This is a genomic window from Sinorhizobium fredii USDA 257 (genome assembly GCF_000265205.3).
Taxonomy (GTDB): domain Bacteria; phylum Pseudomonadota; class Alphaproteobacteria; order Rhizobiales; family Rhizobiaceae; genus Sinorhizobium; species Sinorhizobium fredii_B.
The window spans coordinates 905733-962359 of record NC_018000.1; the positions used below are offsets into that span (position 1 = coordinate 905733).

Genomic DNA, 56627 nt, shown 5'->3' on the forward strand with positions numbered 1-56627 from the left:
AGACCGAACTCGGCGGCGTGGACATCCTCGTCAACAACGCCGGCATCACCAAGGACGGCCTTTTCGTCCGGATGAGCGACGATGACTGGGACAATGTCCTGGAGGTCAACCTAACGGCCGTCTTCCGGCTGACCCGTGAGCTGACGCATCCGATGATGCGCCGGCGCTTCGGCCGCATCGTCAACATCACCTCCGTCGTCGGCGTGACCGGCAATCCGGGCCAGGCCAACTACTGCGCGTCGAAGGCTGGCATGATCGGTTTCTCCAAGTCGCTCGCCCAGGAAATCGCCACCCGCAACGTCACCGTCAACTGCGTTGCCCCAGGCTTCATCGAAAGTGCGATGACGGGAAAGCTCAACGAGAAGCAGAAGGAAGGCATCATGGCGGCGATCCCGATGCGCCGGATGGGAAGCGGTGCCGAAGTCGCCTCCGCCGTCGCGTATCTCGCTTCCAGCGAAGCGGGATACGTCACCGGACAGACCATTCACGTCAATGGCGGCATGGCGATGATCTGACCTGCGGTTTTCGGCGGCCGGGTGATGCAACCCGCGACCTGCCGCCGGACGCTCGCGCAACGCCTTTGCGCGTGGATGCCAAATGCCTGAAATTCAATGTTGAGCAAGCGAATGTCGGGCATTTTCGGACTTTGCGGCAGACTTAAACCGTGTTAATCGGGCCATGACTGTGCGCAGTCGACCGGTCCGGCCAGGTGGTCCGGCAGCCTCTGCTGCCACGGGTTTCCGCGGTTTTCGGTTGAATGGATTGCTCGGTGGGCCATCTTGGTCTATCAGGCGTGAATGAGTACCGGCGCCAAAAATGGCGCCGCAGAGAAAACGAAGGTCGAGGAACTCCGACATGAGCGATATCGCAGAACGCGTGAAGAAAATTGTTATTGATCATCTTGGCGTCGATGCCGAAAAAGTGAGCGAAGGCGCAAGCTTCATCGATGACCTCGGCGCGGACTCGCTCGACACGGTCGAACTGGTCATGGCTTTCGAAGAGGAATTCGGCGTCGAGATCCCGGACGACGCGGCGGATTCGATCCTGACCGTCGGCGACGCCGTCAAGTTCATCGAGAAGGCCCAGGCCTAATCGTTGCTGCGGCCTCGAGGCCGCCGGCGGGCCGCAACTCGCGGCCCGTACAGCCCGGGGGATGTGGGCTGGCCCGCCTTAATTGCGGGTCGCGATCAGCAAAGCGCTCCCGCCTTTCCCTCTGATCGTCAAAGCTGCAAGGGATGCAGGGATCGGGCTCGTCGCATGCGTTCCGGTTCGGCTCCGGAATGGAACAATCAGGGTGGGTCACGGGCATGAGACGTGTCGTTATCACCGGTACCGGCATGGTATCTCCTTTGGGTTGCGGAACCGAGGTTAGCTGGTCGCGTCTTGTTGCCGGCGGCAACGCGGCGCGCCGGGTTACCGAGTTCGAGGTCGAGGACCTACCCGCCAAGATCGCCTGCCGCATCCCCTTCGGCGACGGTTCCGACGGTACATTCAATGCCGACGACTGGATGGAGCCCAAGGAGCAGCGCAAGGTCGACCCCTTCATCGTCTATGCGATGGCGGCCGCCGACATGGCGCTGGCGGACGCCGGCTGGAAGCCGGAAAGCGACGAGGACCAGATTGCAACCGGCGTGCTGATCGGCTCCGGCATCGGCGGCCTGGAAGGGATCGTCGAGGGCGGCTATACGCTCCGCGACAAGGGCCCGCGCCGGCTTTCGCCCTTCTTCATCCCCGGTCGCCTGATCAATCTTGCCTCAGGCCAGGTTTCGATCCGGCACAAGTTGCGCGGTCCGAACCACTCGGTCGTCACGGCCTGTTCGACCGGCGCGCACGCGATCGGCGACGCAAGCCGCCTGATCGCGCTCGGTGACGCCGACGTGATGGTGGCGGGCGGAACCGAATCGCCGATCTGCCGTATCTCGCTGGCGGGCTTTGCCGCCTGCAAGGCACTCTCGACGCAGCACAATGACAATCCGGAAAAGGCATCGCGTCCCTATGACGCCGATCGCGACGGCTTCGTCATGGGCGAGGGGGCCGGCATCGTCATTCTCGAGGAGCTCGAGCACGCAAAGGCGCGCGGCGCCAAGATCTACGCCGAAGTGGTCGGCTACGGCCTTTCCGGAGACGCCTTCCACATCACCGCTCCATCGGAGGATGGTGACGGCGCCTATCGTTGCATGCAGATGGCGCTGAAGCGCGCTGGCCTGACGGCTGCCGACGTCGACTACATCAACGCGCACGGTACATCCACCATGGCCGATACGATCGAGCTCGGTGCGGTCGAGCGACTGGTCGGCGACAGCGCCTCGAAGATCTCGATGTCTTCGACGAAATCGGCGATCGGTCATCTGCTCGGGGCCGCCGGCGCGGTCGAGGCGATTTTTTCGGCACTGGCAATTCGCGACAACGTCGCTCCGCCGACGCTCAATCTCGACAATCCGTCGGTCGAGTCGAAGATCGACCTGGTGCCGCACGTTGCCCGCAAGCGCGAAATCAACGTCGCCCTGTCGAATTCCTTCGGTTTCGGCGGCACCAATGCATCGCTGGTGCTCTGCCGCTACAAGGGCGACTGATACCGTGGGAGTGGCTCCGGCAGCGTGAGCGGAAAAGCCGGTCGCGCTTTCCATTAGCGCGTCGGAGCTTGATCCCGTTTTTTGCCGCAATGCTCGCTACAAGCTGTCGGCGGGAGATGCCGTGTGGGCGTCGCCCCGATTGGCTATGTTCGCGCAAGGCACATCTGACAATTGTAGAACACCTATTGCTCTGACACATTTGTGCACGTTTACGCTCGCCGTCGGTCTAAGCCGAAACCCGCACCGGCGACAGCTCGATTGAATTTGCGAGTTTCGGATTCGGGATAATCGTGAGCGACTCAAACGATAACAGCGCGGCACAGTTTGGCCGCAATGAAACCGGGAGCAACGGGCCGATCATTCCGAAATCGGCCAGCGAGGCGCTGAGACCCGAGCGGGTGCCGGAGCCGCCCAAACGTTCCCGAAAGGCGCGCAGCCAGGCCGTCATCTTCCTCAATTTCCTGATGACCGTGGTCGTTTTCGTGGCGTTGGCGGCGGCGGGCGCCGTCTATTACGCGATGCATGCATATGAGAAACCCGGACCGCTGGAAGCAAACAGGAACTTCATCGTACGCAGCGGCGCCGGCATCATCGAAATTGCCGAGGGGCTGGAGCGCAACAACATCATCACCGACAGTCGCGTGTTCCGCTTCGTCTCCGAGGCCTATCTCGACAACGAGACGCTGAAGGCCGGCGAATACGAGATCAAGGCGCATGCGTCGATGCAGGAGATCATGGAACTCTTGAAGTCCGGCAAGTCGATCCTTTATGCCGTGTCTCTTCCGGAAGGACTGACCGTAAAGCAGATGTTCCGCAAGCTTGCGGACGACCCAGTGCTCGTCGGCGATCTGCCGACGGAACTGCCGGCCGAAGGCGCACTGAAGCCGGACACTTACAAATTCACACGCGGCACCAAGCGGGCGGAAATCGTCCAGCAAATGATTTCGGCGCAGAAGGCGCTGGTTGAGCAGATCTGGGAAAAACGTGATCCGGAGCTGCCGGTGACGTCGGTCGAAGAGTTCGTCACGCTCGCCTCCATCGTCGAGAAGGAGACTGGGCGCGCAGACGAGCGGCCGCGCGTGGCCTCCGTCTTCATCAACCGTTTGGAAAAGGGCATGCGCCTGCAGTCCGATCCGACGATCATCTACGGCATTTTCGGCGGGGAGGGCAAACCAGCCGACCGGGTGATCCTCAAGTCGGACCTCGACAAGGAAACGCCTTACAACACCTATCTCATTAAGGGGTTGCCGCCGACACCGATCGCAAATCCGGGCAGGGCGGCGCTGGAAGCGGTGGCAAATCCCTCGCGCACGCCTGAGCTTTATTTCGTCGCCGACGGCACAGGCGGTCACGTCTTTGCCGCGACGCTCGACGAGCACAATGCGAATGTGCGGCGATGGCGGAAGCTCGAGGCCGAAAAGGCGGCCGAGGCGGCAAAGGCGGCTGCGGATGCAGCCACGGCTCCGCCCGAGGCGCAATAAAGACAGGCTGCATTGTGGACGATTGGGGGACGGCGCGGATATGCCTTGCGGGATGCCGCGCCGTCGCCCTATTGCTTCTGCAACGACAGCGCCGCGCGTCGGTTCCGGCGCACAAAGGTCGCTGTGGCACCTAAAACCGCTGGATGTTCCCCAAATCGGCTCCGATTTAAGAAACATCCCGCAGCGAATGGAGGAAAGCATGCCGCTCCAATCGATGACCGGCTTTGCCAGGAGAGAGGGGAGCAGCGGCCGCTATCGCTGGACTTGGGAATTGCGCTCGGTCAACGGAAAAGGGCTCGATGTGCGGCTGCGCCTGCCGCAGGGGTTGGAGCGTTTCGAGCCCGACTGTCGTCGTCTTGCCCCACAGTATTTCTCTCGCGGCAACCTGCAGATCGCGCTGTCGGTGAGCGGCGGCGAGACGGCCGTCGAAGCGGTGGTCAACCGGGGTGCCTTGGATGCGGTCCTGAAACTGCGCGAGCAACTGGGCGATCTCGTCGACGCGGCGCCGCTCAGCTTCGATACGCTTCTGTCGCTGCGCGGCATCATCGATTTTCGTGAGCCGGAGGAAAGCGAGAGCGAGCGCGCCGCACGCGACGCCGATATCGTCAAGGGACTGGAATCGTCGCTCGCCGACCTCGCCGTCATGCGCGAGGACGAGGGAGCTGCGCTCGAAAAAGTTTTGCTGGCGCAGGTGGGCCGCATCGAAGAGCTGACGGCGACGGTAGAGAACGACCCGTCACGGAGCCCTTCCGCGATCGCCGCACGATTGGCACAGCAGGTCGCGCTGATCATGGACAACGCGACGTCCATCGACCGCGAAAGATTGCATGCAGAGGTCGCGCTGCTTGCGACCAAGGCTGACCTCAGGGAAGAGATCGACCGGCTCCGTTCGCACATCGCCGCCGCCCGCGAACTCTTGACGAAGGGCGGACCGGTTGGACGCAAGCTCGACTTTCTTGCACAGGAATTTAACCGGGAATCGAATACGATCTGCTCGAAGTCGAACGCCGCCGCCGTCTCGGCCGCGGGCATCGAATTGAAGGTTGTGATCGACCAGTTCCGCGAACAGGTTCAGAATCTGGAGTAAGACATGAAATCGGCGACTGCCTCGCCCATCAGGATCGCCCGTCGCGGTTTGATGCTTGTGATCTCGTCGCCTTCGGGTGCCGGCAAATCGACGATCGCGCGCAATCTCCTCGAAGCCGATCCGGAACTGAGCATCTCGGTGAGCGTGACGACGCGCGCCCGGCGCCCGAGCGAGATCGAGGGGCGGCATTACTACTTCAAGACCGTCCGCGAATTCGAAGCCTTGAGGGCGACGGACTCGCTTCTCGAATGGGCCGAGGTGCACGGTAATTTTTACGGAACACCGCGCGACGCCGTCGAAACCGCTATGGCCGAAGGGCGCGATATGCTCTTCGATATCGACTGGCAAGGTGCGCAGCAATTGCAGGAAAAGATGGCGGGCGACGTCGTCTCGATCTTCATCCTGCCGCCGTCCATGGCCGAGCTGCAGTCCCGCCTGCATCGGCGCGCCGAAGACACCGAAGAAGTGATCGCCACCCGGCTTGCCAACTCACGCGCCGAGATCGAGCACTGGCGGGAATACGACTATATTGTCGTCAACGACGATCTGGACCGTGCCTTTTCTTCGGTCCGCTCGATCATCGAAGCGGAGCGCCTGCGCCGCGACCGGCGACCCGGGCTGTTCGAATTCGTCAACGGTCTTCTGACGGAGAATCCGTTCTAGTCCCCGGCCTTTGCGCCAGCTCAGAGGCAATTGGCCAACCGGCAGAACTCTTCCACCGTCAGCGTCTCGGCCCGGCGTTGCGGGTCGATGCCGGCTTTGCCAAGCAGCGCTTCGCCACCGAGCGGCTTGAGGCTTTGACGTAGCATCTTGCGGCGCTGGCCAAAGGCTGCCTGCGTGACCTTCTCGAGCGCCGAGGCGGCGCATGGGATCGGATTGTCGATCGGCTCGAGATGCACGACCGTGGAGGTGACCTTCGGCGGCGGCGTGAAGGCCTGTGCTGGAACATCGAAGGCCAGGCGTGCATTGGTCCTCCAGCCGCAGAGGACGCCGAGGCGGCCGTAATGATCGTCGTCGGCGCTCGCCACGATCCGCAAGCCGACTTCCCGCTGGAACATCAGCGTCATCGACTCCCAGAAGGGCGGCCAGCGCCCCGGCAGCAGCCAATTGACGAGAAGCTGTGTGCCGACATTGTAGGGCAGATTGGCGATGATACGCACCGGACCCTCGGCGAGGGTCTCGAAATCGACCTTCAGGGCATCGCCCTCGACGACATCGAGCCGGCCAGGATAATGGGTGCTGATTTCGGCAAGCGCCGGAAGGCAGCGCGGGTCGCGTTCGATTGCCACGACCTTCTTGGCGCCGAGTGCCAAGATCGCGCGCGTCAGCCCTCCCGGGCCCGGACCGACCTCAATGACGGTGACGTCATCGAGAGGGCCGGCCGTGCGTGCGATCTTCTGCGTGAGATTGAGATCGAGCAGGAAATTCTGCCCGAGCGCCTTCTTCGCATCCAGTCCGTGGCGCTGGATGACGTCGCGAAGCGGCGGCAGGCCGTCGAGTGCTGCCATCAGCCCTGCGCCTTCCCGGCATTGGCTGCAAGCTCCGCGGCAAGCCGCAGCGCCGCCTGCAGGCTGTCCTCTCGGGCAATGCCCCTGCCGGCAATCGCGAAGGCGGTGCCGTGGTCCGGCGAGGTCCTGATGAAAGGCAGGCCAAGCGTCACATTGACACTGTCATCGAAGCCGAGTGCCTTGGCCGGGATCAGGGCCTGGTCGTGATACATGCAGATCGCGACGTCGTAGGTCTCCCTTGCCCGATCATGGAACATCGTGTCGGCCGGAAGCGGTCCGACAACGTTGAGACCTTCGGCGCGAAGGCGGTCGATGACCGGGCGGATGACCGCATCGTCTTCGAGACCGAGCGCACCGCCTTCGCCCGCATGTGGATTGAGACCGGCGATGGCGAGGCGTGGCGCCGCCAGCCCGAAGCGGCTCTTCAGATCGGCGGCGGTTATCGTGCAGGTCCGGTAGATCAGATCCTGCGTCAGCGCCGCGGGAACATCCTTGAGCGGAATATGGATGGTTACGGGAACGGCGCGCAGCTTCGGTCCCGCCAGCATCATCACCGGCGGGGCGGAGGTCCCGGTCGCCTTCTCCGCCAGATCGGCGAGATATTCCGTATGACCGGGGAAACGAAAACCCGCCTCGTAAAGCACGGCCTTGGCGATCGGATTGGTCGTCACGCCTGACGCTTCACCGGCCATAACAAGCCGGACGGCGGTATCGATCGCGCCGGTGACGGCGGCGGCATTCTCCGCGCTTGGCCGACCGGCGACAACGCGAGCGGGACAACGGATCGGCAGGACCGGCAGGGCATTCGCGAAGACGGCGGCCGCGTTGAGGCAATCGGTCTCCTCGATCCGCACCGTCTGCGCGAGCGCCTGGGCGCGTGCCGATAGCACTGACGGGTCGCCAATGAAGAGGAAAGGCGCAGTCGCCTGCGCCTGCCGCCTTGCCCAAACGGCAAGGGTGATGTCCGGGCCAATACCGGCCGGGTCGCCCATCGTCAGGGCAATCGGCCTGCCGCTCGTGTCGCTCATGGTAGCCCGTATTATTTGTTGACGATCTGCGCCTTGGCGCGCAGTTCCTCGAGATACTTCTCGCTGTTGGGGTCATCGCCGCCGGCTTTCTTCTTGCCGATATCCTCGGCACGGAAGACAACTTCGGCAGCTGCGTCGTCATTGACCTGGCGCTTCCTGCAGATTGCCAGATATTCGACGCCCTTTTCGGTGACGCGTGTACCGGTCGTCATGCCGTCGCCCGCCTTTTCGACGAGCGGCTTCCAATCCTCCGGCAATTGCTGGGCAAGCACGCGGCCGAGACTACGGATCGATACGTCGCGGTAATTCGCCGCAAAGACCTTCGACGTTTCGCAGCCGGGAAACTTCGAGCGCGAGGCGTTGGCTTCGGCCTGCCGCTTGGCGGTGATCGCGCCGCGCTTCGATTCCGGGATGACGAAGATGACCTGCTGCAGGAAATACTCCGTCGTCACCGGCTTGTCGCCGCCGCCCTCCATCATGCGCTTGACGAGGTCGCCGCCGGATAGGCGGCTGGCGCTGCCATAGCGGAAGTTGACGACCCGCGGCCAGCTCATCTGGACGGCGATATACTGCTTGAAATGCTCGACGCCGACGCCGGACTGCTCGAGGATCTTGCCGAGTTGCTCGGCCGACAGCTTGTTGCCGGCGGCAAAACGCGCATAGGCGGCGTCGACCTCCTGGGTGCTTACCGATTGCTGGACGCGTGCGATCTCGGTCCGCTTCAGGACCTCGTCGACCAGCTGCTGCTTGGCTTCCGCCGCACCGCCCCCCTGGCGCTGCAGGCGAAGGAACGCCACCCGCTTGGCGATATCACCCGAGGTGATAACGGTATTGTTGACGATCACACTCACACCGCTCGCAGCCTGAACGGCCGCAACCGAAGCAATGCTCAACACGCCGGCCACCATCAGCGCGGAGAGCGCCCTCACGATCGAGAATTTCCCGCCCATCATTTTTCCCTGCTCATCCCTCGCCGACTGCTCGCAGCCGTTGCCACAGCCGCAATCGTCGTTTTCCCAGTGTCAATTTGTGGGAAATGCATAATACATGCGGCTAAACGATGACAAGAGCGCATGAACAATCGATCGCGCCGCATGTCGGCGGCAACGAGGCTGCGCTCACGAAAGAAAAGAAGGGAAGGGGAAGCGGATCAGAAGTAGTCCAGCTCTTCGAACCTGGTCTCGCCCACATTGATGTCGCCCAACGTCCGGAAGCTGATGCGGGCGCCGATCGACCAGTCGTTGGCCACCGTGCTGTCGGTATCCCGCTCCGACTTGTACACGATCGAGAACAGCGTGTCTTGATCGTCATAGGTCAGTCCCAGGCCTTGGCGGGATACAACGCCTTCATTGATGTCATAGGTCAACGCGCCGAACACCGACCAGAAGTCGTGGAATCGGTAGGCCGCCGCTGTCTGAATTTCATCCTGATCGGATTGCGAGCCGTAGAGCGGCTGTGCCTCAATCCGCGTATAGGTGAAGGCGGCCTGCCATGTCAGGCCGAGATAGCCGACAGTCGCATCAGCGCGCCGCAGGTCGAAGTCCTTCTCGTCCAGTCGTCCGGAGAGGCTCGCCATCAGACCGGATGGAGCGTCGACACCGAACATGGCGACATAGTCGGATCGGTCGGTTTCCAGGCCGGAATCGGCGCCGGCCTTGACGAGATCGTCCGTCGCGAACGAGTTCAGCCCGCCGAGGTGGAACGATTGGCCGGCAATGGCGCGCAGGCCGTAGCCGCTGTCGAAGCTTCCCGTATATCGGAAGCCGACATTGGCGCGTGTTCCGCCTTCGATGCGGTCGAAGCCGGAGAACTTGTCGCGATCGAAGAGGTTGGTGGCGTCGAAGACGAAGCTCTGGGCATCTTCGTTCGGGAGTGCGCCGGCATATTCTTCGTTTGGACGCGCATAAAGCTGCGCGATCGGCTCCAGCACGTGGCTGCTCGTCTCACCGGCGAAAAGGATCGGATAACGAGCCTCGAGACCTGCGGTGAGCATGCGCCGCGTCACGGCATCGCTGCTCGTGAAATCGCCTGTGTAGCCGACCGGGTCGTCCACATTGACGCCCACAGCGTCACCGCGCGCCGCAAGCAGCGGCGTCAGAACGAGCCCGCCGGGCGCGATGAAGGTCCGTTTCCATTCGAGTTCGCCGGTCAGGCGATGCGACGTGCCTTCGAGCCCGCGGAAGCGATCGACGCCGAACACCGTCGTATCCCGGTCCAGCCGGTTGCGCTTGACATTCGTGAAGTTGATGTCGGCGTTGAGTTCTCCGCCCAGCACCGGCTCGGGCGCCGTGTAGGAATAGTCGAGGACCTGCGCGACCGGCTGCTGGTTTTCCGCGATGCTGTCCGGGTCGGCATCCTGAATATCGAAATAGAAGGCGCGCAGGTCGAAATAATTGCGCCTGCCGAGGCCAGACAGATAAGCCTGGTTGACATACGTCGTGCCGTCGAACGTCGAAAGATCATAGGTCTTGGCGAAGTTGTTGTCCGATTGGACGAGAACGTTCCAGCCGAAGGTCCAGCGCGGATTGATCTCGAATCGGCCCCTGGACGCCACCATGCCGCGTGCGGTCTCCTCGGCGTCGACCGTACCAGGCGTGAACTGGTCCCTGTCCATCTGGCTGATGCCGGCCACGTTCAGCGTGTGCATGCCGTTGTGGAAGCGCTGGCGGAACTCGCCTTCGAGCAGGAAGCCCTGGCGCGTCAATCCGGTCGTGGTGACGGTCGCGTCCATATAGGGCGAGATCGCCCAATAATAGGGGATACCGACGCCGGCGCCGAGTTTCTGCGCGTAGCGGAACGTCGGAAACAGGAAGCCGCTCTTGCGCTTGACCGTGTGGTCAGGGATTTCCATCACCGGTATGTAGGCGATCGGCTTTCCGAAAAGTTCGAAATAGGCGTGTTCAAGCCGAATCGTGCGGGTGCGGCCGTTCTGGATGACACGCTGCGCCTTGATGTGCCACAGCGAGCGGTGCTCCGGCTTGGTCGAGCAAGGCGTACAGGCGGTATAGACGGCCTTGTTCAGGATGAACTCTTCGCCGTTGCGTCGTTCGCCGCTCTCGGCCGCGAGCCGGGTCAGGTCCGTCGTCTCGATCCGCAACGCTTCGACGAATCCATTGCCGAAATCGTCGGTGACGTCCATCTTGTCGGCATAGACGACATTGCCGCCAGGCTCGACCAGCTGGACTTCTCCGGTCGCAAGAATGCGGCCGCTCTTTTGATTGTATTCGACCTGGCGGGCCACCATTTTGTAGCCGCCATATTCGATCTGCACGTTGCCGCGCACGGTGACGATTTCCGTGTCGCGGTTGTAGACCAGCTCGTTGGCGGTCAGCAGCAGTTTCGCATCAGCCGGGATGTTCGGCTGCAGCTCATCGATTCGGGTAGATGTGTCCTGCGCCATGGCCGGCGCATGCATTCCGATGGCAAGCGCATGCAGCGCCACGCCTGCGAGGAGGGCGGCGTTGATAAGCTTCATAGGTCCGCGGTTGCCTGCCGCCACTAGCCATCCTCCTGATGTAATAGAATCGTCGAGCCCAGCGCCATCGCTACAACAACTGGCAACCAGGCTGCAACGAACGGAGGCACAATACCGCTGCTCCCGAATGCTTTGACAAGCACGGTGACGACATAAAGCACGAAGCCTGACAGGATTCCACCGAGAATTACGGAGCGCGATTGGTTGAATCGGCTAAATTTCAAGGACACGCATGCGGCGATCAGAGTCATTGCAACGAGAAGCAGCGGCAGCGACAGGAGCGAGTGAAGCTGGGTCTCCATGGCGTCGGTCGAGAAGCCGAAGGACCGGGCCACGTCAATCTTGTGCGGCAGGTCGAAAAATTGAATGGAATCAGCCTTTGCCAGACGTTCCTGGACGAAATCGGCCTTCAGATTCGTACGCAGTTGTACCGTTTCCAGCCGTCGGGGCAGGCGTCCGTTGCCGCTTTCGGTGACCCCCTTAAGGAGCCAGTAACCATCTTCGAGTTTCGCCGACTTCGCATCCTGCCTCAGGATGATCGTTCCCTGTGGATCAAAGTGGATAACGGTGACGTTGATGAGCTCCGTGCCGCCGTTCTGGACGGACCGTGCGCCAATGATCGTGTCCGTGCCGTCATAGATCTGTCTGAGCCACGGAATCGAATTGGATTGCGCCGAGCGGGACGAGCCCCATTCCGCCTCCAGCGCTTCGGCCCTCTTTGTTCCCCAGGCGGCAAGCGGGTTGAGTGCGACGACGGCGAGAACGCCGACGAGAAACGCTCCCAGCACGAATGGTCTCAAGAACTGCCACACGGAAATGCCAGCGGCCCGCGTGACGACCAACTCGTAGCGGCGGTTGAGCGAAATCAGTGCCGCCATCGCAGAAAAGAGTGCCACGAAGGGAACCGTCTGCTGCAGGATGGTCGGGATGCGGAACGTCGTCATCAGCAGCGCGCCGGAAACCGTGTAATGCGGCAAGGCCGACATACGGCTGGCGAGCTCGCTGAAATCGATGATGAAGATCAGCGCGAAGATGCCGATCAGAAACCAGAACGTCGTGACGATGTACCGCTTGAAGAAATAGCGTCCAAGGGTGCTGAGGATCATGACGGCTGTTCCCCATCGACGCCAGCCGGCCGCACGAGCCGAAGCCGCAGCATCAGATCGGTGAGCTTTTCTTTCCAGGTCATCGGTATGTCGAGGCGGCGGTTGCTGGCGAGCTGGCGTATCGCCAGGGCACCGGTCACCAGCGGCACAAGATACATGAGCGGTACGAACCAGATCGAATCTTCCGCGCTGTTGCCGGCGTAGAAAGTCATCCAGCGGATGACGAGAGCCGCACCCACGGCGCTGAGCGTCGGATGCACGCGCGCCTCCCGGTGCGAGCGGGCATCGCTGCTGACGACGAGGGCGATCAAGCCGAAGAGGAGCGGGTATGTCCACTCGGTGAGACGCCGGTGCAGTTCCGCAGTAAAGGTCAGCGGCGAGCGCTTGTAGGAAGAATCGTTCGGATCGGGAGCGATGAGATAGAAGAGGTCGCGATCCTTGGCCCGGATGGTGGCCTCGCCGGCCGCCCGGGTCATGTCGGTGAGATCGAAGGCATAGGAATCGAACTTGATGACGGAGACGCCGCCGTCCGGCAATTTGCGATGGACTTCGCCGTCCTTCATCACGAGCGCCGAGCGCTCCTCGTCCACCGCCCCCTCGCGCGCATAATAGACGAGTTCGAAATTCGGATTGCGCGAATCGGCGACGAAGATGCCATGCAGGACGCCGCCGCTGCGCCGGGCGGCGACCTGTACGTAAAGCCCGTCGGTGATCTTCCGAAAGGCGTTTTCCTGCACGACGGTGGACAGCAAGTCGGCATGCGCCGTCGCGATCATCTTGCGCACGGCAACGCGCGAATAGGGCTCGACGAAATTGTCGATGACGAAGGAGAGGGCGCTCAGCCCAATGGCGAGATAGATCACCGGCCGGATGACGGACATGCGCGAACTGCCGGCGGCGTTGAGCACCGTCAGTTCCGAATCCGTGTTCATCACGCTCAGCGTCTGGGTGACGCCGATCAGCAGCGCGAAGGGCAGAATGATCGGAACGACCGAAGGCAGGATCAGCGTCGCAAGCTTGAGGAAGGCGAAGATCGACTGGCCGCTGTCCGTGACGAGGTTAACGTTGCTCAGCGCCTGCGTGGTCCAGACGATGCCGAGCAGCGGCAGGAGCGTTGCCAGGAACATGATCGTGGCGCGCCGGAAGATGTAGCGTTCGATCAGCTTCATATCCGTTTCCGACCCAAATCCTGCTCTTCGTTCAAGCCGCTCATGCGTATGCGAGCCTCGTATTCGCTGTCCGGCCGAACCGGTCCCCGTTCCCTGCATCCGAACTCGGAGTCTCGAACAACAGGGATAACATAAGACGAAGAACTGCGGTTAACCGCATGTAAACATGTGGGGGCATCTTGCCAAGCGTCTCAAAAGCGAGAAGGGTGCGCGCCACGGTTTTGAACACGGCCGACGTCGCGAATGTCCGCCACTGTAGCCGTCCGGTAACAGCCAGACGGAAGCCCACCAGAAATGCCCGGAGTTCTGTATGCCGATGAAGTTCGAGTTCACTTTCAGCAAATCCCATCGCCCGGCCGGGGGCTCCGCAGTGCTCCTGCAGGTCGCGGGCGCGAAAGAGCCGGCCGGTGCCGCTGTCGTCGATCCCGAGGGCGTCCTGCCGAGGGCCGTGAAGATAGGAAAGTTCACCGGCAAGGCCCTAGCCGCCCTCGACGTCGTTGCACCACACGGTTCGCCGGCAGATCGGATCATCCTTCTCGGCCTTGGAGATGCGGCGGCGCTCACGAGCCATGATTGGCTGAAGGCCGGCGGCGCCGCGGCCGCGAAGCTCCGCTCTGCCGAGAAGGCCACGATCTTCATCGATGCGCCCGGCGTTGACGTCACAGGCAAGGCGGCTGCTGACTTCGTGCTCGGCATGGAAATGAACGCCTATGTTTTCGACAGCTACAAGACGCGCAAGTCCGACGACGAATCGAAGACTGCTCAGAAAGTGGTGAAGGTCACCATCGTCACCGGCATGGTTATTGCCGCCAAAAAGGCATTCGCCACCGTCCAGGCGGTCGGCGAGGGTGTCTTCCTGGCGCGCGATCTCGTCAACGAGCCCGCCAATGTGCTCGGCCCGGTGGAGTTTGCGGCGCGCGCCAAGGAACTGGAGAAGCTCGGGGTCGAGGTCGAGACCCTGACCGAGCGGGAAATGAAGAAACTCGGAATGGGTGCGCTGCTCGGCGTTGCGCAGGGATCCTCCCGCCCGCCGCGATTGGTGGCGATGCAGTGGAAGGGCGGCAAGGCGAAGGACAAGCCGATTGCCTTCATCGGCAAGGGTGTCGTCTTCGACACGGGCGGCATCTCGATCAAGCCAGCCTCCGGCATGGAGGAGATGAAGGGCGACATGGGCGGTGCTGCCGCCGTGACCGGTCTCATGCATGTGCTGGCGGCTCGCAAGGCGAGCGTCAATGCCGTCGGCATCATCGGGTTGGTCGAGAACATGCCGGATGGCAGCGCGCAGCGGCCGGGCGACATCGTGACGTCGATGTCGGGGCAGACGATCGAGGTGATCAACACCGACGCCGAGGGCAGGCTCGTTCTGTGCGACGCGCTCTGGTATTGCAACGATCGATTCAAGCCGAAGGCGATGATCGATCTGGCGACGCTCACCGGCGCGATCATGGTGGCGCTCAGCAATCACTATGCCGGACTGTTCGCGAACGATGATCGCCTCGCCGAACAGCTGCTGAAGGCCGGCACGACGACACATGAGCGCCTGTGGCGGATGCCGCTCGGCAAGGAATACGACAAGATGATCGACAGCAAGTTTGCCGACATGAAGAATACCGGCGGCCGCCACGGCGGCTCGGTGACGGCGGCGCAGTTCCTGAAGCGTTTCGTCAAGGAGACGCCCTGGGCGCATCTCGACATCGCCGGTACGGCGATGGGTTCGCCGACCCATGAGATCAACCAGTCCTGGGGCTCGGGTTTCGGCGTGCGTCTCCTCGACGAACTGGTCCGGGCAAACTACGAATCCTGATTGCCTGGTGGATCCCGGGAGAGATCGGCATGACCGAAATCCTTTTCTACCACCTGACCGAATCGAAGCTCGAGGACGCCCTGCCGCCGCTCCTGGACAAGAGCATCGAGCGCGGCTGGCGGGTGGTCGTGCAAACAGTTGACGCGGAAAGGCGCGAAGCGCTCGACACGCATCTCTGGGTCTATCGCGACGACAGCTTCCTGCCGCACGGTACGGATGCGGGCGAATTCGCGACCGAGCAACCGATCCTGATCGTCGCCGACAATGGCAACCAGAACGGGGCGACCGTGCGCTTTCTCGTCGATGGCGCCGAGCCGCCGCCGGTCTCCGAATACGAGCGCGTCGTCTTCATGTTCGACGGCTACGACCAGCAACAGCTCGAGGCGGCGCGCGGCCAATGGAAGCGGCTGAAGGGCGAGGGGCACAACCTCACCTATTGGCAGCAGAACCGCGACGGCCGCTGGGAGAAGAAGGCCTGAAGCTCTTCCGAAAAACACAAGGCCCGCGAAAACCGCGGGCCTTGATATTGCAGCTGAGTGAAGCTCAGTCGTGGAAGGCCTCGACGAACTTGCGCCGGCCGAGCATGAAGGCGTCGGCGACGTGGCGCAACGGCGAAAGATCCACGTCCGATCGGCCCTCTTTAATGATCTCGGCAAAACGCCGATAGAGCATCGGATATTCCTCTTCCGGCTCGTCATGAACGATCTTGCCGTCGAGGGCGAGCTTGGCACCACCTTCGGAGAGAACCATCTCGCCGGCCTCGGTCTCGGCAACGATGTCCCAGCTCTGCTTGCCCATCTGGCGCCAATCGAACTCAGCCGAAACGTTCAGCTTTCGGGCATCGCTGAAGGCGATCGAAGCGGCGATCGGTGCGTCGCGGTTCTCGGGAAATTCGAGCGTCGCCGAGGTTATGAAGATCGGGTGGGGCAGGATATGAGTAATGATCGACAGGGCGTTGATCCCCGGATCGAACACGCCGAGCCCGCCAGCCGCCCAAATCCATTCCTGGTTCGGATGCCAGTGCCGGACATCCTCCTTCCAGATGATCTTGACATTGCGGATCGTGGTCGCCGCGAGAAAGGCCTTGGCCGCTTCGACCGCCGGCGCATAGCGCGAATGCCAGCTCGCAAAGAGCGAAAGACCCTTTTCCGCCGCCAGCGCCTGAAGGTCTGCGACCTCGCTCAGGGTCGCGCCCGGCGGTTTTTCGAGGAAGACATGCTTGCCGGCCTCGAGGGCCGTGCGGGCCGCTTCATAGCGGTATTGCGGCGGCATGCAGAGCGAGACTGCCTCGATCGCCGGCACCGCTTCGAGCATCGCTTCGATCGACTTGAAATTGTCGATGCCATCGACCGTTCCATGGCGGCTCGCCGCTGCGGTCAGTCGATAGTCGGCATTCTTGGCGAGTGCCGGCAGATGCTGATCGCGGACGATTTTTCCGACGCCGACAATGGCAATTCGAATGGGAGACATGGTGCTTCGCTCTTAATTAGTATGACTTATTCTCGCCCTTGTAGCAGATTGGGGGCAGTGGGCAAGCGGGGTTCCGTCTTGAAATAAGCTGGCACCTCAGGGCACAACTTGCAAACACAAATCTGTTATGCCTCCGGTGAAGTCGGGCGACGGTTTCGCTGATCTGTTGATCGGAACGACAGTTGAGGATTTGCCATGCCGAACATCCGCCGCGCCATGCGCGCCGAGCTTGACACGATCATCGACTGGGCGGCGAGGGAGGGATGGAATCCTGGTCTCGAAGACGCCAACGCGTTCTGGACCGCCGACCCGGAGGGCTATTGGGTTGCGACCGAAAAGGAGACCTTGGCGGCGGCCATCTCGCTTGTGCGCTACGGCAGCCAATATGCCTTTCTCGGCCTTTATATTGCCGACCCGGCCTTTCGCGGCAGGGGCATCGGCCTCGCGCTCTGGAAGCGAGCGATCGCCAGCGCGGAGGGCCGCGTCATCGGCCTCGACGGCGTGGTAGCCCAGCAGGACAATTATCGAAAGTCGGGTTTCGCCTGGGCGCATGCGAATATTCGCTATGGCGGTTCCGTCAATGTCGCCGAGCCTCCGGGCACCCATCTGATCGATGTGGCTCCGGTCCATGTCGCGGCCCTGACCGACTATGACCGCCGTTTCAATCCGGCCCGCCGCGACGCATTTCTGTATGAATGGACGAAGCAGTTGCCGACCCGACGAAGCGTGCTTCTCCTGCGCGACGGCACCATCGCCGGATACGGGACGATCCGCGCCTGCCGCGAAGGATTGAAGATCGGCCCGCTCTTTGCCGATAATGAGACCGGCGCCGATCTCATCTTCCGCAAGCTGTCTGCAGGCGCAAAGGGGCAGCGGATCTACCTCGACATTCCCGAGCCGAATGCCTCGGCGAGGGCGCTTTGCGAACGCTACAACATGAAGCCGGTCTTCGAGACGGCGCGCATGTATCGTGGACCGGCGCCGGACCTGCCGCTTTCACGGATTTACGGCATTACCATGTTCGAACTCGGCTGATCTGGTCGAGAAGCATCCGCCGTCCGCTACGGGAGGCGATGCCCAGGGGAAAGGCTCTAGATCGCCATCGCCTCTTCGTATTCGGCCGAGAGTTCGAGCCATTGCTCTTCGGCGTGGGCGAGTCTTGCCGCCGCCTCCGCCCGTTCCTTTGCTCTTTGGGCCGCCTTCGCCGGGGCTTTCTCGTAGAGGACCGGATCGGCCAACTCGGCGTCGAGCGCGTGAATCAGTTTCTCCAGTTTTCCCGTCAAGGACTCGATCTCGTTGATCTTTTTCCTGAGCGGCGCCAGCGACGCGCGTTTTTCGGCATTCACCTTGCGCTGGTCGGCCTTCGACAAACCCTCGTCCAGGCCGTTTGGTCTGGGCCTCTCGTCCTTCGCCTTGGGGCCGCCGACGATCACGCTCCGATAGTCATCGAGATCGCCGTCGTACACCGCAACCGTTCCGTCTCGCACCAGCCACAGCCGGCCGGCGGTGGCTTCGATCAGGTGTCGATCATGCGAGATCAGGATGACGGCGCCGGAATAGTCGTTAAGGGCGGTGATCAATGCGTTGCGGCTGTCGATGTCCAGGTGGTTCGTCGGCTCGTCGAGGATGAGCAGGTTCGGTTGATCGAAAGCGGCTAGCCCCATCAGGAGCCGCGCCTTCTCGCCGCCGGAGAGGTCCTTTGCGGGCGTGTCCATCTTCTCGGTCGACAGACCCATCTGCGCGACGCGCGAGCGGACCTTTGCTTCCGGCGCATCCGGCATGCGGCGGCGCACATGTTCCACGGCGCTTTGCGTCGGGATCAAGTCGTCGAGCTGATGCTGGGCGAAGAAGCCAGTCTTCAGGCCGGGCGCGATCCGCACTTCGCCGGTTTCTGCCGCAAGGCGGCCTGAGATGAATTTCGCGAAGGTCGACTTGCCGTTGCCGTTCGAGCCGAGCAGCGCGATACGGTCGTCCGCGTCGATGCGCAGATTGAGCCTCTTCAAAATCGGCTTGCCCGGCTCGTATCCGACCGCGCCGCCCTGGATCGCGACGATGGGGGAGGCGACCTGTTTCTCCGGATCGGGGAATGAGAAACCTTGGACGTGCTGCTCGATCACCGCCGCAACGGTGCCCATGCGTTCCAGCGCCTTGATGCGGCTCTGGGCCTGGCGGGCCTTCGATGCCTTCGCCTTGAAGCGGTCGATGAAACTCTGCAGATGCTTGCGGGCCGCTTCGTTCTTGGCTTTTGCCTTCATCTGCAGTTCGTCGGCTTCCGCCTTCTGCCGCTCAAACTGGTCATACGAGCCGCGATAGAAATTGAGCTTCTTCTGGTCGAGGTGAACGATGGCGTTGACGGCCGTGTTCAAGAGGTCCCGATCGTGGCTGATGATGATGACCGTATGCGGGTAGCGGCGGATGTAATCCTCCAGCCACAAGGTTCCTTCGAGATCGAGATAGTTGGTTGGCTCGTCGAGCAGCAGCAGATCCGGCTCGGAGAAGAGCACCGCTGCAAGCGCCACGCGCATGCGCCAGCCGCCGGAGAAGGCGGAGGCGGGGCGCCTCTGCGCTTCGTGGTCGAAGCCGAGGCCGGCGAGGATGCTCGCCGCCCGGGCTTCCGCTGAATGGGCACTGATATCGGCTAGTCGCGTCTGGATGTCGGCGATCCGGTGCGGGTCGGTGGCGGTTTCGGCCTCGGCGAGAAGTGCGGCGCGTTCCCTGTCGGCCTTCAGCACGATCTCGATCAGCGGCTCGTCCGTACCCGGCGCCTCCTGGGCCACCTGGCCAAGCCGTGCGTTTTTCGGCAAGGAGACACTGCCGGCCTCGGCGGCAAGCTCGCCGGTGATGATCCGGAAAAGCGTCGACTTGCCGGCGCCGTTGCGTCCGACGAGCCCGGCCTTCGTGCCCGCCGGAAGCGTCACGGAAGCATTTTCGATGAGAAGACGGCCCGCGACGCGGGCGGAGAGGCCGGTGATCTGGATCATCCGGGCCTTTTGCCCCGAGTTTTACTCGAAGGCAAGGGTCAGCCGACGAGCTTCGCGGCTCACCGATAAGTCCTAAGCGGGCGGTTTCAAGTGCTTATTGTTATCGAATCTTGGACGACGTGTTCCGATAATCAATACTTCCAAACCTCATCATGAGGACCCACATCTATCAGCGAAGAGCACAGGAACTGCTCTTCCGATCATCCGGCTCGGATCGAATGCCATCGGCAAGGCCGCCGCGTTCGAAAAGACTGATCCGATCACAGGTGGTCGCGGCCTACCCATCGTTCAAGAGAACGATCTCATCAGGAGTGTTGAACATGAGAAATGCAGTCCACACCGCTCTCGCCGCTGCCCTCGTTGCCACTGCCGTTCTTGGCGGCGCTTCCGCTGCCTTTGCCGGCGGCAGCTATTACGAAGGCATCAGCGACAAGCCGCTGTTTACCGAACCTGCTCCGAAGGCCGGTGACGAGGCCGCGGTCCGCCGCACCAACGGTTCCATCGACCGTACCTCCACCGGTGCGGTCTCCGACTACGCCGTTCAGCCGAAGCCGGTCCGCGGCGGAGAAGGCGAATACTACCAGGGCGTCAGCCGCTAAGTCGGAATCCCAGTAGAGCGGGTCGTCCTCCCAGACTGCTCTTTCCCTGGCCCGGTCCCGCCCAGCGGGACCGGGCCTCTTTTTGTCTTGCACGCGTTACGGGCACCGGTGCGTGCCGCGATTTGTCGCGGCCCTTCTTGCACAGGTTGCTGCTTTAGTCGGGCACTTATACTTGACGACAAGAGTCAGCAATAATATGCCGCCTTGCTAAAATGGAGGTGGCTTTGGGCGCTGGCGATTTGTCGATATTCCCGTTCCGTGTTGCGCACTTGTCCGCTCAGGGCGAGAAGCCGGCACTCGTGTTTCCCGGCGGGAGGGTCGTCAACTATCGCGAGCTCGCCGCCCGCGTCGATCGCCAGGCATCTGAGTGGCGCCGCGAGCGCGGACTGGTGATGCTCGAGGCCGATCTCTCGGAGCACGCGATCATCGCCTATCTTGCTGCGCTCGACGCCGGACACGCCATCGCGCTGCAGGGCCCGGCCGCCGCGAAGACGGATCGCGAGATCTTCAGGCCGGATTTCTGCCATCGCCGGATCGACGGACGCTGGCGCACGGAGCGGCTGGAGGGAGACCCTGTGGTCCCCCATCCCGATCTTGCCGTCCTGCTCTCGACCTCCGGCAGCACCGGACAGGGGAAATATGTCCGGCTGTCGAGAACGAATATCGAGGCCAATGCAGGTGCCATCGCTGATTATCTCGGCCTTACGGCCGCGGATCGGACCTGCCTCATCCTGCCGCTGCACTATTCCTATGGCCTTTCGGTCCTGAACGCGCACCTTTCGGTCGGGGCAAGCGTCTATCTGCCCGGCAGATCTATCCTGGACGAGGGCTTTCTCGACGGTCTCGCCGAGAGCGGCTGCACCAATCTTTCCGGCGTTCCCTATTCCTACGACCTTCTCGAAAAGGTGGGCTTCCGCGAGCGGGCGTTTCCGCACCTGCGGTTCATGACCGTCGCTGGCGGACGCCTGCCGCCCGAAAAGGTCCACCTTTACAACGAACATCTCACCGCACGCGGCGCATCCTTTTTCGTGATGTACGGCCAGACGGAGGCGACCGCGCGTATGGCCTACGTGCCTCCGGATCGCCTGAGCGGCCGGGAAGACCGGATCGGGGTCGCTATACCGGGCGGCAGCCTGAGGATCGAGGACGAAAGCGGGCGTCTGATCACCGGTCCGGAGCAACCCGGCGAACTCATCTATCGCGGGCCGAACGTGATGATGGGCTATGCCCTGTCGCGCGCCGACCTCGCCGAGGGTGCCGCGCTCTCCGTATTGCGGACCGGCGACCTGGCGGTGCGCGATGCCGACGGGTTGTTCCGCATCGTAGGGCGGACGAAGCGGATATCGAAGATCGCCGGGCTGCGAATCGGGCATGACGGTCTCGAAGCGGCTCTCGAGCGGCACGATATCGCCGCCGCCGTCATTGGCAGCGATGTCGAAATCCATGCCTATTTCGTGGGAGAACGCGATCCGGCTGACGTCCGTCGGCTCCTCGTCTCCGCAAGCGGATTGACGTTGCTGCAGGTACGGGCGACGCGCATCGACGCGCTGCCGCGCCTGGCATCCGGCAAGGTCGATTACGAAGCGCTCCGCCAGAAGAGCCGGGGCACCGGCGGTCCTTCGCGGGCAGAAGGCGTGGAAGTCCTGTTCGAGCAGTTATTCTACCCGCAGAAGGTTCGACCGGAGGATAGCTTTCTGTCGCTCGGCGGGGATTCGCTCCGTTTCGTCCAGCTGTCGATCGGGCTTGAAAAAATCCTCGGCGAGGTGCCCGAGGCTTGGGAGAGAATGCCGGTCAATACCTTGGCGGCCATGGTTCGCCAGGAGCGCAAGACACCGCAGATCGGCACCGACTTCCTGATCCGGGCGCTGGCCATCCTGCTCGTCGTGCTTCACCACGAGACGCTCTGGCCGATCCCGGGCGGCTCGGCGGCGATGGTGATCCTCGCCGGATTCGGCCTAGCGCGGTTCCAGAGCGGCGCCCTTTTGTCGGGCGCGCTATGGCAGCTGCTGCGGCCGCTCACGCAGATCCTGGTCCCCTACTATCTGATCGTCGCGGCTTACGCCCTTGCCTGGGGGGAAGTGCCCTGGGCTTCCGTCTTCCTTGTCGGCAATTTTGGTTTCGCCGACCCCGAGCGCCACAGCATGGTGCCGTACCTCTACTGGTTCATCGAGGCCTATTGCCAGATGGTGCTGGTGTTTGGCGCTCTGTTCGCCGTTCCGTTCGTCAGGCGCTTTGCCGCCGTGCGGCCCTTTGCCGCCGGCATGGCGCTGCTTGCTGCCGCTTTTGCCGCCCGCCTGGCGATGCCGCAGCTTTGGGAAATCGGTAACCGCCAGATCTTCACGCTGCCTTGGATCTTCCATCTGGCCGTCGTCGGCTGGTGCGCGGCCTTGGCCCAGAACTGGGCACAGCGGCTCGCGGTCATGGTGGCCGGAACGGGGATCTTTTTGTTTCTCGGGCTTTACGAGGGCGTCTGGATCGGCACCAAGATCAAGTACCTGTTGCAGATCGTCGTCCTCGCGGGCCTTTTGTTTCTGCCTCGCATCCGCCTGCCGCAATGGGCCGTGCAACTTGTCCTGCCGCTCTCGGCGGCAGGCTTTCATATCTACATCCTGCACCGCTTCGTGCCCGATCTCCTGCTGGCGCCAGTCCAGCCGTTCCTCCCGCCGCTCACCTATTCGCTCTCCTCGATCGCTGGCGGCGTCGTGCTCGGGCTTATGGTCTGGGCGGGGCAGCGTCAGCTATTCAAAGGGCTTGTGCGCGCCCGGGCCGGCGCTCTGCCGATGGACTGGCCGGCCGGGGTTAAGTCCTGGCTCTCTTCAGGCCGCCCACTTCTTTCCCTCGGTCCGCAGGAAGAAAACCAGGTCCAGCGTCAGTGACGGGCGCCCGAGCGCGGTCAAGGTCGCGTGCGCCTGCCCGCGGTGATGGGTCTGGTGGTTGAAGAAATGGGCGAGCGTCGGACCGACTCTCTGGGTGATCTTGTCGGGCGCGGTCAGCGGCGAATAGGTGAAGTGCGCGTTGAGACGCGCCTCGTCGAGGCTGTCCAGCCAGGCGATGATGCGCTCGTCTTCCGCCGCCCGCGCCGCCGTCAGCGCGGCGAGGTCTTCGCAGAGGATCGCATCGAGCCGCGTGGGTGCCTTGCCCTCCTTGGTGAACCGGTTCATCCAGATCCGGTCGGCCGCGAGAATATGGTTCAGCGTTGCGTGCAGCGAGCCGAAAAAGGCGCCCCTGTCCTCCCGGTATTCCGCCTCGGAGAGTTCCGCCGCGGCAGCGTAGAGCCGCCGGTTGGCCCAGCGATTGTAGTCGGCAAACATCCGATAGTGATCGAGCATCAACATTCTCCCTTGCTGTCCGGCCAGCCTAGCCGGGATTGATATTCGCGTGTCGAATGCAACTCATGAAAATTACTGATTTGATCACCCGCTCCCTATCGTCCTATGCGTCGAGCGATATGCAGATCAGGAGGTGAGATGACCCGCAAACTCTATGCGCTCTGTGGTACCGAACGGACGCGCCCCTTTTCTCCGCATGTGTGGAAGATCAAGCTTTCGCTCGCGCACAAGGGCCTCGACTTCGATGTGATGCCTGTCGGCTTCACCGAAATTCCGAAGCTCGAGCAAGGGGTGACGAAGATCGTCCCGCTGCTTCGCGATGGCGAAAAACTCGTTAGCGACAGCTTCGACATCGCCCTTTATCTGGAGAAAGCCTATCCCGAGCGGCCGACGCTGTTCGGCGGCGAGGGCGGCAAGGCGATGGCCCGCTTGGTCGAAGGCTGGTCGCAGATGACCCTGCATCCTGCCATTGGCCGCATCGCCATCATGGATATCCATGACAGCCTCGAACCGGTGGACCAGGCCTATTTCAGGCAAAGCCGCGAGAAGCGCTTCGGCAAGCCGCTCGAAGCGGTCGCCGAGGCAGGGCAGGCGGATCTCGAAACCTTCTCGGCCAAGCTCGAGCCGCTGCGCCACATGTTGAAATTCCAGCCCTTCATCGGCGGCGACGCTCCACTCTTTGCCGATTACATCGTTTTCGGTGCCCTGCAATGGGCGCGCATCGTCTCGTCACATCGTCTGCTTGCCACAGGGGACGTCGTTTCGGACTGGTTCGAGCGTTGCCTCGACCTTCACGATGGCCTCGGCCGCTCCGTAACAGCAGCGTGAAACTCTCCCCTGCAGCGGCGAATCATCGCCGCGCCCCCTTGTTTTGCGCGGCCCCCTTGTTTTGCGTGGCATTGGCGGCTAATGAACCGCCACTTTCTCAAGAGCAAGGGAATTGAGCCAATGGCGATTGAACGTACCTTTTCGATGATCAAGCCGGATGCGACGAAGCGCAACCTGACCGGCGCCATCACCAAGATGCTCGAAGACGCCGGCCTGCGCGTCGTCGCATCGAAGCGCGTCTGGATGAGCCGCCGCGAAGCCGAAGGCTTCTACGCCGTCCACAAGGAACGCCCGTTCTTCGGCGAACTGGTCGAATTCATGTCCTCCGGCCCGACCATCGTTCAGGTTCTCGAAGGCGAAAACGCCATTGCCAAGAACCGTGAAGTGATGGGCGCCACCAACCCGGCCAACGCCGACGAAGGCACCATCCGCAAGGTCCATGCGCTGTCGATCGGCGAAAACTCGGTTCACGGATCCGATGGCCCGGAAACGGCTGCCGAAGAAATCGCCTACTGGTTCGCGGGCACCGAAATCGTCGGCTGATTCACCTTCTTCGCTTCGGCCCCTAAAGGCTTGAAACGATTCTTCGAAACCGGGGCGGAGACGCCCCGGTTTTTCTTATGCATGTCGCCAAAAGTGTGCAGCGGTATTGGGACAACGACATGCATGACGCACTTTATGTCGGGCAGGCTGCCGTGTCGAAATGTGTCGGCGCCAGTCCATTCCTGAAGACTTCCGGATTCTTGTCGTAGGCTGGGCCGACGACCAACGGCCTCGCCGGCATGACGCTCTGGTCGAGGTCGGACATCACCGTCGTTTCCAGCTTTTGCAGCGTCGCACCATCCGGTCCCTTGACTTCAATCGTCACAGCATAGGGCCTTCCCTTCTTCACACAGGTGATGTCGGGGCTCTCCAGCGCCACCTTGTCCAGTTTCGGGAAGAGCTTGCGCGTCAGCGTCAGCGGTTCGCCGCCGGCCGGATTCTCGAAGGTCGCCACGACGATACTGCCGTCGGGGACCGGCTCGGTCTTGTTGAGCGTGATCGTATAGGTGGCATAGGCCAGCCGGTAGTTGAACACGAACATCTTGCCGGTCAGCTTCAGCGGGTCCGGCCCGGTCTCGCGCTGACAGCCGGCAAGTACCGCCGCCGCGACAACGGCGATGGCAATGACATTTTTCATGGCTGGATCTCCTCTTTGTTGCGGCGGTAGTGGCGTTTCGCCTTCGTGCGGTTGCCGCAAACCGCCATGTCACACCAGGTCCTGCTCCTGTTGCGGCTGCGGTCGAGGAACAGCCATTCGCAGTTCGGGCAAATCTTCAGACGATCGGGCTCCGGATTGGCAGCCAGGCTGAGCGCCGAATGCGCGGTGGCGACGTCGAGAGCGATGTATTTGCCGCGTTCGGATGATTGGCGCAGGACGGCCGTGATCGCCTCGAGCAGATCGGCGAGCAGCTCCGGCCGGTCTTCGGCCCGCACCTGCGCCCGGAAATGCCGATCCGTCGCCTCGCGCAGACCGATCAGCGGCTCCCGCCTTCCAGGCCCGATCGGCCCAAGCCTGCCAAAACGCTCCTTCTCGGCGCCGTAAAGATTGAAGGCTTCGGCAAAGCTGTCGATCGCCGCTCCATCGGCGAAACGATCGATCCGGCGCGTCGGGTCGAAGCGCAAAACCACGGAATTTGCGACATCCAGCGCCAATGCGCCGCCTGAGAATCGATGCGCGGTCCAGGTGAAGCTCATGTGAAAAATCCTAACTAGTAAAATGCATTTTACCAGTTATATTGCTTCTGTCACTAGTGCCGCAGAGGAAAGTTGGCCTCTGCGTTTTGTAATTGAAATTGATGCGGTTTCGTTCTTGGATTGTCTCGATCCCGATCGCCGCGACCGACCGGAAATGTGATGGCCTATTTCCTTCAGCAGATCGCCAACGCCGTGCCAGTGGCAGCGCTCTATGCGGCACTCGCCTTCGGCTATGCTATCGCCTTTGCGGTGACGCGGCGGGCCGACCTGACCTATGGCGCTCTTTTCGCCTTTGCCGGTCAGGTGTTTGTGCTTTTTGCGGATTTCGGCTGGGACCGTCTGTGGTTGGTCTTGCCGGCGGCGCTGGGTCTCGGAGCCGCGGCGGCCCTGATCTTCGGGCTTGGTGCGGGTCTTGTCGCCGGGCGCTATGTGATGAGGCCGCTGGCTTTTTCCTCGGCCAATGCCGTCGTCGTTGCCTCGCTCGGCAGTCTCCTGGTGCTCATGGAAGCGGCCAGGCTCGCGTCCGATACGCGAAGCCTATGGCTGCCGCCCTTCCTTAATCACGTCATCGTCTTCTGGCCGGATCCGGCATTTCCCGTGACGCTGACGGTCGTGCAATTGCTGAACACCGGACTGATGGCCGCATTGGTCACCGCTGGTCACTTCCTGCTCAGCCATACCTATGCGGGGCGCTATTGGCGGGCCGTCTCGGAGGATCGCGAAGCGGCATCCCTCTGCGGGGTCGATCCTTCGACCGTCTACATTCTCGCCTATGGCGTCGCGTCGCTGATTGCCGCCTTCTGCGGGATCCTTGCCGCCTCTTACTATGGCAATATGGACTTCGGCATGGGCCTGAGCTTCGGCGTCAAAGTGTTGTTCATCGCCGCGATCGGCGGGCAAGCGGCGCCGTTGTTCGCAGCCCTCGGCGCCGCCGGCGTAGGCCTGCTCGAGACGCTATGGAGCGCCTATGGCCCGATCCTCTGGCGGGATTTCGCGATCTTCAGCTTTCTGGTCCTGGTCCTCGTCGTGACGCGGCGGGAAAAGATCATTCCCTGACCTTAGCGGTTCCACCGATCACGCGCCGCGTCGTCGGCGTCCTTGGCGCTGACCCATTCGCCGGCGCTGCCGTCGGCGCCGTGCTCCTTCTTCCAGAAGGGGGCCGAGGTTTTCAGAAAATCCATGATGAAATTCGCGCCCTCGAAGGCTGCCTGGCGGTGCGGCGAGGCTGTTACCACCAGTACGATGTTCTCACCGGGCTCGATGCGGCCGAAGCGGTGAATGGCTGTCGCAGCCTGCAGGCCGAAGCGCTGCACCGCTTCGTGGCAGATCCGGCTGATCTCGGCTTCCGCCATGCCCGGATAGTGTTCGAGTTCGAGCGCGTCGAGGGCGCCTTGCTCGTCGCGGCAGAGGCCCGAAAAGGTGACCACCGCACCGATGTCCGTCCGCCCGCGGTAAAGCGCCGAGACCTCGGCTGCAAGTTCGAAATCTTCGCGTTGGACGCGCACGGTGACCGGGGCGTCCATCGCCTCAGCCGCCCGTCATCGGCGGAAAAAGCGCGATCTCGCGGGCGCCGCCGATCGGCTCGCCGTGATCGACATGTTCCTGGTTGATCGCCGCGCGGATGACGTTCTGGTGTTCGAGCGCTGATTCATATTCGGCGCCGAGAGTCTTCAGATGCGCCAGCAGGTCGCCGATCGTGACGATACCCGCCGGCAGTTCCAGCGTTTCCTCAGCCTTCCCGATGCGCTCGCGCACCCAGGAAAAATAGACGAGGTTTACGGTGCTCATTCGTTGACCACGTGCTTCAAGCCGGCGCGGAAGTAATCATAGCCGGTATAGAGCGTGATTGCCGCGGCGATCCAGAGAAGGACGATACCCGCTTCCGTTATATAGGGCATGATCTTGTCGCCGGCGGGACCGGCAAGCAGAAAGGCGATCGCCACCATCTGAATGGTCGTCTTCCACTTGGCGATCCGCGTCACCGGGACGCTGACCTTGAGCGCGGCCAGATATTCGCGGAGACCCGAAACGAGGATTTCGCGGCATAGGATGATGATCGCGGCCCAGATCGACCAGCCGGCGATCGTCCCGTCGGCGGCGACGAGCAGCAGGATCGAGGCGACCAGCAGCTTGTCGGCGATCGGGTCGAGCATCCGGCCGATATTGGAAGTCTGCTTCCATATGCGGGCGAGATAGCCGTCGAAGAAATCGGTGATCGAGGCGGTGACGAACAGGACGAGCGCGGTCCAGCGCGCGAAATCGGAACTGTGCAGCCGGCCCTCGATAAAGAAGCACAGCACAATCAGCGGTACGATGAGAATACGGAAATAGGTCAGCAGATTCGGAACGCTGTAGGCAATGGGCGTTGGCATAGACTCGGTTTCTCTGGACACGACAATCCCCCATTTCCCGCGAGCTAGGGTCATCGACGCGATTTTATCGTTCGGTCGGCATGGGGTAAGCACCAGCTTTTCCATGCCTTCCGGGTTTCAGGTGTACAGAATGACTTTGCGACCACAAGGTCAACAGGTCATTGCGCAACTCCTGTCATATTTGGCGGATTTCGTCTGAACGCAGTCTGAATTGCGCCGCCAGGGGAATTTATTTGGCGTCCTCGTGAAAATGCTCGTAGACGAGGCGGGCCACCGTCTCCGAGATCCCGTTGACAGCCATCAGGTCGTTGATGCCGGCGCGGGAAACCGCCTTGGCGGTGCCGAAATGGGTGAGAAGCGCCCGTTTGCGCGTCGGGCCGATGCCGGCGATTTCATCGAGCGGGTTCTTCACCATTTCCTTCTTTCGCCGCGCCCGGTGCGAACCGATCGCGAAGCGATGCGCCTCGTCGCGCAGCCGCTGGATGAAATAGAGCACGGGATCGCGCGGCGGCAGCGTGAAGCTTTCCCTTCCTTGGACGATGAAGCGCTCGCGCCCGGCGTCACGATCGACGCCCTTGGCGACGCCGATCGCCGTCACGCAGTCCTCGACGTCGAGTTCCTTGAGAATGGCCCGAACGGCCGTCATCTGGCCCTGGCCGCCGTCGATGAGGATGACGTCGGGCCAGGCCGGAAAGGCCGTCTCCTCGCTCGCTTCGGTCGAGCGGTCCGGCTTACCTTCTTCTTTCAAGAGACGCGAGAAGCGCCGCGTCATCACCTCGCGCATCATGCCGAAATCGTCGCCCGGCGTGATGTCCGTCGATTTGATGTTGAACTTGCGATACTGGCCTTTGACGAAGCCCTCCGGACCAGCCACGACCATGCCGCCGACGGCATTCGTCCCCATGATGTGCGAGTTGTCGTAAATTTCGATGCGACGCGGCACCGAAGGCAACTTGAAGGTCTCGGCGAAACCTTCGAGCAGGCGCGACTGGGAGGCCGTTTCCGCCAGCTTGCGGCCATGCGCTTCGCGCGCATTCGCATGCGCGTGCTCGACGAGGTCCTTCTTCTCGCCGCGTTGCGGTACGAGGATCGAAACCTTGTAGCCGGACTTCTCGCTGAGCGCCTGGGCGAGCAATTCCTGCTCGTCGACCGCCTCGCAGAGGAGAATCTGCCGCGGGCAGGGCTTGTCGTCGTAGAACTGCGCCAGGAAGGCGCTGAGCACTTCGGCGGCCGGGAGCGCCGGGTCGGCCTTCGGGAAATAGGCGCGGTTGCCCCAGTTCTGTCCGGTGCGGAAGAAGAACACCTGGATGCAGGAGATACCGCCTTCGTGGTGGATGGCAAAGACGTCCGCCTCCTCGACACCGGCCGGGTTGATGCCCTGATAGCTCTGGACATGGCTGAGCGCCGCCAGCCGGTCGCGATAGAGCGCCGCCCGTTCGAAGTCGAGGGTTTCCGATGCTTCCGCCATTGCCGCGGCGATCGTTGCCTTCACCGCCTGGCTCTTGCCGGAGAGAAAATCCTTCGCCTCGCGCACGAGTTCCGCATAGTCCGGATCGCTGATCTCGCCCGTGCAGGGCGCCGAACAGCGCTTGATCTGGTAAAGGAGGCAGGGGCGCGTGCGCGTTTCGAAGACGCTGTCGGTACAGGTTCTGAGAAGAAAGGCCCGTTGCAGCGAGTTGATGGTTCGCCCGACGGCTCCCGCCGAGGCGAACGGGCCGAAATAGTCGCCCTTGCGGCTACGCGCGCCGCGATGCTTGTAGAGCGCGGGTGCTCGGCTGTCGCCGGTGACGACGATATAGGGGAAGGACTTGTCGTCGCGCAAAAGCACGTTGAAGCGGGGGCGCAGGCGTTTGATCAGGTTCGCTTCGAGCAGCAGCGCCTCGATCTCCGTCCGCGTCGTCACGAACTCCATGTTCGCCGTCTCGCGCACCATCCGCGCGATGCGGTTCGAGTGGCCGCGGCCCTGGGCGTAGTTGCCGACACGCTTCTTCAGGCTGCGCGCCTTGCCGACATAGAGCACGTCGCCGGCCCCGTTGAACATCCGGTAGACGCCCGGTCCGTTCGGCAGCAGCTTGACGAAGGCCTGGATCAGTTCTGCGCCCGTGAGCCCTTGCGCATCCGGCTTGCTTTCCGCCCAGTCCACCGCGGGCGCCGGCCGTTCGCTCTCCGCGACCTCGACGAGATCGTCCTCGTCATCGGTTTCGCTGCCGTCGTAGAGGATGCCGCCGTCCGTGGGCGTCCGCCCGTTCATTCCACTATCTCCCGAATATCCGGCGTCTCCCAGGCAAGGTGCTGGCCGCCGTCGAGCGCGATCATCTGCCCGGTAACCGACGGCGTGTCGAAAAGAAAGCGGATCGCCCGTCCGAACTCGTTTAGCGCCGGGCCGCGCCTGAGGATCAGCGCGTTCACCTGCGCCTCGAAATCACGCCGGTCCTGCCGTTCGTTCGGCAGCGTCGGCCCCGGTCCGATGCCGTTGACGCGTATGTCGGGGGCAAGCGCCTGCGCCATCGTCTGGGTTGCCGTCCAGAGCGCTGACTTGGAGAGCATATAGGAATAAAAGCGGGGATTTGGAGACCAGACGCGCTGATCGATGACATTGACGATGAGGCCGGAGATATCGGCCGGGCGCTGGCGTGCGAAGTCGCGGGCGAGCAGTGAAGGGGCTTTGACATGCAGGGCGAAATGCCGCTCCCAGACCCCCTCGTCGAACTGCTCGAGACTGTCCTTGTCGAAGACCGAGGCGTTGTTGACGAGGAGATCGAGGGGACCGAGCCTTACCGTTGCCTGTGCGATCAAGCCCGACGCCGCGCTCGCATCGGTGAGGTCTGCTTGAAGCGCGACGGCTTTGGCGCCCGTCGCACCAAGGTTCGCCGCCAGCGCCTCGGCTTCGGCGAACGAGCCGTTCGCGTGGATGGCGACCGCAAAACCGTGTGCTGCCAAGTCCTCAACTATTGCCCTGCCGATGCGCCGAGCGCCGCCTGTAACCAGCGCCGCCTTCAATGTCCTTTTCAACGTTCTTTCCCGTTCTGCGAATCCCGTTCCGATCGGACAAAGATATAGGCTGGAAAGGCGGGACTGAAAAACTCCCCGGACGATTCATTTCGGAAAAATTAACGCGAACGGCGTATTTTGAATTAACTTTTATCCTTATAGTATATCTTTGGTTAAGCTTGAAACATAGTTAATAAATCCTCTGTGTCGCCAAGGCAACATCAAATTTTGGACGTGCTTGCGCCACTAAAATTTCACATTTTAGCTCTTGTGAATCCGCAATTTCTATCCAATTTCCGGTCAACCGGACGGGTTAATTGTAGATACCCGGTGTCCCGATAAAGCACGCCAAAGAGATGCTTCGGAGCGCCGGTCTGAAAGGAGAATAGTATGCGTACGCTCACCACCACTCTCATGGCTTCGGCCATCGCCCTGGTCGCCTTGCAGGCAGCTCATGCCGCTGACGCCGTCGACGAGGTTCCGGCTGCTCCGGCTGCCGAATATACCGAACCGGCCGTGAAGAACTGGTCCGGCGCCTATGTCGGCGGCACGGCGAATTGGCATCACGGCGAAGCCGATGCCACCGGCGGCAATACGTCAGCCGGCTTTGGCGGTGGTCTTTACGGCGGCTACAACGTGCAGGACGGCCAGATGGTCTACGGTGGCGAAGCCGACGTCAACTATGCCGGCAACGACTCGCACTCCAGCGGTCGCCGCGTCAAGCAGGGCGTCAATGGCTCGGTCCGCGGCCGTGTCGGTGTCGATCTGAATCCTGTCCTGGTATACGGCACCGCCGGTCTCGCCCTTGGCAATGCCAAGCTCTCGACCCCGGCAGGTTCCGACGACAAGACCCTCGTCGGCTGGACGGCTGGCGCCGGTGCCGAAACCTTCGTCACCGACAACGTCACCGCTCGCGTCGAGTACCGCTACACGGACTATGCCTCGAAGGACTTCCGCACCGGCGGCTCGACCGTCTCGTCCGGCTATGACGAGCACAGCGTCCGCCTCGGTATGGGCGTCAAGTTCTGATCCGACAAAATGGATCGAAAAAGGCCGGGGCGACCCGGCCTTTTTCATGCCTTGAACTTTCGTTTTGAATTCTCAGGCCTTGAATTTCGGATAGTCCGGAAAGTGCTTCTCGAACTTGGCGGGCCAGTTCTTGAGCTTCGGCCGGCCCTTCTGCCACTCGCCGGTAAAGCGCAGCTCGATATAGCGCAGCATGGCGGCGAGCGCGAAATGCCCGGCATTCAGTTTGCCGCCGGTCTTCGGCAGATTGGTTTCGAGATGGTCTAGACCCCGCTCGACCTTTTCCCATTGCCGGTCGATCCAAGGCTGATGCACTTTTTCCGGCGGATGGAAGCGCTTTTCGTAGACGATCGCCAAGAGGCTGTCGCAGATGCCGTCGCAGAGCGCCTCGAAGATCTCGAGCTGGGTGCGCTTCTCGGCATTCTTCGGATAGAGCTTGCCCTTGGTCTCGCGGTCAAGGAAATGCATGATCGCCCGGCTGTCGTAGATCGACTGGCCATCGGCAGTGATCAGTGTCGGGATTTTCCCCAGCGGGTTGTTGTCGATCAGTTCCGGCGGACTGGCGTTGGTATCCGTCAAAACGCTTTCCGCGGCGATGCCGACATGATGGGCGGCCATCCGGACCTTGTTGGAATAGGGCGAGGCGGGCGAGTAGAGTATCTTCATTCGTTTTCCCGTTGTCATGGTGCGGCGGGGAGTAGAACCGCGTCCCGTCTGCAGGCGCGGCGATCTATTTCAGGGCAGGCCCTGAAACGCAATTCCTTGTCGAAGCAGATTCTGATTTCCTCGATCAGCCGGCCCTCGCAGGTAACAGCGATCATCTCTCTCGTCATCCCAGGATTCTTCACTGCGAAAGCCGTCTCGATTGACGCGACGGAGAGGTCACGCGTTTGACCTGTGGAAGCGAGTTCGGCGGGGAGGGCAAGCCGCTCGCGGGCCGCCCGCGTGACGGCAAAATAGTCGGCTTGGGTGAGGCCGGAACAACTTCCGTGCTTGCGCCATTGATGGCCGATCAAGCCCATCGACGGAACGATGTCGAGATATTGCCGGCCGAGCGATTCGGGCACGCGATCCGATTGTCTTGTCGCGCAAAATTGCGGATAGCCGCGTTCGTTCTGCGGCCATAGGCCGTGGACGATCAGACCGCTGCCACGCTCGCATTGTTCCGATTCTTTCCTCGGGTCATTGGCGCGACACCAGGTCGGTGACCAGGACAGGGATAGAACATAGAAGTCGAAGCCCTTGCCGATAGGAACGCTTGCCGATGCCTCGCTTTTCGCGGCCTCCGTGCCTGGGCCGGGGTTTTTGTCGCCTTCATTGCTGCAGCCGGCGATCGCCGACAAAGCGAGAAACGCCGGCAGCAGCCTTGTTGGCGCAATCAACGCAGCGACGAGCAATGGGCGCCGTAGACATACCAGGGATCGAGGCCGCCGATGCAGAACTCGACATTGGAACCGACGCCGGCAAAGCCCCAGGGCCGCTCGATCAGATACCAAAGCGGGCGCCGCACGCCGTCGCTCATTACGGCAGTGCCGTAGCAATATTCACGCTCGACCAGATGCGTATAGTCGCGCGGCTCGAAGCGGCTCTGGCCCAACTCGCGAATCTCGGCAATGGCGAGATTGGCATGAAGATAGTTCGCGGCCTTGTAGTCGAATCGCCGCGTAATGAAGCCCAGCACCGAGGGATTGCCGCAAGCGCCGATGTCGTAGGTGTGTCGGACGACGGGCACCTCCGCATAATCCGCGGCCGCGGCGCTGTTGGCCGCACCGGCGGCGAGCGAAAGCGAGAAGAGAAGCATTCCGGCAAGCTTGCAAATCATGGCTACCTCCCTGGATCGTCTCAAGAGATTGAAGCCACTAAGCGTTACCCGTCAAGGCCCTCGGTTGAGAACTGCTTCGCCACGCAGCCAGAAGCAGCGTGCGGACGCGAAACGATCCTGGCGCAGCCGTTCCTTAAGGTAGGGCAGCAGGATGTCGAGTTCGCCCTTGAGCGTATAGGGCGGATTGATGACGACGAGACCGGATCCTGCAAGCCCGGTGATGTCGCGATCGCTGCGGACCGAAAGCTCGGCGCACAGCATTTTCGGAATCTCCAACGCCTTCAGGGCCTCGTGGAATTCCTTGATCGGTGCGCCTTTCTTCAGCGGATACCAGAGGCAGTAGATGCCGCCTGGAAACCGGCGATAGGCCTTGGCGAGCCCCTCGGCCATCCGCTCGTATTCGCCTTCCTTCTCGAAAGGCGGGTCGACGAGCACGAGGCCGCGCTTTTCCTTCGGGGGCAGGTGGGCACCGAGCGCCAGCCAGCCGTCGAGCCGGGTGATCCGGCTCTGGAAATCGCCGTCGAACAGCCGGTGCAGCGTTTCGTAATCGTCCGGATGCAGTTCCATCGCTGAGAGACGGTCCTGCGGCCGAAACAGCATGCGGGCAAGCTTGGGCGAGCCGGGATAATGCTTGAGCCCGCCATCCGCATTGAGATCGCGCACAGCCGCGAGATAGGGCTCGAGGATCGCGGCGACCGGTGCAGGGAGCTCGGCCTCGATCAGCCTTCCGATGCCCTCACGCCATTCGCCGGTCTTCTGCGCCTCCTCGCCCGACAGATCGTAGAGCCCGATGCCGGCATGGGTGTCCAGCACGCGGAAGGCCTTGTTCTTTTGCTTGAGGTAGGTGACGAGCCGCGCCAGCACCGCGTGCTTCAGGACATCGGCGAAATTGCCCGCGTGATAGATGTGCCGATAGTTCATAAGAGCCGCCGATGGCTGTGATCAATTGTTTCGATGGATGACGAATGGGACTTTGAGCCCCTTGGCGGATGCCATATAGAAAAGCCATGAACGTTGCGACCCCTATCAGAGCAGAAAAATCGGTCGGCCACTCGGTCTGTCCGCATGACTGTCCTTCGGCTTGCGCCCTGGAAGTGGATCTGACCGCCGAGGGGCGGATCGGTCGTGTCCGCGGCGCGGCCGCAAACAGCTATACGGCGGGCGTCATCTGCGCCAAGGTGGCCCGCTATGCTGAGCGCATCTACCATCCGGGGCGGCTGATGGTGCCGCAGCGCCGCGTCGGCGCCAAGGGCGAGGGGATCTGGCAGGAAATTTCCTGGGAGGCGGCTCTCGACGAGATCGCCGACCAATTCGTAAAGGCCGAGCAGAAGCACGGCGCGGAAGCGGTCTGGCCCTATTTCTATGCCGGCACCATGGGGCAGGTGCAGCGCGATTCCATCGAGCGGCTGCGTCACGCGAAGCGCTATTCCGGCTTCTTCGGCTCGATCTGCACCAACATGGCCTGGACCGGCTTCACCATGGCGACCGGAGCCTTGCGCGGTCCGGATCCGCGCGAAATGGCCAAGTCCGATTGCGTGGTGATCTGGGGCACCAATGCGGTGGCGACGCAGGTAAACGTGATGACCCACGCGGTCAAGGCGCGCAAGGAGCGCGGCGCCAAGATCGTCGTCGTCGACGTCTACGACAACGCGACCGTCAAGCAGGCCGATCTCGGCCTGGTGCTGAAGCCTGGCACCGATGCTGCGCTCGCCTGCGCTGTCATGCATATCGCCTTCCGCGACGGCTATGCGGATCGCGCCTATATGGCGGAGTTCGCCGACGATCCGGCCGGGCTCGAGGCTCATCTCAAGACACGCGGGCCGGAATGGGCATCGGCCATCACCGGTCTGACCGTGGAGGAAATCGAGACTTTTGCGAAGCTCGTCGGGACGACGCCGAGAACCTATTTCCGTCTAGGCTACGGCTTCACCCGCCAGCGCAACGGCTCCGTCGCCATCCACGCCGCCGCGTCCGTCGCGACCGTGCTTGGGTCGTGGAAACATAAGGGCGGTGGCGCCTTCCATTCGAACAACGACATTTTCAAGCTCGACAAGCGCGAACTCGTCGGCACCGCTTTGCACGATCCGGATGTGCGCATGCTCGATCAGTCGCAGATTGGCCGCGTGCTGACGGGCGATGCCGAAGCGCTGCGCCACCGCGGCCCGGTGACGGCCCTGCTGATCCAGAACACCAATCCCGTCAATGTCGCGCCCGAGCAGCGGCTGGTGCGGCGGGGCTTCCTGCGCGACGACGTGTTTGTCGCCGTGCACGAACAGTTCATGACGGATACGGCTAGGCTCGCCGATATCGTTTTGCCGGCGACGATGTTCCTGGAGCATGACGATCTCTACCGCGGCGGCGGGCACCAGCACATCCTGATCGGCCCGAAGCTCGTCGAGCCGCCGCCGACCGTGCGCACCAACCTCTTCGTCATCGAGGAACTGGCAAAGCGCCTTGGCGTTGCCGACTGTTCCGGCTTTGGCCTCTCGGAACGGCAGCACATCGACCGTTTGCTCGCCAATTACGGCATCGTCTACGAAGAGATGAAAGAGAGGAAATGGCTCGATTGCCAGCCGGGCTTCGAGGAGGCGCATTTCCTCAAAGGCTTCGGCCATCCCGACGGCAAGTTCCGCTTCAAGGCAGACTGGACCGGCACTCCGGCGCCCAATCGGCCGCCGAAGTCGATGGGCCCGCAGGGGCCGCACGGCCGCCTTCCTGAGTTCCCTGATCACATCGATCTGATCGAAGTCGCCGACGAGCGCCATCCGTTCCGGCTGGCGACCTCGCCGGCGCGTTCCTTTCTGAACTCGACTTTTTCCGAGACGCCCTCCTCGATCGAGAAGGAAGGGCGCCCGGAGGTGATGATCCATGCGGAGGACGCCGCCGAGCTCGGTATCGCCGACGGCGACATCGTCAAACTCGGCAACGACCGCGGCGAACTCCGCCTGCACGCCAGGATCGGCGGCGGTGCGCGCCGCGGCGTCGTTGTCGCCGAAGGGCTGTGGCCGAACGGCGCCCATCTCGACGGCGAGGGGATCAACGTGCTGACCGGCGCCGATGCGGTGGCGCCCTATGGCGGTGCGGCGTTCCACGACAACCGGGTCTGGATGCGCCGGGCTGACTAGCGCGAGGAGTCCGTCATGAGCGGAGATCACCAGCAAGGGGAAGTCAGCAATGGTATCCCGATTTTGGGGCGCGCTTGCATTGAATGCGCTGCTGCTTCTCGGTGTGGCCTTTTACATTCTCTACGAGGCCTGGCAACGCCTGACCGTGCCGCAGGAGATCCAGTCGGGCGGTATGCTGGCGATCGCGGTGGTTGGCCTTGTGGTCAATCTCCTGTCCATGCGGCTTTTGACGACTCACAAGGACCAAAGCCTCAACCTCAAGGGAGCATATCTCGAGGTTTGGTCGGATATGCTCGGTTCCCTCGCCGTCATAGTCGGAGCGGCGATCATCTGGCTCACCGGTCTGCAATGGATCGATTCCCTGTTGGCCGTCGGGATCGGATTCATGGTCTTTCCGCGTACCTGGGTCCAAGGACTGCGTCAACATCCTGCTGGAAGGGGTGCCGGCGGGAATGCGGCTCGCCGATGTCCATGCTGCGATCACCACTGTGCCGGAAGTTGCTTCCATGCATGACCTCCATCTTTGGGCGATTACGCAGAGTCAGCCGTCCCTGACGGCCCACGCCGTGCTTGAAGAAGGGGCGGATGGCGAAGCCGTCCGGCGCGCGATCGCGAATCGGCTCCGCGACGAGTTCGACCTCCACCATACGACCCTGCAGATGGAGCGAATTAGCTGCGCGCCGTCCGAACATGTTCACTGAGCTAACAGGGACTTCGAATGACGAAACATGAGGACCAGCGGTTGCGGATTATCGACCGCCGAACACTCTGGAATGGCTTCATCAATCTCGAGCAGATCACGCTCGAGCAAATGATGTCCGATGGCAGCACTGCGCGGCTCGTGCGCGAAGTGCACGACCATGGCCGTGCTGCGACGATCCTGCTCTTCGACCCCGAACGCCAGATGGTCGTTCTCGTCCGCCAGCTTCGCCTTCCCGTCTTCCTGCAAGGGGAATCAGGATATCTTATCGAAGCGCCGGCCGGCCTTCTCGACGGCGAGGCGCCAGAGGTGGCGATCTGCCGCGAAGCGATGGAAGAGACCGGCTATCACATCGAGAGCGCCCTACATCTCTTCGACGCCTATATGAGCCCCGGCTCGATAACGGAGCGGACGAGTTTCTTTCTCGGTCGCATCGATACCTCCAAGAAGGTGGCGCCTGGCGGCGGGCTTGCCCATGAGGGCGAAGACATCGAGGTGCTGGAAATCCCCTTCGAGGAGGCCATCGCGATGATCCGCACCGGCGAAGTCTGCGACGCCAAGACCATCATGCTCCTGCAATGGGCCATGCTGAACCGCGCGGCACTTTCAGGCTAACCCTTTGATCCAGCATACATTACCGATAGTTCACTTTTTGTCGGCGCCGTGCTGCGGTAAATCGCTCATGTCTTCCTCAACGACACGGGCGACCCATGACGTCCTCCTCCCCGCTGACGCGACGCGTCCTTGACGGTCTCGATCGAAGACTTGCGGCGGCGAAGTGACCCACTTTCGGTCAGAGGCGCGGGCTGTAGTTAGGAGGGCAGGGCAGAGGGGGTTAGCTACGCCGATCCTCGTCAAGGCGTGAGTAGCAGGGCCACTGGTATCAGATGGCTGGCGAAATGAGCGTTCCCGAGGCCTCGCCCACCGCGTGGCTGACGGCGCGCCCCTCTTGCATCGTCACCTTGCCCTCGGCGACCAGCCGCAATGCCAGCGGATAGGTCTTGTGCTCTACCGTCAGAACGCGCGATGCAAGCGTCTCCGGCGTGTCGCCGGCAATGATCGGAACGGCTGCCTGCGTGATGATCGGGCCGTCATCCATGCCTTCGGTCACGAAATGCACGGTGCAGCCGGCGAGCTTCATGCCCGCATCGAGCGCACGCTGATGCGTATTGAGCCCCGGGAAAAGCGGCAGCAGCGACGGATGGATGTTGAGGATCCTGCCTTCGTGGCGCTGGATGAAGGCGGCGGACAGCAAGCGCATGTAGCCGGCAAGGCAGATGATGTCCGGCTGGAGCCGGTCGAGTTCCGCGAGGATCGCCGCCTCGTGCGCTTCCTTGCTTTGAAAGTCCCTGCGCACGAATGAGGATGTCGCGATGCCGAGCGCTGCCGCTTTGGCGAGGCCGCCGGCCTCCGCCTTGTCGGAGATGACGCCAATGATCTCGGCCGGGAAATCCGGCTCGGCCGCGGCCTTTGCCAGCGACAGCATGTTGGAGCCGCCGCCCGAGATGAAGACGACGACCTTTTTCTTGCTGGCTGCGGTCATGCTCATACAGCGAGGCTGCCCTTGTAGATCGTGCCCGGCGCACCCTCTTGGCGCGCCACCATGCGGCCGAGCGTGAAGACAGTCTCGCCTTCGGCGGCGAGAACCGCCGCGACCTTGTCGGCTTCCGTTGCCGGAACGACGGCGATCATGCCGACGCCGCAATTGAAGGTGCGCAGCATCTCATTGGCGGCGACACCGCCGGTCTTGGCGAGCCAGGAGAACACGGCCGGCGGCTTGATGACGTCGAGGTCGATTTCGGCGGCCAGCTGCTTCGGCAGTACGCGCGGAATATTCTCGGGGAAGCCGCCGCCGGTGATATGTGCCAGCGCTTTGATCTGACCGGTTTCGCGGATCGCCTTCAGAAGCGGCTTCACATAGATGCGGGTCGGCGTCATCAGGAGGTCGGCAAGAGTGCCCTCGCCGAACGGCGCCGGAGCATCCCATGCGAGCCCCGAGAGCGCGACGATCTTGCGCACCAGCGAATAGCCGTTCGAATGCACGCCGGAAGAGGCGAGTCCAAGGATGACGTCGCCCTCGGCAATGTCGCCGGCCGGCAGAAGCTGTCCGCGCTCGGCCGCGCCGACGGCAAAGCCGGCAAGGTCGTAGTCGCCGCCGGAATACATGCCCGGCATCTCGGCCGTTTCGCCGCCGATCAGCGCGCAGCCCGCCTCGCGGCAGCCGGCGGCGATGCCGGCGACGATCGCCGCGCCCTGGTCGGGATCGAGCTTGCCGGTGGCGAAATAATCGAGGAAGAACAAGGGCTCGGCGCCCTGCACGACGAGGTCGTTGACGCACATGGCCACCAGGTCGGTGCCGACCGTGTCGTGCTTGTCGGCGTCGATGGCGATCTTGAGCTTGGTGCCGACGCCGTCATTCGCGGCGACCAGGACCGGATCGGTGAAGCCGGCCGCCTTGAGATCGAAGAGGCCGCCGAAGCCGCCGATCTCGCCGTCGGCGCCGGGACGCCGGGTCGAGCGCACATGCGGCTTGATCTTCTCGACCATCAGGTTGCCGGCATCGATATCCACGCCCGCGTCGCTGTAGGTGAGGCCGTTCTTTCCCGACTGGCTCATGCTCGTTCTCCAAGGCTCGTCGTATTTTGCGGATGCGATTGGCACGGCAAGCTGAGGAGTGCAAGCGGCGAGGCCCAGACTTGCGGCCTTTTTTCACGTTTTTGCCTTCGCCTCGACGTCTTCAGGCGACAAGAGAGCGGATTGAAGGGCGTCGGGCTTGACCTGCGCGCGCGCCGCACCCTATCTCGTCGCACGAAAGACGCGTGGCGTCGTTAGCGCCGGACGCGTGACGGGGAGTACAATGGGCAATCGGGTGAGCGGTTTGGGACTTCAGCGCCAGATTTTTTTCTGGTTGCTCGTGCTTGTCGCCTTTGTCGCCTTTCTGATGGTCTTCAGTTCCATTCTCCTGCCGTTTCTCGCCGGCATGGCGCTTGCCTATTTCCTCGATCCCGTCGCCGACCGGCTGCAGCGGCTTGGCCTCAGCCGCCTGATGGCGACGATCGCCATTCTCGTCGCCTTCGTCGTTCTCTTTGCGCTGTCGCTGATCATCATCATCCCGCTGATTTTCACCCAAGCCGCCGACTTCATCCAGAAGATGCCCGGCTATGTCGCCAGGCTGCAGGCCTTTGTGGCGGACACCACCCAATCGACGCTTGTGCCCGACTGGCTCGAAGCTCAAATGGCGTCGATCAAGCAGAATTCGGCCAAGCTCCTCGAGCAAGGGGCAGCCTTTCTCGGCACACTGTTCCAGCAGCTCTGGAATTCCGGCATGGCGCTGCTGGATATCCTATCGCTCTTCATCATCACTCCGGTCGTCGCCTTCTATCTGTTGCTCGACTGGGACCGCATGGTCCAGAAGGTCGATAGCTGGGTGCCGCGCGACCATGTCGACGTGGTGCGCCAGATCGCCCGCGACATGAACACGACGATCGCCGGCTTCGTGCGCGGCCAGGGTTCCTTGTGCGTCATTCTCGGCCTCTACTACGCCATCGGCCTGTCTCTGGTCGGGCTCAATTTCGGCCTTCTGATTGGCTTTTTTGCCGGCATGATCAGCTTCATCCCCTATGTCGGCTCGCTGGTCGGCCTGGTGCTCGCCGTCGGCGTGGCACTCGTCCAGTTCTGGCCGGACTATATATGGATCCTGCTCGTGCTTGCCGTCTTCTTCAGCGGCCAGTTTCTCGAGGGCAACATTCTCCAACCGAAGCTGGTCGGCAAGAGCGTTGGGCTTCATCCCGTCTGGCTGATGTTCGCCCTGCTTGCCTTCGGCGCGCTGTTCGGTTTCGTCGGCCTTCTCATCGCGGTGCCGGCCGCCGCCGCGATCGGCGTCCTTGTCCGTTTCGGCATCCAGCGATACCTTGATAGCGACCTCTATCACGGGCACAGGACGGCCGCGAACCAGCAGTCGGAGGGCGAGGAGCCCGGCCGACACATGCCATCCTCCAGAGCAAAGCATGACAAGACGTCCTAACGAACAACTGCCGCTCGTCTTCGGCCATGACCCGGCAACCAGCCGGGAGGATCTGCTCGTTTCCGATCGCCTGAGCGCGGCCATTGCGATCGTCGATCACTGGCCGGAATGGCCATCACCGGTCGTCATCATCGCCGGGCCGGTCGGTTCCGGAAAGTCGCACCTGGCCAGTATCTGGCGGGAGAAGTCCGGCGCCGAGACGATCCACCCCGTTGCCGGCTCGAGTTCCGCCGACATCGCCGCCGCCAAGCCGGTGCTCTTCGAGGATGTCGACCGTCAGGGTTTCGACGATACGGCACTGTTCCACGTCATCAACAGCGTCCGCCAGAACGGCACGGCGCTCCTGATGACCTCGCGGCTGTGGCCGATGTCTTGGCCGGTGACACTCGCGGATCTCAAATCGCGGCTGAAGGCGGCGACCGTCGTCGAGATCGGCGAGCCTGACGACGAACTCCTGATGCAGGTGCTCTTCAAGCTGTTCGCCGATCGCCAGTTGCTCGTCGATGAGCGTTTCGTGGCCTATATAGTCACTCGGATGGAGCGTTCCCTGGAGGCGGCGCAGACGATCGTCGAGCGGCTGGATCATCTGGCGCTTGCCCGTGGAACGCGGCTGACGCGTGTCCTGGCGACGGAAGTGCTGGAAGACCTTGCAAATGCCCGAGCCACCGATTGACTGTCACAGTTCCGTCGTCAAAGTGGGATAGCTCGTTTATCCGGAGCAATGGGGTCTGATGGGAATGGATAACGCGACGTCTGTAATCACCGAAAAAAAGGTGCCTGCGGAGCAACTTGATCTTCTCACGAGCCCCGAGCGCTTCATCAACCGCGAATTCTCGTGGCTCCAGTTCAACCGCCGCGTGCTCGAGGAAACCCTGAACACGGCGCACCCGCTCCTGGAGCGCATCCGCTTCCTGTCGATTTCGGCCGCCAACCTCGATGAATTCTTCATGGTCCGCGTCGCCGGCCTCGAGGGGCAGGTGCGCTCGGGCGTTTCGTTGCGCAGTCCCGATGGCAAAACGCCGGCAGAACAGCTCGACGATATCCTGAAGGAGATCGACAATCTCCAGATGGAGCAGCAGGCCTCGCTCGCCGTCCTGCAGCAATATCTCGCCAAGGAGGATATCCTCATCGTCCGTCCCGCTTCCTTGTCCGGCCAGGACAGAAGCTGGCTCGCCAATGAATTCGACCAGTCGATCTTCCCGGTCCTGACGCCGCTCTCGATCGATCCGGCGCATCCGTTCCCGTTCATCCCGAATCTCGGCTTTTCGATGGGCCTGCAACTCGTCAGCAGGACCGGGCGCGAGCCGATGACGGCGCTCTTGCGCCTGCCGGTGGCGCTCGACCGATTCGTCCGCCTGCCGGACGTCAAGAACGTTATCCGCTACATCACGCTTGAAGATGTCGTCGGTCAGTTCATCGACCGCCTGTTCCCGGGTTATGAGGTTCAGGGCTCGGGTACGTTCCGCATCATCCGCGACAGCGATATCGAAGTCGAGGAAGAGGCGGAAGACCTGGTCCGCCTGTTCGAGACGGCGTTGAAGCGCCGCCGCCGCGGGTCGGTGATCCGCATCGAGACCGATTCCGAAATGCCCGCCTCGCTGCGCCAGTTCGTCGTGCACGAGCTCGGCGTTCCGGATAACCGCGTCGCCGTGCTGCCCGGGCTGCTCGCGCTCAATACGCTTTCGGAAATCACAAAGGCACCGCGCGAGGACCTGCGCTTCGAGCCCTATAATCCGCGCTTCCCGGAGCGCGTCCGCGAGCATGGCGGTGACTGCCTCGCCGCGATCCGCGAGAAGGACATGGTGGTCCACCATCCTTACGAGTCCTTCGACGTGGTGGTGCAGTTCCTGCTGCAGGCGGCGCGCGATCCCGACGTGCTGGCGATCAAGCAGACGCTCTACCGTACCTCCAACGACAGCCCGATCGTGCGCGCCCTAGTCGACGCCGCCGAGGCAGGCAAGTCCGTGACCGCGCTCGTCGAGCTGAAGGCCCGGTTCGACGAAGAGGCGAACATCCGCTGGGCGCGCGACCTCGAGCGCGCCGGCGTCCAGGTGGTCTTCGGCTTCCTCGAGTTGAAGACCCACGCCAAGATGTCGATGGTCGTCCGTCGCGAGGAAGGCAAGCTCCGCACCTATTGCCATCTCGGCACCGGCAACTATCACCCGGTCACCGCGAAGATCTATACGGACCTGTCCTTCTTCACCTGCAATCCGGTGATCGCCCACGACATGGCGAACATCTTCAACTTCATCACCGGCTATGGCGAACCGGAAGCGGGCATGAAGCTCGCCGTCTCGCCGCATACGATGCGCCCGCGTATCCTCAAGCACATCGATGAAGAGATAGCGCACGCCGAAGCGGGTCGGCCGGCGTCGATCTGGATGAAGATGAACTCGCTTGTCGATCCGGAGATCATCGACGCGCTCTATAAGGCAAGCGGCGCGGGCGTCGAGATCGATCTCGTCATTCGCGGCATCTGCTGCCTGCGTCCGCAGGTGCCGGGTCTTTCCGACAACATTCGTGTCAAGTCCATCGTCGGCCGCTTCCTCGAGCATTCCCGGATATTCTGCTTCGGCAACGGCCACGGCCTGCCTTCGGAAAATGCGCTTGTCTATATCGGCTCGGCGGATATGATGCCGCGCAACCTGGACCGGCGGGTAGAGACGCTCGTGCCTCTCATCAACCGGACTGTGCACGAACAGGTCCTTTCGCAGATCATGCTGGGCAATCTCATCGACAACCAGCAGAGTTACGAGATTCTTCCGGACGGCACCTCGCGCCGCTTGGAAGTCGGTAAGGATGCCGAGCCGTTCAACGCGCAGCATTATTTCATGACCAATCCCAGCCTCTCGGGTCGGGGTGAGGCTCTGAAGTCCAGTGCACCGAAGCTGATTGCCGGCTGGAAAAGCGGTTGGCGCAAGTAAACTGGAATCGCATGGTCGAATCTGAAGCGCAGGGGCGTCTGCCCGGCATCCGCCCTGTGTCCGTCGTGGACATCGGCTCCAACTCCATTCGTCTCGTCGTCTACGAGGGGCTCAGCCGTGCCCCGGCGGTGCTCTTCAATGAAAAGGTGATGTGCGGTCTCGGCAAGGGCATCGACGCGACCGGCCGAATGGAGGAGGAGAGCGTCGAGCGGGCGCTGAAGGCGCTGCACCGGTTCCGTGCGCTGTCCGACCAGGCGCGCGCCACGCAGATGTATGTGCTGGCAACCGCCGCCGCGCGCGAGGCCTCGAACGGCGCGGCCCTCATCGAGAAGGCGGAAGCCATTCTCGACCAGAAGGTTCGAATCCTAACCGGCGAGGAGGAAGCCTACTACTCGGCCATGGGCGTCGTCAGCGGTTATCACGATCCGGATGGCGTGGTCGGTGACCTTGGCGGCGGTTCGCTCGAACTGGTCGATGTCGAGGGCCGGCGGATCGGCAACGGGGTAACCCTGCCGCTCGGCGGTATCCGTCTCTTCGAGCACAGCAACGGCTCGCTGGCACGGGCACGCACCTGGGTGCGGAAGTTCATGAAGGGTGCCGATGTCCTGAGAAAGGGTACCGGGCGCACTTTCTACGCCGTCGGCGGGACCTGGCGCGCGATCGCCAAGCTTCAGATGGAAATGCGCGACTATCCGCTGCACATGATGCAGGGCTACGAGATCTCCTATGACGAGGCGATGACGATTCTCGCCGAGGTGATCGAGCCCAAGGCCTTGAAGCCCTCTGCTTTTGCAACGATTTCCAAGAGCCGTCGCAGCCTTTTGCCGTTCGGCGCCGTGACGATGCAGGAGGCGATCTCGATCATGCGCCCCGAGCGCATTTCGTTTTCGGCCCTCGGCGTTCGCGAAGGCTACCTGTACTCGCTGCTTTCCGATGAGGAGCGCTTGCAGGACCCGTTGCTCACGGCAGCCGACGAGATCGCCATCCTGCGCGCCCGCTCACCGGAACATGCGCGCGAGCTTGCCGAGTGGACCGGGCGGATGGTGCCGAACTTCGGCATCGAGGAAACCGAGGAGGAGAGCCGCTACCGCAAGGCCGCCTGCCTGTTGGCGGACATCAGTTGGCGCGCGCATCCGGACTATCGCGGCCTGCAGGCGCTGAACATCATCGCCCATTCCGCCTTCACCGGCATTACGCATGCCGGCCGGGCCTACATCGCGCTCGCCAACTACTATCGCTTCGAGGGGCTCAACGACGACGGCGCCACCAGCCCTCTCGCCGGCATCACCACGCCACGTCTTCTCGAACTGGCGAAGGTGCTCGGCGGGCTGTTGCGGGTAGCCTATCTCTTCTCCGCCTCCATGCCGGGGGTCGCCCGCCATCTCACCCTGCGACGGTCGTTGCGGCCGGATGTCGACCTCGAATTCGTCGTGCCGGCAGCCTACCTGGATTTCGAGGGCGAACGCCTTGATGGCCGCCTGCAGCAACTGAGCCGGCTGACGGGCAAGAAACTCGCGTTCCACTTCGAGAGCTGAGAGCCCCGCCCTTTTGCAAGCGGGTGGCGGTCGCGCGAGGATTTCCACGCGCGACCATTCCCGACTATTCGGCCTTGAGGAATTCGCCGACTTCAAGCAGCACGAACTCGTTGTCGTCGGCCTTGTCCAGCGCGCGCCCGGCTGAAAAGGGCAGATTGTTGTCGTTGCCGACGATGATATGCGTGTCGTCCACCCGATCGACGTTCTCGATGGTGACGAAGGGCATGTCGTAGTAGCCGTCGCCGCCGCCCTGGCGCTTCCGGTTGTCCGGATCGGCGATCTTCAGGAGATCGATATAGCCGATCTTGCGCACCGCCTTGCCGATGTTTTCCTCGGTCATTTCAATCTTGTAGATGCGCTTCAGCTTCGATCCGACCGCGAAGCAATCCGGCTTCGGATCCTTGGGGTCTGCACAGGCCTTGTCGAGGGTGCCGGCGCCATTGTCGCGTTCGATCACCAGCGCCGTCTTTTCGTCGAGCATGTTGAAGTCGCCGATCGCCTCGCCGCCTTCGGCAAGCGGATAGAGCCAGCTGCGTCCGGTCCAGCTCTTGCGCGCAGCGTCGAGTTCGACGATGCGGAGCGCCGGACGGCCATCCGCCTGCTCGACTGATTCGTTGTCGATCCAAAGCGGTCCTTCGAGCAGGCCATAGAGCTTCGTACCGTCCTTGGACAGCGCCAGCCCCTCGTAGCCACCGGAACGTTTGAGGTTGAAGGCCGGCGTCTTCTTGGAAGGGTCCGCCTGCAAAGCCAGTGTCGGATTGTCCGGCGAGAGGACCGGCTTGCCGTCCATCATTGTCGGGATGACGTTGGTGAGCTTGCCGTTCGTGTCGAACTTCAGGACATAGGGGCCAAATTCCTCGCCGACCCAGAAGCCATCGGCGACAGGCTGGATCGACTCGATGTCGAAATCACCACCCGTGAGATAGCGCGTCGTAGAACCTTCCATGACGATCGGGAAGGGAGCCTTGCTGTCTGGGTCCGAGAAAAAGATCGTCTCCAGCGCTTCAACCTTGCCGCCGTCCCAGTCGATCTTCAGGTGATGAAGCATCAGCATGGCGTCGGTCGAATTGAGCTTGTTGCCGAAGCCATTATCCGAAAGGCTCCAGAAGGTTCCGTCCGGCATCGCCTTAATGCCCGAAAAGCCCTGCATCGGCTGGCCATTGAAGGGAAGCGACAGCCCGGTCGGCCGAACGCCGTCCTTGCCCGGCACACTGCCCAAATCCATCGCGCGCTTGCGGTCAGCGGCCGAGAACTTGCCGGACGTCTTGAGATAATCGGCCGCATCCGCCGGCGCGGCGATGATGGTATTGGCCGGAAGGATGGCGTGCGCCTTCAGTGTTGCCGGAAAGGCCTTCTCGTCGGCGAGCGCGGTCGTCGTCGACAAGAGCGTCAAGGCGACGGCGAGAATGGACTTCGTCATCAAATTCACCCTGGGTTCGAGGTGGGGATCGCTTCCCGATAGGCGGCTTTGATGACGGCTCGGTGACGCTTCCCTGACAGCGCGGTGAAGCTTTGTTGACGCCGCGATGCGTCTTACGGCTGGACGGCGCGAAGCGCGAACACGCCGAGCTTCTGGCCGCGGCCTTTCACCTCGTGTTCGCCGAGGTCTTCGCTTCTGACAAAAATGGGCAAGCGCATGCGCCGCAAGAGATCGGCGGAAATCAACACCTGCCGATCAAGCGTTCGGCAGAGGCCCTCGAGACGCGCCGTCGTGTTCACCGTGTCTCCGAAATAGGTGATCTTGTGCCTGTCGACGCCGATTTCGGCGGCGACGATCGTTCCGCCGTGAAGTGCGGCGCGCAGGCGCGGAACCTCGCCGTAAACCTTGCGCCAGCGGGAGGCGGACGCTTCGACCTGGTCGAGAATGTCGAAGACGCAGCGAATGCAGGCGGCGTCCGCCAAGGCTCGATCGAAGGACCAGGTGATGACTGCAGCGTCCCCGACATAGTCGTCGATGGATCCGCGGTAGCGCAGCACCGGGTCGGCGACCTCCGCAAACAGCTTTCCGAGATATTCCTGCATCTTGAGATCGCCGAAGCGCTCGGCATAGGAGGTCGAGCCGGCGACATCGATAAACAGGAAGACGCGCTCCTCCTGCACCGGCTTGCGGTAGCGTCCCGTCAGCAAGCTGAGGAAGACATTGCGGCCGAGCAGTTCCCGCACCCGCAGGACGAAAATAATCGGACCGGAAACGACGAGCGCATAGACGAGCGCATTGAAGGACGGAATCACCGCGTCACTCCAGCTCTGCTGCAGCACGCCCAACAGCTTCAGCACCACCCCCGCCGCGACAAAGCCGAGATTCTCAACGGCGAAATAGACGGCGACCGAGGACAACAGAAAGGCTGGCGTCGGAAAGCTGTGGATCGTCCTGTAGAGGCGGCGGAAGATGATGCGTCGTTCAAAGGCAAGGACCGGCATGCAGATGAAGACCGCAAAGGTCGCGCCGATCAGCGCGCCGTCCCCATAGACGACCCAGGCATAGGCCACGCCGCTGCCGGCGACGACCAAGAGCAACAGGATGAACTCGAGCGTGGAAAATCTCCAGCGCATGCGCGACGGCCTCGGAAATCGAACTTCTGAAGGATGGCCGCGACCTGGGCAGCCCCATCCGCAGCGGTGCGAGCATCTGCTCCTCGGCCTTCGCGTCGGATCAGCTTTTCGATTCGCTGGCTAAGGGCGGATTCGGGCGGAAAGGTGTTGGCAGTTGCGGCCGTTCAACCGCCGATTTCCATTGCCTCGATTTTTTTTCCGACAAACCGAAGCGCCACTTCGCCATTGATGAGCTTCAGTGCCATCTCGCCGAAAAGCTCCCGGCGCCAGCCCTTCAGCGCGGCGACATCGGCATTCTCGCCTTCAGCGGCGATTCGGTCGAGATCGTCGCTGCTGGCGATGATCTTGGCCGCCACGCCCTGCTTTTCGGAGATGAGCTTCAAGAGCACCTTGAGCATCTCGACCGCTGCGGCCGCGCCTTCCGGCGTGTGATTCTGCCGCGGCAGTCGGGGCAGTTCAGTCTTCGGAATCGCCAGCGCCTCGGTCACCGCCTCGACGATCGCAGCGCCCGCACTGGAGCGCTCCCACCCCTTCGGAATGGTTCTGAGTCGGCCGAGCGCTTCCGCGTCCTTCGGCTGCTGCTGGGCAACTTCGTAGATTGCATCGTCTTTGATGATCCGGCCCCGCGGCACGTTGCGCGCCCGTGCTTCGCGCTCGCGCCAGGCGGCGACTTTCTGCAGAACCGCCAGCTCGATCGGCTTTCTGACGCGCATCTTCAGGCGCTGCCAGGCATTCTCCGGATGGAGGTCGTAGGTCTCGCGGTTCTCCAGAATTGCCATTTCCTCGGCAAGCCAGGAGGAGCGTCCCTCGCGCTCGAGCTCCGCTTTCAGGTAATGGTAGATGTCCCTGAGATGCGTCACGTCGGCAAAAGCATATTCGAGCTGCTTGTCGGTGAGCGGCCTGCGGCTCCAGTCGGTGAAGCGCGAGGACTTGTCGATCTGCACGTTCTTGATGCGGCTGACTAACTGGTCGTAGGAGACGCTGTCGCCGAAGCCGCAGACCATTGCCGCGACTTGCGTATCGAAGAGCGGATGCGGAATGAGGTTGCCGAGATGGTGGATGATCTCGATGTCCTGGCGGGCCGCGTGGAAGACTTTGATGACATCTGTATTGGCCATCAGCGCGAAGAAGGGCGCAAGGTCGAGCCCCGGCGCCATCGGATCGACGATCACCGCCGTGTCGGGGCTGGCCATCTGGATCAGGCAGAGTTCAGGCCAGAACGTGGTCTCGCGCAGGAATTCCGTATCGATCGTAATGTAGCTCGAGCGGGCCAGCTCTTGGCAGGCGGCCTCCAGTTCTGCTGTCGTCTGAATCATCTGGGCTTAAATCACTATGGCGAAAATGAGGCTTGAGCCTCCCCTCTATCGTTTCGGGGCGGACGTCTCAATCGAAATTGTCAGATAATTCTGAAATAACCGGTCATCCCGGTCTTTTGATGTTCGATGATGTGGCAGTGGATCACCCAGTCGCCGGGGTTATCGGCAACGAGCGCCACCTCCGCCTGTTCGTCCGGCAGAAGCAGGATCGTGTCGGTCGGCGGCGGCAGGAAGTTCCGTTTGTTCGAACTGAGGATGCGGAAGCTCAAGCCATGCAGATGGATCGGGTGCGCGTGCGGGGTGCGATTGGCGATTTCGAGCACATAGCTTTTGCCGAGCTTCAACTCCTCGATCGGCGCAATCGGGTCGGGCGTGTCTCCCGGCCATGGAACCTTGTTGAGCGCCCAGAAGGTGAAGCCGAGCGATCCGCAGATCGACGGTGCCGCCTTGTATTCGGCGGTTGCCGTGAGTTCGAGGGGAATTCGCTTGGCCGTCGACAGGTCGGCTTCGGTGACCGGATTGGCGGGGAGGGGAGCGACGTCGCCAAGATCGCGTTTCAAGGACGGGCCGACCGCACGCAGTCTCGCGATCGTCCAAGGCTTCGACCCGCGGAAATTGCCGAGCGTCGCATGCGCCCCTTCGCTGTCGGGCATGCGCATCACGAGATCGACGCGCTGCCCCGGCCCGATGTCCAGCCGATCGAGCAGGAACGGAAGATCGACGGGATTGCCATCAAGCGCGACCACCTTCGCCTCGGCGCCCTCAAGGCCGATCGTGTAGATGCGCGTCACGTCGGTGGCGGCGATCCTGACCCGAACGAGTCCGCCGGTCGGCGCGTCGTAAACCGGCTCCTGTTGCCAATTGGCAGTTCTGACGGTCCCGTAGGTGCCGCCGCGTGCCGCATCCCGCGGTTTGAACGGATCGATGAATTTGCCTCCGGTGCCGAGCCGCCAGTCGCGAAGATTGAGGACGATCTCCGCGTCGAAAACCGGATCTTCGGGATTTTCGACGACGATCACACCGGTCAGGCCATGGCCTATCTGCGTCAGCGTGTTGCAATGAGGATGGTACCAGAAGGTGCCGGCGTCTGGCGGTGTGAAGCTGTAATCGAAGTGATCGCCCGGATAAACATAAGGCTGGGTCATCTCCGGCACGCCGTCCATCGCATTGGCGATTCTGAGCCCGTGCCAGTGAACCGTCGTCGGCTCATCGAGCCTGTTCACGAGCCTTGCCGCATAGGCCCCGCCCTTGCGAATTCGCAAGACCGGCGGCATGCCGGCATGAGGCGTTTCACCGAGTCCGTAGGTCATGACGGGGGTAGCGCCGTCGGCCGCGATCTGCGCATTTGCCAGTTGCGCCGTGAGGACCTGAGGTTCGGGAGACGCCCCGGCCCGTGCCGCAAGCCCGGCGCCGAGTGCGAAGGCGCCGCCCAGTGCGGCCGAGCCCTGGAGAAAAGTGCGGCGGCTGAGCATCGGCGTCATAGCGTCCACATTCTAAAAGGGCCGAGCGGGGCGTGGACCGCGTCGCCCCGCAGTGTTTCGGGATTGGCGCCGTTTTAAACCTGATCCTCGTGTTCAGCAATTCGTCGGGATCGCACATCTTGCCGCAGGCGATCATGCTGCGGCTGGCTGCCGCCCGCCAGCTTGTTGAAGAACGACGAGGTACGCAGGAGATTGCGGAACGGCATGGAGCGTTCGCCCGCCGGAATCGCTCCGCGGGCCGTCATGCGCCGGAGCGTGTAGAGCATGAAGAGGAAGAGGATCGCGGCGGTATAAAGGAAGAGCGCGCGCGGGCCGAAGAGATCGAGCAGGAAGGAGGCGAAGAGCGGCCCAATGATGGCGCCGAGCGACCAGAAGAACAGCATGCCGGCGGAAACCAGCGCATGCTGACCTTCCGCCGCGTGGTCGTTGGCATGGGCCGAGCAGAGCGAATAGAGCGGCATGGCGAAGGCGCCGAAGGCAAAGATGCCGGCGAAGTTCAGCCACTCGTCGCTGCCGGCGCCGAAAGCGAGGAAAAGGCCCGCAACGAGTGAGCCGAAAGTGGCGATCAGAATGATCAGCCGGCGGTCGAACTGGTCCGAGTAGTGCCCGAGCGGATATTGCAGCACGACGCCGCCGATGATGCCGGCGCTCATGAAGGTCGCAATCGCGGTGACCGAAAGCCCGATCTCCTGCGCATAGATCGGTCCGAGTGAGCGAAAGGCCGCATTGGTGAGACCCACGACGATGCAGCCGATGGTGGCAAGCGGCGAGATGTTCCAAAGCGCGTTGACGTCGAAGTGGATTGCTTCCGGAGCGACCGGGCTCGACCGGTCGGCAAACGAGATCGGCACAAGCGAGAGCGTCAGCGCCATTGAGATGAAGGCGAAGAGCTCGAAGCCGCCGATCCCCACACCCGGAATCATGTATTGCGCGGCGGTCACCGAGCCGAGGTCGACTAGGCGGTAGATCGACAGCGTGCGGGCCCGGTTGGCATTGGTGACGCTGGCATTCAACCAGCTCTCGACCGTTGCAAAAAGACCGGCGAAGCAGATGCCGGCGACGAGCCGCATCACGAACCAGAACCACGGCTCGATGACCAGCACCATGGCGATTGCCGCCGCCGAGGCGATCGCCGCCATGGCGGAGAAGGTACGGATATGACCGATCGCCCTGAGGATCCTGGTCACGTAGACGCAGCCGATCGCAAAGCCGACATTGTAGGCTGCGCCGACGACACCGATCAGGGATGTCGAAAAGCCTTCATCGAGCGCGCGCAAGGAAATGAAGGTGCCCTGCAATCCATTGCCGCCGATCAGAATGCCGGCGGTGAGGAGGAGGGGGATGAGCGGGCGTATTTGGGACATGGGCGCATCCGGTTTTACGGCGGCGACTCGTGGGGCAGGCGGGTCTCCCACTGTTTAGCGGTACACGGTGGGCGGGGACAGTCGCGATTTGTGACCTTTTCCGGGTGGATATCCGCCAGGAGGACCGACGAGGCGGAAGAGTGGCGACCGGCGGAGTCGCTGGACTGACGGGTCGGCGGCGAATGCCGCGGCCTTGACAAATCCGGCGCATCATGCGCTTTTCCGCCCGACTTTGGCTATGCCGCCGCGCCCGCCTCGGCGAGACACGCGCGGCCTTCTGCAATTCCAGGACCAGACGATGCACCGTTACCGCAGCCACACCTGTGCCGCCCTCCGAAAGTCGGACGTCGGCTCCACCGTTCGCCTTTCCGGCTGGGTTCACCGCGTCCGCGACCATGGCGGCGTGCTCTTTATCGACCTGCGCGACCATTACGGCATTACCCAGGTCGTCGCCGATCCGGATTCGCCGGCCTTCAAGATGGCTGAAACCGTGCGCGGTGAATGGGTCATTCGCATCGACGGAAGCGTCAAGGCTCGCACCGAGGACACGATCAACAAGAACATGCCGACCGGCGAGATCGAGCTCTATGCCCGCGAGATCGAAGTGCTGTCGGCCGCCAAGGAGCTGCCGCTGCCGGTCTTCGGCGAGCCGGATTATCCGGAAGATGTGCGCCTCAAGTATCGCTTCCTCGATCTCCGCCGCGAGACCTTGCACAAGAACATCGTCAGGCGCACCGAGGTCATCGCCGCCATGCGCCGCGGCATGACCGAGATCGGCTTCACCGAATATACGACACCGATCCTGACGGCTTCGTCGCCGGAAGGCGCGCGCGACTTCCTCGTGCCGAGCCGCATTCATCCCGGGACCTTCTACGCGCTGCCGCAGGCGCCGCAGCAATACAAGCAGCTGCTGATGGTGGCCGGCTTCGACCGCTATTTCCAGATCGCCCCGTGCTTCCGCGACGAGGACCCGCGCGCCGACCGGCTGCCTGGCGAGTTCTACCAGCTCGACCTCGAAATGAGCTTCGTCGAGCAGGAAGACGTATGGGACACGATGGAGCCGATGATCCGCGCGATCTTTTCGGATTTCGCCGGCGGCAAGCCGGTCACCGAAAAGTTCCAGCGCATCCCGTATGACACGGCCATCCGCAAGTATGGTTCCGACAAGCCGGACCTCCGCAACCCGATCGAGATGCAGGAGGTCACCCAGCATTTCGCCGGCTCCGGCTTTAAGGTCTTCGCCAACATGATCGCCTCGAACCCGAAGGTGGAGATCTGGGCGATTCCGGCCAAGACCGGCGGCTCCAGGGCATTCTGCGACCGCATGAACGCCTGGGCCCAGAGCCAGGGGCAGCCCGGCCTCGGCTATATCTTCTGGCGCAAGGAAGGCGAGAAGCTCGAAGGTGCAGGCCCGCTTGCCAAGAACATCGGCGAGGAGCGCACCGATGCGATCCGTACGCAGCTTGGCCTTGAGGATGGCGATGCCTGCTTCTTCGTCGCCGGTGAGCCGGCCAAATTCTACAAGTTCGCCGGCGAGGCCCGCACCAGGGCCGGCGAGGAACTGAACCTCGTCGATCGCGACCGCTTCGAACTGTGCTGGATCGTCGACTTCCCGTTTTATGAATGGAACGAGGACGAGAAGCGCGTCGACTTCGCCCACAACCCTTTCTCGATGCCGCAGGGCGGGCTGCAAGGGTTGTCGGGCGATGATCTGCTGTCGATCAAGGCGTTCCAGTACGACATGGTCTGCAACGGCTTTGAGATCGCATCCGGCTCGATCCGTAACCAGTCGCCGGAACTGATGGTCAAGGCATTCGAGAATGTCGGGCTCAGCCAGGCGGACGTCGAAGAGCAGTTTGGTGGTCTCTACCGCGCCTTCCAATACGGTGCCCCGCCGCATGGCGGCATGGCCTTCGGTATCGACCGTATCGTCATGCTGCTCGTCGGCGCCAAGAACCTGCGCGAGATCTCGCTGTTCCCGATGAACCAGCAAGCCGTCGATCTGCTGATGGGCGCGCCATCGCCGGCAACGCCGGCGCAACTGCGCGAGCTGGCGATCCGTCCGATACCGCAGAAGAAGGACTGATCTTCTCTGATGCCAAATCTCTGATCCAAGAAAAACCCGGTGAAAATCTCGCCGGTTTTCTTGGCCTCGAGCGAACCAAAGCGGGTATGTCTGCGGCCCCGCCCCAAAAGGGCTTATTCGAGCTCACCTTGACAGGGCTTCTTTCAAGGCGCTTCCTTTCTCCCCGATGCTGCATGGCAACTATCGGTTGGAGGAAATGATGGTGAAGAACGTCAAGGACCTGCTGGCGGAAGCAAATAGTGCCGTCCCGAAGTTGTCGCCGACCGAAGCCGCTGAGAAGATGCGCTCCGGCGACGTGCTCGTTGTGGATGTCCGAGATCCGACGGAGGTTCAGCAGACCGGCAGGATCAAGGGGGCAGTGAACGTCTCGCGCGGCATGCTGGAATTTCGAGCGGACCCGGAGAGCCAGTATCACAACCCGGCCTTTCAGAAGGACAAGACCATCCTTCTGCATTGCGCTTCCGGCGGCCGTTCCGCTCTCGCGGGTAAGACCCTGCAGGAGATGGGATATACGGCGGTTTTCAACATTGGCGGCTTCAAGGAGCTCGCCGAAGCGGGGATCGATACAGAGCCCGCGTGAGCAGCTTTTTTAGACCCTCCCCAACCCCTCCCCCTTGTGGGGAGCGGTCTCGGTGAGGTCGGCTCTCCCGGCCCTGTCGCCGCCTGGCGTTTCTCAGAAGTCCATGCCCGGACCAGGGGGCATCGGCATCTGACCCTCCTTTTTCGGCTTCTCGGCGATCATCGCCTCCGTCGTCACGAGGAGCCCCGCGATGGAGGCTGCGTCCTGCAGCGCCGCGCGCACGACCTTGGCCGGGTCGATGACGCCCATCGCGAAGAGGTCGCCGAACTCGCCCGTCTGGGCATTCCAGCCATAGGCGAAGTCAGTTTTCTCGCGCAGCTGTCCGACGATGATCGATCCCTCGGCGCCGGCATTCTCGGCAATCTGGCGCACCGGCGCCTCGATGGCACGGCGAACGATTTCGACGCCGACGCGCTGGTCGTCATTGCCGGTCGCCACGCTCTCGAGCACCTTGACGACCCGCAGCAGCGCGACGCCGCCACCCGGCAGGATGCCTTCCTCGACCGCGGCGCGCGTCGCATGCAGCGCGTCGTCGACGCGGTCCTTCTTCTCC

Annotated in this window: 51 protein-coding genes and 1 pseudogene (2 of these 52 cut by a window edge); 24 read left to right on the plus strand and 28 right to left on the minus strand. The window is 62.4% G+C overall.

Annotated features, from left to right (window positions below; genetic code table 11):
- The 6 genes from fabG to gmk form a co-directional block, all read left to right on the plus strand.
- Window positions 1-515, plus strand: the 3' portion of a protein-coding gene (gene fabG, locus USDA257_RS04220; RefSeq protein WP_014761645.1) for a 3-oxoacyl-[acyl-carrier-protein] reductase. 223 nt of this gene lie to the left of the window's left edge; 515 of the gene's 738 nt are visible here — the last part of the coding sequence; the start codon falls outside the window, past its left edge; its stop codon occupies window positions 513-515.
- A gap of 340 nt (window positions 516-855) precedes the next feature.
- Complete coding sequence (locus USDA257_RS04225) at window positions 856-1092, plus strand: acyl carrier protein (RefSeq protein WP_003531676.1); 237 nt, start codon at window positions 856-858, stop codon at window positions 1090-1092.
- A 215-nt stretch (window positions 1093-1307) separates the two neighbouring features.
- Window positions 1308-2573, plus strand: coding sequence for a beta-ketoacyl-ACP synthase II (gene fabF / locus USDA257_RS04230; protein ID WP_014761646.1), 1266 nt, complete (start codon window positions 1308-1310; stop codon window positions 2571-2573).
- 290 nt (window positions 2574-2863) lie between these two features.
- Window positions 2864-4054, plus strand: a complete 1191-nt coding sequence (gene mltG / locus USDA257_RS04235; RefSeq protein WP_014761647.1) for an endolytic transglycosylase MltG — start codon at window positions 2864-2866, stop codon at window positions 4052-4054.
- Window positions 4055-4253: 199 nt separating this feature from the next.
- Entirely contained in the window at window positions 4254-5141 is an 888-nt protein-coding gene (locus tag USDA257_RS04240) for a YicC/YloC family endoribonuclease (protein WP_041413906.1), read from the plus strand.
- 3 nt (window positions 5142-5144) lie between these two features.
- Window positions 5145-5804: a guanylate kinase gene (gmk, locus tag USDA257_RS04245; protein WP_014761649.1), complete on the plus strand. Its 660-nt coding sequence runs from the start codon at window positions 5145-5147 to the stop codon at window positions 5802-5804.
- 20 nt (window positions 5805-5824) lie between these two features.
- Here gmk and rsmA read toward each other — a convergent pair whose 3' ends face one another.
- The 6 genes from rsmA to lptF all read right to left on the minus strand — a co-directional run bounded on the left by rsmA (window position 5825) and on the right by lptF (window position 13427).
- A complete protein-coding gene (gene rsmA, locus USDA257_RS04250) occupies window positions 5825-6649 on the minus strand; it encodes a 16S rRNA (adenine(1518)-N(6)/adenine(1519)-N(6))-dimethyltransferase RsmA (protein WP_014761650.1) in 825 nt (274 codons plus the stop codon).
- On the minus strand, window positions 6649-7677 hold the full coding sequence (gene pdxA, locus USDA257_RS04255; protein WP_014761651.1) for a 4-hydroxythreonine-4-phosphate dehydrogenase PdxA: 1029 nt from the start codon (window positions 7675-7677) through the stop codon (window positions 6649-6651). Before pdxA ends, rsmA begins: the two co-directional genes overlap by 1 nt.
- A gap of 11 nt (window positions 7678-7688) precedes the next feature.
- Window positions 7689-8630: a peptidylprolyl isomerase gene (locus USDA257_RS04260; protein WP_041413907.1), complete on the minus strand. Its 942-nt coding sequence runs from the start codon at window positions 8628-8630 to the stop codon at window positions 7689-7691.
- Between the two features lie 197 nt (window positions 8631-8827).
- Window positions 8828-11176, minus strand: a complete 2349-nt coding sequence (locus USDA257_RS04265; protein ID WP_014761653.1) for an LPS-assembly protein LptD — start codon at window positions 11174-11176, stop codon at window positions 8828-8830.
- Window positions 11176-12258 (minus strand): LPS export ABC transporter permease LptG, encoded by a 1083-nt coding sequence (lptG, locus tag USDA257_RS04270; protein WP_014761654.1) that lies wholly within the window; start codon window positions 12256-12258, stop codon window positions 11176-11178. The genes USDA257_RS04265 and lptG overlap by 1 nt, the downstream gene beginning before the upstream one ends.
- On the minus strand, window positions 12255-13427 hold the full coding sequence (lptF, locus tag USDA257_RS04275) for an LPS export ABC transporter permease LptF (protein ID WP_014761655.1): 1173 nt from the start codon (window positions 13425-13427) through the stop codon (window positions 12255-12257). The genes lptG and lptF overlap by 4 nt, the downstream gene beginning before the upstream one ends.
- A 310-nt stretch (window positions 13428-13737) precedes the next feature.
- Between lptF and USDA257_RS04280 the strand changes: the two genes are divergently transcribed.
- Together USDA257_RS04280 and USDA257_RS04285 are read left to right on the plus strand one after the other, a co-directional pair.
- A complete protein-coding gene (locus tag USDA257_RS04280) occupies window positions 13738-15231 on the plus strand; it encodes a leucyl aminopeptidase (protein ID WP_014761656.1) in 1494 nt (497 codons plus the stop codon).
- A gap of 29 nt (window positions 15232-15260) precedes the next feature.
- Entirely contained in the window at window positions 15261-15710 is a 450-nt protein-coding gene (locus USDA257_RS04285) for a DNA polymerase III subunit chi (protein WP_014761657.1), read from the plus strand.
- Window positions 15711-15774: 64 nt separating this feature from the next.
- Here USDA257_RS04285 and USDA257_RS04290 read toward each other — a convergent pair whose 3' ends face one another.
- Window positions 15775-16701, minus strand: coding sequence for a Gfo/Idh/MocA family protein (locus USDA257_RS04290; RefSeq protein ID WP_014761658.1), 927 nt, complete (start codon window positions 16699-16701; stop codon window positions 15775-15777).
- A 195-nt stretch (window positions 16702-16896) separates the two neighbouring features.
- Here USDA257_RS04290 and USDA257_RS04295 point away from each other — a divergent pair, with 195 nt between their 5' ends.
- A complete protein-coding gene (locus USDA257_RS04295) occupies window positions 16897-17736 on the plus strand; it encodes a GNAT family N-acetyltransferase (RefSeq protein WP_014761659.1) in 840 nt (279 codons plus the stop codon).
- 56 nt (window positions 17737-17792) lie between these two features.
- On the opposite strand, the gene USDA257_RS04300 is transcribed toward USDA257_RS04295, so the two are convergent.
- Window positions 17793-19682, minus strand: a complete 1890-nt coding sequence (locus tag USDA257_RS04300) for an ABC-F family ATP-binding cassette domain-containing protein (protein WP_014761660.1) — start codon at window positions 19680-19682, stop codon at window positions 17793-17795.
- Between the two features lie 320 nt (window positions 19683-20002).
- On the opposite strand from USDA257_RS04300, the gene USDA257_RS04305 reads away from it, so the two are divergent.
- Together USDA257_RS04305 and USDA257_RS04310 are read left to right on the plus strand one after the other, a co-directional pair.
- Window positions 20003-20281: a hypothetical protein gene (locus tag USDA257_RS04305; protein WP_014761661.1), complete on the plus strand. Its 279-nt coding sequence runs from the start codon at window positions 20003-20005 to the stop codon at window positions 20279-20281.
- Window positions 20282-20493: 212 nt separating this feature from the next.
- Complete coding sequence (locus tag USDA257_RS04310) at window positions 20494-23157, plus strand: AMP-binding protein (RefSeq protein WP_041413908.1); 2664 nt, start codon at window positions 20494-20496, stop codon at window positions 23155-23157.
- On the opposite strand, the gene USDA257_RS04315 is transcribed toward USDA257_RS04310, so the two are convergent.
- The gene (locus tag USDA257_RS04315) at window positions 23098-23610 is read right to left on the minus strand and encodes a DinB family protein (RefSeq protein WP_014761663.1); all 513 of its coding nucleotides are present in this window, start codon (window positions 23608-23610) and stop codon (window positions 23098-23100) included. The genes USDA257_RS04310 and USDA257_RS04315 overlap by 60 nt on opposite strands.
- 138 nt (window positions 23611-23748) lie before the next feature.
- Between USDA257_RS04315 and USDA257_RS04320 the strand changes: the two genes are divergently transcribed.
- A complete protein-coding gene (locus USDA257_RS04320) occupies window positions 23749-24438 on the plus strand; it encodes a glutathione S-transferase family protein (RefSeq protein ID WP_041413909.1) in 690 nt (229 codons plus the stop codon).
- Window positions 24439-24558: 120 nt separating this feature from the next.
- Entirely contained in the window at window positions 24559-24981 is a 423-nt protein-coding gene (gene ndk, locus USDA257_RS04325; RefSeq protein WP_012707487.1) for a nucleoside-diphosphate kinase, read from the plus strand.
- A gap of 133 nt (window positions 24982-25114) precedes the next feature.
- Here the strand turns inward: ndk and USDA257_RS04330 are convergent, their stop codons facing one another.
- Together USDA257_RS04330 and USDA257_RS04335 are read right to left on the minus strand one after the other, a co-directional pair.
- Complete coding sequence (locus USDA257_RS04330) at window positions 25115-25618, minus strand: hypothetical protein (protein WP_014761665.1); 504 nt, start codon at window positions 25616-25618, stop codon at window positions 25115-25117.
- On the minus strand, window positions 25615-26175 hold the full coding sequence (locus USDA257_RS04335; protein WP_014761666.1) for a CGNR zinc finger domain-containing protein: 561 nt from the start codon (window positions 26173-26175) through the stop codon (window positions 25615-25617). The genes USDA257_RS04330 and USDA257_RS04335 overlap by 4 nt, the downstream gene beginning before the upstream one ends.
- Window positions 26176-26334: 159 nt before the next feature.
- On the opposite strand from USDA257_RS04335, the gene USDA257_RS04340 reads away from it, so the two are divergent.
- Window positions 26335-27231: a branched-chain amino acid ABC transporter permease gene (locus tag USDA257_RS04340; RefSeq protein WP_014761667.1), complete on the plus strand. Its 897-nt coding sequence runs from the start codon at window positions 26335-26337 to the stop codon at window positions 27229-27231.
- A 2-nt stretch (window positions 27232-27233) separates the two neighbouring features.
- Here USDA257_RS04340 and USDA257_RS04345 read toward each other — a convergent pair whose 3' ends face one another.
- The 5 genes from USDA257_RS04345 to USDA257_RS04365 form a co-directional block, all read right to left on the minus strand.
- On the minus strand, window positions 27234-27698 hold the full coding sequence (locus USDA257_RS04345; RefSeq protein ID WP_014761668.1) for a molybdenum cofactor biosynthesis protein MoaE: 465 nt from the start codon (window positions 27696-27698) through the stop codon (window positions 27234-27236).
- A 4-nt stretch (window positions 27699-27702) separates the two neighbouring features.
- Entirely contained in the window at window positions 27703-27963 is a 261-nt protein-coding gene (moaD, locus tag USDA257_RS04350) for a molybdopterin converting factor subunit 1 (RefSeq protein ID WP_014761669.1), read from the minus strand.
- Window positions 27960-28547, minus strand: coding sequence for a CDP-diacylglycerol--glycerol-3-phosphate 3-phosphatidyltransferase (pgsA, locus tag USDA257_RS04355; RefSeq protein WP_041413910.1), 588 nt, complete (start codon window positions 28545-28547; stop codon window positions 27960-27962). Before pgsA ends, moaD begins: the two co-directional genes overlap by 4 nt.
- Before the next feature lie 229 nt (window positions 28548-28776).
- Complete coding sequence (gene uvrC, locus USDA257_RS04360; RefSeq protein WP_014761671.1) at window positions 28777-30798, minus strand: excinuclease ABC subunit UvrC; 2022 nt, start codon at window positions 30796-30798, stop codon at window positions 28777-28779.
- Window positions 30795-31559: an SDR family oxidoreductase gene (locus tag USDA257_RS04365; RefSeq protein WP_014761672.1), complete on the minus strand. Its 765-nt coding sequence runs from the start codon at window positions 31557-31559 to the stop codon at window positions 30795-30797. The genes uvrC and USDA257_RS04365 overlap by 4 nt, the downstream gene beginning before the upstream one ends.
- A gap of 369 nt (window positions 31560-31928) precedes the next feature.
- Here USDA257_RS04365 and USDA257_RS04370 point away from each other — a divergent pair, with 369 nt between their 5' ends.
- Window positions 31929-32567: an outer membrane protein gene (locus USDA257_RS04370; protein ID WP_014761673.1), complete on the plus strand. Its 639-nt coding sequence runs from the start codon at window positions 31929-31931 to the stop codon at window positions 32565-32567.
- 72 nt (window positions 32568-32639) lie between these two features.
- Here USDA257_RS04370 and USDA257_RS04375 read toward each other — a convergent pair whose 3' ends face one another.
- Genes USDA257_RS04375 through USDA257_RS04390 form a run of 4 tightly spaced genes read right to left on the minus strand, consistent with a single transcriptional unit; the run spans window position 32640 to window position 35307 of the window.
- Window positions 32640-33230 carry a glutathione S-transferase gene (locus tag USDA257_RS04375; RefSeq protein ID WP_014761674.1) on the minus strand — a complete coding sequence of 197 codons (591 nt, stop codon included), beginning with the start codon at window positions 33228-33230 and terminating at the stop codon, window positions 32640-32642.
- Between the two features lie 14 nt (window positions 33231-33244).
- Window positions 33245-33961 carry a ribonuclease T2 family protein gene (locus tag USDA257_RS04380; protein ID WP_014761675.1) on the minus strand — a complete coding sequence of 239 codons (717 nt, stop codon included), beginning with the start codon at window positions 33959-33961 and terminating at the stop codon, window positions 33245-33247.
- Window positions 33943-34386, minus strand: coding sequence for a hypothetical protein (locus USDA257_RS04385; RefSeq protein WP_014761676.1), 444 nt, complete (start codon window positions 34384-34386; stop codon window positions 33943-33945). Before USDA257_RS04385 ends, USDA257_RS04380 begins: the two co-directional genes overlap by 19 nt.
- 51 nt (window positions 34387-34437) lie before the next feature.
- Window positions 34438-35307 (minus strand): 23S rRNA (adenine(2030)-N(6))-methyltransferase RlmJ, encoded by an 870-nt coding sequence (locus tag USDA257_RS04390; protein WP_014761677.1) that lies wholly within the window; start codon window positions 35305-35307, stop codon window positions 34438-34440.
- 68 nt (window positions 35308-35375) lie between these two features.
- Here USDA257_RS04390 and USDA257_RS04395 point away from each other — a divergent pair, with 68 nt between their 5' ends.
- The 3 genes and pseudogenes from USDA257_RS04395 to USDA257_RS04405 all read left to right on the plus strand — a co-directional run bounded on the left by USDA257_RS04395 (window position 35376) and on the right by USDA257_RS04405 (window position 38826).
- The gene (locus tag USDA257_RS04395) at window positions 35376-37511 is read left to right on the plus strand and encodes a molybdopterin-containing oxidoreductase family protein (RefSeq protein WP_014761678.1); all 2136 of its coding nucleotides are present in this window, start codon (window positions 35376-35378) and stop codon (window positions 37509-37511) included.
- Window positions 37512-37581: 70 nt separating this feature from the next.
- Window positions 37582-38212 (plus strand): annotated as a pseudogene (locus tag USDA257_RS04400) (cation diffusion facilitator family transporter); the annotation flags it as partial.
- A gap of 17 nt (window positions 38213-38229) precedes the next feature.
- Window positions 38230-38826, plus strand: a complete 597-nt coding sequence (locus USDA257_RS04405; protein WP_014761680.1) for an NUDIX domain-containing protein — start codon at window positions 38230-38232, stop codon at window positions 38824-38826.
- A 268-nt stretch (window positions 38827-39094) separates the two neighbouring features.
- On the opposite strand, the gene purN is transcribed toward USDA257_RS04405, so the two are convergent.
- Together purN and purM are read right to left on the minus strand one after the other, a co-directional pair.
- Complete coding sequence (purN, locus tag USDA257_RS04410; RefSeq protein WP_014761681.1) at window positions 39095-39760, minus strand: phosphoribosylglycinamide formyltransferase; 666 nt, start codon at window positions 39758-39760, stop codon at window positions 39095-39097.
- The gene (purM, locus tag USDA257_RS04415; protein WP_014761682.1) at window positions 39757-40827 is read right to left on the minus strand and encodes a phosphoribosylformylglycinamidine cyclo-ligase; all 1071 of its coding nucleotides are present in this window, start codon (window positions 40825-40827) and stop codon (window positions 39757-39759) included. The genes purN and purM overlap by 4 nt, the downstream gene beginning before the upstream one ends.
- A gap of 241 nt (window positions 40828-41068) precedes the next feature.
- Here purM and USDA257_RS04420 point away from each other — a divergent pair, with 241 nt between their 5' ends.
- From USDA257_RS04420 to ppx, 4 genes are all read left to right on the plus strand, one after another.
- On the plus strand, window positions 41069-42235 hold the full coding sequence (locus USDA257_RS04420) for an AI-2E family transporter (protein ID WP_014761683.1): 1167 nt from the start codon (window positions 41069-41071) through the stop codon (window positions 42233-42235).
- Window positions 42219-42908 (plus strand): DnaA regulatory inactivator HdaA, encoded by a 690-nt coding sequence (hdaA, locus tag USDA257_RS04425; protein WP_014761684.1) that lies wholly within the window; start codon window positions 42219-42221, stop codon window positions 42906-42908. The genes USDA257_RS04420 and hdaA overlap by 17 nt, the downstream gene beginning before the upstream one ends.
- A gap of 64 nt (window positions 42909-42972) precedes the next feature.
- On the plus strand, window positions 42973-45159 hold the full coding sequence (locus USDA257_RS04430; protein ID WP_041413911.1) for an RNA degradosome polyphosphate kinase: 2187 nt from the start codon (window positions 42973-42975) through the stop codon (window positions 45157-45159).
- Window positions 45160-45170: 11 nt separating this feature from the next.
- Window positions 45171-46694: an exopolyphosphatase gene (ppx, locus tag USDA257_RS04435; protein ID WP_014761686.1), complete on the plus strand. Its 1524-nt coding sequence runs from the start codon at window positions 45171-45173 to the stop codon at window positions 46692-46694.
- A 64-nt stretch (window positions 46695-46758) separates the two neighbouring features.
- Here the strand turns inward: ppx and USDA257_RS04440 are convergent, their stop codons facing one another.
- The 5 genes from USDA257_RS04440 to USDA257_RS04460 form a co-directional block, all read right to left on the minus strand.
- The gene (locus USDA257_RS04440; RefSeq protein ID WP_014761687.1) at window positions 46759-48114 is read right to left on the minus strand and encodes an esterase-like activity of phytase family protein; all 1356 of its coding nucleotides are present in this window, start codon (window positions 48112-48114) and stop codon (window positions 46759-46761) included.
- Window positions 48115-48227: 113 nt separating this feature from the next.
- Window positions 48228-49247, minus strand: coding sequence for an adenylate/guanylate cyclase domain-containing protein (locus tag USDA257_RS04445; RefSeq protein WP_014761688.1), 1020 nt, complete (start codon window positions 49245-49247; stop codon window positions 48228-48230).
- 164 nt (window positions 49248-49411) lie between these two features.
- Entirely contained in the window at window positions 49412-50563 is a 1152-nt protein-coding gene (gene rnd / locus USDA257_RS04450; protein ID WP_014761689.1) for a ribonuclease D, read from the minus strand.
- A gap of 80 nt (window positions 50564-50643) precedes the next feature.
- Window positions 50644-52044, minus strand: coding sequence for a multicopper oxidase family protein (locus tag USDA257_RS04455; RefSeq protein WP_014761690.1), 1401 nt, complete (start codon window positions 52042-52044; stop codon window positions 50644-50646).
- A 74-nt stretch (window positions 52045-52118) separates the two neighbouring features.
- Complete coding sequence (locus USDA257_RS04460) at window positions 52119-53408, minus strand: MFS transporter (protein ID WP_014761691.1); 1290 nt, start codon at window positions 53406-53408, stop codon at window positions 52119-52121.
- A gap of 298 nt (window positions 53409-53706) precedes the next feature.
- Here USDA257_RS04460 and aspS point away from each other — a divergent pair, with 298 nt between their 5' ends.
- Window positions 53707-55494: an aspartate--tRNA ligase gene (gene aspS, locus USDA257_RS04465; RefSeq protein ID WP_014761692.1), complete on the plus strand. Its 1788-nt coding sequence runs from the start codon at window positions 53707-53709 to the stop codon at window positions 55492-55494.
- Window positions 55495-55693: 199 nt separating this feature from the next.
- Complete coding sequence (locus USDA257_RS04470; protein WP_041413912.1) at window positions 55694-56074, plus strand: rhodanese-like domain-containing protein; 381 nt, start codon at window positions 55694-55696, stop codon at window positions 56072-56074.
- Between the two features lie 93 nt (window positions 56075-56167).
- On the opposite strand, the gene groL is transcribed toward USDA257_RS04470, so the two are convergent.
- Window positions 56168-56627 carry the 3' end of a chaperonin GroEL gene (gene groL / locus USDA257_RS04475; RefSeq protein ID WP_014761694.1) on the minus strand. 1169 nt of this gene lie beyond the right edge of the window, so only the last 460 of its 1629 coding nucleotides appear in the window; the start codon falls outside the window, past its right edge; it ends in the stop codon at window positions 56168-56170.

Coding starts and splice junctions, on each gene's coding strand:
- gmk (WP_014761649.1), top strand. CDS start 5,145: ATGAAATCGGCGACTGCCTCGCCCATCAGGATCGCCCGTCGCGGTTTG.
- uvrC (WP_014761671.1), bottom strand. CDS start 30,798: ATGAACGGGCGGACGCCCACGGACGGCGGCATCCTCTACGACGGCAGC.
- USDA257_RS04305 (WP_014761661.1), top strand. CDS start 20,003: ATGAGAAATGCAGTCCACACCGCTCTCGCCGCTGCCCTCGTTGCCACT.
- hdaA (WP_014761684.1), top strand. CDS start 42,219: ATGACAAGACGTCCTAACGAACAACTGCCGCTCGTCTTCGGCCATGAC.
- USDA257_RS04390 (WP_014761677.1), bottom strand. CDS start 35,307: ATGAACTATCGGCACATCTATCACGCGGGCAATTTCGCCGATGTCCTG.
- USDA257_RS04405 (WP_014761680.1), top strand. CDS start 38,230: ATGACGAAACATGAGGACCAGCGGTTGCGGATTATCGACCGCCGAACA.
- USDA257_RS04395 (WP_014761678.1), top strand. CDS start 35,376: ATGCCATATAGAAAAGCCATGAACGTTGCGACCCCTATCAGAGCAGAA.
- purM (WP_014761682.1), bottom strand. CDS start 40,827: ATGAGCCAGTCGGGAAAGAACGGCCTCACCTACAGCGACGCGGGCGTG.
- pgsA (WP_041413910.1), bottom strand. CDS start 28,547: ATGCCAACGCCCATTGCCTACAGCGTTCCGAATCTGCTGACCTATTTC.
- USDA257_RS04315 (WP_014761663.1), bottom strand. CDS start 23,610: ATGCTCGATCACTATCGGATGTTTGCCGACTACAATCGCTGGGCCAAC.
- USDA257_RS04375 (WP_014761674.1), bottom strand. CDS start 33,230: ATGAAGATACTCTACTCGCCCGCCTCGCCCTATTCCAACAAGGTCCGG.
- USDA257_RS04225 (WP_003531676.1), top strand. CDS start 856: ATGAGCGATATCGCAGAACGCGTGAAGAAAATTGTTATTGATCATCTT.
- USDA257_RS04430 (WP_041413911.1), top strand. CDS start 42,973: ATGGATAACGCGACGTCTGTAATCACCGAAAAAAAGGTGCCTGCGGAG.
- aspS (WP_014761692.1), top strand. CDS start 53,707: ATGCACCGTTACCGCAGCCACACCTGTGCCGCCCTCCGAAAGTCGGAC.
- USDA257_RS04345 (WP_014761668.1), bottom strand. CDS start 27,698: ATGGACGCCCCGGTCACCGTGCGCGTCCAACGCGAAGATTTCGAACTT.
- rnd (WP_014761689.1), bottom strand. CDS start 50,563: ATGATTCAGACGACAGCAGAACTGGAGGCCGCCTGCCAAGAGCTGGCC.
- lptG (WP_014761654.1), bottom strand. CDS start 12,258: ATGATCCTCAGCACCCTTGGACGCTATTTCTTCAAGCGGTACATCGTC.
- USDA257_RS04330 (WP_014761665.1), bottom strand. CDS start 25,618: ATGAAAAATGTCATTGCCATCGCCGTTGTCGCGGCGGCGGTACTTGCC.
- ppx (WP_014761686.1), top strand. CDS start 45,171: ATGGTCGAATCTGAAGCGCAGGGGCGTCTGCCCGGCATCCGCCCTGTG.
- moaD (WP_014761669.1), bottom strand. CDS start 27,963: ATGAGCACCGTAAACCTCGTCTATTTTTCCTGGGTGCGCGAGCGCATC.
- purN (WP_014761681.1), bottom strand. CDS start 39,760: ATGAGCATGACCGCAGCCAGCAAGAAAAAGGTCGTCGTCTTCATCTCG.
- pdxA (WP_014761651.1), bottom strand. CDS start 7,677: ATGAGCGACACGAGCGGCAGGCCGATTGCCCTGACGATGGGCGACCCG.
- USDA257_RS04440 (WP_014761687.1), bottom strand. CDS start 48,114: ATGACGAAGTCCATTCTCGCCGTCGCCTTGACGCTCTTGTCGACGACG.
- USDA257_RS04300 (WP_014761660.1), bottom strand. CDS start 19,682: ATGATCCAGATCACCGGCCTCTCCGCCCGCGTCGCGGGCCGTCTTCTC.
- USDA257_RS04460 (WP_014761691.1), bottom strand. CDS start 53,408: ATGTCCCAAATACGCCCGCTCATCCCCCTCCTCCTCACCGCCGGCATT.
- USDA257_RS04260 (WP_041413907.1), bottom strand. CDS start 8,630: ATGATGGGCGGGAAATTCTCGATCGTGAGGGCGCTCTCCGCGCTGATG.
- USDA257_RS04290 (WP_014761658.1), bottom strand. CDS start 16,701: ATGTCTCCCATTCGAATTGCCATTGTCGGCGTCGGAAAAATCGTCCGC.
- USDA257_RS04280 (WP_014761656.1), top strand. CDS start 13,738: ATGCCGATGAAGTTCGAGTTCACTTTCAGCAAATCCCATCGCCCGGCC.
- USDA257_RS04295 (WP_014761659.1), top strand. CDS start 16,897: ATGCCGAACATCCGCCGCGCCATGCGCGCCGAGCTTGACACGATCATC.
- USDA257_RS04320 (WP_041413909.1), top strand. CDS start 23,749: ATGACCCGCAAACTCTATGCGCTCTGTGGTACCGAACGGACGCGCCCC.
- USDA257_RS04470 (WP_041413912.1), top strand. CDS start 55,694: ATGGTGAAGAACGTCAAGGACCTGCTGGCGGAAGCAAATAGTGCCGTC.
- USDA257_RS04385 (WP_014761676.1), bottom strand. CDS start 34,386: ATGATTTGCAAGCTTGCCGGAATGCTTCTCTTCTCGCTTTCGCTCGCC.
- USDA257_RS04420 (WP_014761683.1), top strand. CDS start 41,069: ATGGGCAATCGGGTGAGCGGTTTGGGACTTCAGCGCCAGATTTTTTTC.
- rsmA (WP_014761650.1), bottom strand. CDS start 6,649: ATGGCAGCACTCGACGGCCTGCCGCCGCTTCGCGACGTCATCCAGCGC.
- lptF (WP_014761655.1), bottom strand. CDS start 13,427: ATGAAGCTGATCGAACGCTACATCTTCCGGCGCGCCACGATCATGTTC.
- ndk (WP_012707487.1), top strand. CDS start 24,559: ATGGCGATTGAACGTACCTTTTCGATGATCAAGCCGGATGCGACGAAG.
- fabF (WP_014761646.1), top strand. CDS start 1,308: ATGAGACGTGTCGTTATCACCGGTACCGGCATGGTATCTCCTTTGGGT.
- USDA257_RS04455 (WP_014761690.1), bottom strand. CDS start 52,044: ATGACGCCGATGCTCAGCCGCCGCACTTTTCTCCAGGGCTCGGCCGCA.
- USDA257_RS04370 (WP_014761673.1), top strand. CDS start 31,929: ATGCGTACGCTCACCACCACTCTCATGGCTTCGGCCATCGCCCTGGTC.
- USDA257_RS04240 (WP_041413906.1), top strand. CDS start 4,254: ATGCCGCTCCAATCGATGACCGGCTTTGCCAGGAGAGAGGGGAGCAGC.
- USDA257_RS04335 (WP_014761666.1), bottom strand. CDS start 26,175: ATGAGCTTCACCTGGACCGCGCATCGATTCTCAGGCGGCGCATTGGCG.
- USDA257_RS04285 (WP_014761657.1), top strand. CDS start 15,261: ATGACCGAAATCCTTTTCTACCACCTGACCGAATCGAAGCTCGAGGAC.
- USDA257_RS04310 (WP_041413908.1), top strand. CDS start 20,494: ATGGAGGTGGCTTTGGGCGCTGGCGATTTGTCGATATTCCCGTTCCGT.
- USDA257_RS04340 (WP_014761667.1), top strand. CDS start 26,335: ATGGCCTATTTCCTTCAGCAGATCGCCAACGCCGTGCCAGTGGCAGCG.
- USDA257_RS04445 (WP_014761688.1), bottom strand. CDS start 49,247: ATGCGCTGGAGATTTTCCACGCTCGAGTTCATCCTGTTGCTCTTGGTC.